General features: G+C 71.9%; 43 protein-coding genes (2 of these 43 cut by a window edge). 19 read left to right on the forward strand and 24 right to left on the reverse strand.

All coding sequences use genetic code 11. From position 1 onward, the window contains the following. Window positions 1-244 carry the 5' portion of an AzlD domain-containing protein gene (locus tag ADL15_RS42800; protein WP_067704726.1) on the reverse strand. The gene continues 65 nt to the left of window position 1, outside the view, so 244 of the gene's 309 nt are visible here — the first part of the coding sequence; the start codon lies at window positions 242-244; the stop codon falls past the left edge of the window. Continuing rightward, window positions 238-960, reverse strand: a complete 723-nt coding sequence (locus tag ADL15_RS42805; RefSeq protein WP_083972450.1) for an AzlC family ABC transporter permease — start codon at window positions 958-960, stop codon at window positions 238-240. Before ADL15_RS42805 ends, ADL15_RS42800 begins: the two co-directional genes overlap by 7 nt. A 69-nt stretch (window positions 961-1,029) precedes the next feature. Here ADL15_RS42805 and ADL15_RS42810 point away from each other — a divergent pair, with 69 nt between their 5' ends. Further along, on the forward strand, window positions 1,030-1,587 hold the full coding sequence (locus ADL15_RS42810) for a helix-turn-helix domain-containing protein (protein WP_067704728.1): 558 nt from the start codon (window positions 1,030-1,032) through the stop codon (window positions 1,585-1,587). Here the strand turns inward: ADL15_RS42810 and ADL15_RS42815 are convergent. Genes ADL15_RS42815 through ADL15_RS42825 form a run of 3 tightly spaced genes read right to left on the reverse strand, consistent with a single transcriptional unit; the run spans window position 1,571 to window position 4,159 of the window. After that, the gene (locus ADL15_RS42815) at window positions 1,571-2,530 is read right to left on the reverse strand and encodes an ABC transporter ATP-binding protein (protein WP_067704729.1); all 960 of its coding nucleotides are present in this window, start codon (window positions 2,528-2,530) and stop codon (window positions 1,571-1,573) included. The two genes, ADL15_RS42810 and ADL15_RS42815, sit on opposite strands and share 17 nt — an antisense overlap. Further along, window positions 2,527-3,327 (reverse strand): ABC transporter permease, encoded by an 801-nt coding sequence (locus tag ADL15_RS42820; RefSeq protein WP_067704731.1) that lies wholly within the window; start codon window positions 3,325-3,327, stop codon window positions 2,527-2,529. Before ADL15_RS42820 ends, ADL15_RS42815 begins: the two co-directional genes overlap by 4 nt. Then, window positions 3,320-4,159, reverse strand: a complete 840-nt coding sequence (locus ADL15_RS42825; protein ID WP_232344896.1) for an ABC transporter permease — start codon at window positions 4,157-4,159, stop codon at window positions 3,320-3,322. Before ADL15_RS42825 ends, ADL15_RS42820 begins: the two co-directional genes overlap by 8 nt. Window positions 4,160-4,317: 158 nt before the next feature. Between ADL15_RS42825 and ADL15_RS53645 the strand changes: the two genes are divergently transcribed. From ADL15_RS53645 to ADL15_RS42835, 3 genes are read left to right on the forward strand one after another with little or no spacing between them, the layout of a single operon-like run. Beyond that, window positions 4,318-6,183 carry a hypothetical protein gene (locus tag ADL15_RS53645; RefSeq protein WP_157441957.1) on the forward strand — a complete coding sequence of 622 codons (1,866 nt, stop codon included), beginning with the start codon at window positions 4,318-4,320 and terminating at the stop codon, window positions 6,181-6,183. Then, window positions 6,180-10,499 (forward strand): WG repeat-containing protein, encoded by a 4,320-nt coding sequence (locus tag ADL15_RS42830; protein WP_067704736.1) that lies wholly within the window; start codon window positions 6,180-6,182, stop codon window positions 10,497-10,499. Before ADL15_RS53645 ends, ADL15_RS42830 begins: the two co-directional genes overlap by 4 nt. A 21-nt stretch (window positions 10,500-10,520) precedes the next feature. Further along, window positions 10,521-11,519, forward strand: a complete 999-nt coding sequence (locus ADL15_RS42835) for an aldo/keto reductase family protein (protein WP_067704738.1) — start codon at window positions 10,521-10,523, stop codon at window positions 11,517-11,519. Between the two features lie 123 nt (window positions 11,520-11,642). Here the strand turns inward: ADL15_RS42835 and ADL15_RS42840 are convergent, their stop codons facing one another. Together ADL15_RS42840 and ADL15_RS42845 are read right to left on the reverse strand one after the other, a co-directional pair. Further along, a complete protein-coding gene (locus tag ADL15_RS42840) occupies window positions 11,643-12,458 on the reverse strand; it encodes a site-2 protease family protein (protein ID WP_067704740.1) in 816 nt (271 codons plus the stop codon). 1 nt (window position 12,459) lies between these two features. Then, on the reverse strand, window positions 12,460-12,657 hold the full coding sequence (locus tag ADL15_RS42845; protein ID WP_067704746.1) for a hypothetical protein: 198 nt from the start codon (window positions 12,655-12,657) through the stop codon (window positions 12,460-12,462). Window positions 12,658-12,739: 82 nt separating this feature from the next. On the opposite strand from ADL15_RS42845, the gene cobU reads away from it, so the two are divergent. Both cobU and ADL15_RS42855 read left to right on the forward strand, forming a co-directional pair. Beyond that, a complete protein-coding gene (cobU, locus tag ADL15_RS42850; protein WP_083972451.1) occupies window positions 12,740-14,722 on the forward strand; it encodes a bifunctional adenosylcobinamide kinase/adenosylcobinamide-phosphate guanylyltransferase in 1,983 nt (660 codons plus the stop codon). Next, window positions 14,719-15,477: an adenosylcobinamide-GDP ribazoletransferase gene (locus ADL15_RS42855; RefSeq protein ID WP_157441958.1), complete on the forward strand. Its 759-nt coding sequence runs from the start codon at window positions 14,719-14,721 to the stop codon at window positions 15,475-15,477. The genes cobU and ADL15_RS42855 overlap by 4 nt, the downstream gene beginning before the upstream one ends. Window positions 15,478-15,843: 366 nt before the next feature. On the opposite strand, the gene gcvT is transcribed toward ADL15_RS42855, so the two are convergent. After that, entirely contained in the window at window positions 15,844-16,935 is a 1,092-nt protein-coding gene (gene gcvT / locus ADL15_RS42860) for a glycine cleavage system aminomethyltransferase GcvT (RefSeq protein ID WP_067704759.1), read from the reverse strand. 119 nt (window positions 16,936-17,054) lie between these two features. Between gcvT and ADL15_RS42865 the strand changes: the two genes are divergently transcribed. Next, on the forward strand, window positions 17,055-18,587 hold the full coding sequence (locus ADL15_RS42865) for a leucyl aminopeptidase (protein WP_067704761.1): 1,533 nt from the start codon (window positions 17,055-17,057) through the stop codon (window positions 18,585-18,587). A gap of 25 nt (window positions 18,588-18,612) precedes the next feature. Here ADL15_RS42865 and ADL15_RS42870 read toward each other — a convergent pair whose 3' ends face one another. After that, window positions 18,613-18,933: a hypothetical protein gene (locus tag ADL15_RS42870; RefSeq protein ID WP_067704766.1), complete on the reverse strand. Its 321-nt coding sequence runs from the start codon at window positions 18,931-18,933 to the stop codon at window positions 18,613-18,615. A 162-nt stretch (window positions 18,934-19,095) separates the two neighbouring features. Here ADL15_RS42870 and lpdA point away from each other — a divergent pair, with 162 nt between their 5' ends. The 5 genes from lpdA to lipB all read left to right on the forward strand — a co-directional run bounded on the left by lpdA (window position 19,096) and on the right by lipB (window position 25,977). Then, window positions 19,096-20,487, forward strand: coding sequence for a dihydrolipoyl dehydrogenase (lpdA, locus tag ADL15_RS42875; RefSeq protein ID WP_067704767.1), 1,392 nt, complete (start codon window positions 19,096-19,098; stop codon window positions 20,485-20,487). Between the two features lie 97 nt (window positions 20,488-20,584). Next, window positions 20,585-22,384 (forward strand): 2-oxoglutarate dehydrogenase, E2 component, dihydrolipoamide succinyltransferase, encoded by a 1,800-nt coding sequence (gene sucB, locus ADL15_RS42880; RefSeq protein WP_067704769.1) that lies wholly within the window; start codon window positions 20,585-20,587, stop codon window positions 22,382-22,384. Window positions 22,385-22,504: 120 nt separating this feature from the next. Next, the gene (locus tag ADL15_RS42885; protein WP_067704771.1) at window positions 22,505-23,422 is read left to right on the forward strand and encodes a TIGR01777 family oxidoreductase; all 918 of its coding nucleotides are present in this window, start codon (window positions 22,505-22,507) and stop codon (window positions 23,420-23,422) included. Window positions 23,423-23,452: 30 nt separating this feature from the next. Continuing rightward, window positions 23,453-25,333 carry a DUF2079 domain-containing protein gene (locus tag ADL15_RS42890; protein WP_067704772.1) on the forward strand — a complete coding sequence of 627 codons (1,881 nt, stop codon included), beginning with the start codon at window positions 23,453-23,455 and terminating at the stop codon, window positions 25,331-25,333. 14 nt (window positions 25,334-25,347) lie between these two features. After that, window positions 25,348-25,977, forward strand: a complete 630-nt coding sequence (lipB, locus tag ADL15_RS42895; protein WP_067704775.1) for a lipoyl(octanoyl) transferase LipB — start codon at window positions 25,348-25,350, stop codon at window positions 25,975-25,977. On the opposite strand, the gene ADL15_RS42900 is transcribed toward lipB, so the two are convergent. Together ADL15_RS42900 and aspS are read right to left on the reverse strand one after the other, a co-directional pair. Further along, a complete protein-coding gene (locus ADL15_RS42900; protein ID WP_198171261.1) occupies window positions 25,961-27,151 on the reverse strand; it encodes an outer membrane protein assembly factor BamB family protein in 1,191 nt (396 codons plus the stop codon). The two genes, lipB and ADL15_RS42900, sit on opposite strands and share 17 nt — an antisense overlap. 42 nt (window positions 27,152-27,193) lie before the next feature. Beyond that, a complete protein-coding gene (aspS, locus tag ADL15_RS42905) occupies window positions 27,194-28,450 on the reverse strand; it encodes an aspartate--tRNA(Asn) ligase (RefSeq protein ID WP_067704782.1) in 1,257 nt (418 codons plus the stop codon). A gap of 361 nt (window positions 28,451-28,811) precedes the next feature. On the opposite strand from aspS, the gene lipA reads away from it, so the two are divergent. Further along, complete coding sequence (gene lipA / locus ADL15_RS42910; protein WP_373872826.1) at window positions 28,812-29,735, forward strand: lipoyl synthase; 924 nt, start codon at window positions 28,812-28,814, stop codon at window positions 29,733-29,735. A gap of 111 nt (window positions 29,736-29,846) precedes the next feature. On the opposite strand, the gene ADL15_RS42915 is transcribed toward lipA, so the two are convergent. The 3 genes from ADL15_RS42915 to ADL15_RS53650 form a co-directional block, all read right to left on the reverse strand. Further along, a complete protein-coding gene (locus ADL15_RS42915) occupies window positions 29,847-30,104 on the reverse strand; it encodes a hypothetical protein (RefSeq protein ID WP_067704787.1) in 258 nt (85 codons plus the stop codon). A gap of 286 nt (window positions 30,105-30,390) precedes the next feature. After that, window positions 30,391-33,345 carry a helix-turn-helix transcriptional regulator gene (locus tag ADL15_RS42920; RefSeq protein ID WP_232344897.1) on the reverse strand — a complete coding sequence of 985 codons (2,955 nt, stop codon included), beginning with the start codon at window positions 33,343-33,345 and terminating at the stop codon, window positions 30,391-30,393. 44 nt (window positions 33,346-33,389) lie between these two features. Next, window positions 33,390-33,551, reverse strand: a complete 162-nt coding sequence (locus tag ADL15_RS53650) for a hypothetical protein (RefSeq protein ID WP_157441959.1) — start codon at window positions 33,549-33,551, stop codon at window positions 33,390-33,392. Window positions 33,552-33,725: 174 nt separating this feature from the next. On the opposite strand from ADL15_RS53650, the gene ADL15_RS42925 reads away from it, so the two are divergent. The 4 genes from ADL15_RS42925 (at window position 33,726) to ADL15_RS42940 (ending at window position 38,870) form a co-directional block, all read left to right on the forward strand. After that, complete coding sequence (locus tag ADL15_RS42925; RefSeq protein ID WP_067704790.1) at window positions 33,726-34,418, forward strand: DUF4191 domain-containing protein; 693 nt, start codon at window positions 33,726-33,728, stop codon at window positions 34,416-34,418. Window positions 34,419-34,482: 64 nt separating this feature from the next. Further along, on the forward strand, window positions 34,483-36,129 hold the full coding sequence (locus tag ADL15_RS42930; protein WP_067704795.1) for a right-handed parallel beta-helix repeat-containing protein: 1,647 nt from the start codon (window positions 34,483-34,485) through the stop codon (window positions 36,127-36,129). Between the two features lie 57 nt (window positions 36,130-36,186). After that, complete coding sequence (locus tag ADL15_RS42935) at window positions 36,187-37,608, forward strand: type VII secretion protein EccE (protein WP_067704797.1); 1,422 nt, start codon at window positions 36,187-36,189, stop codon at window positions 37,606-37,608. After that, on the forward strand, window positions 37,605-38,870 hold the full coding sequence (locus tag ADL15_RS42940) for a hypothetical protein (protein WP_198171262.1): 1,266 nt from the start codon (window positions 37,605-37,607) through the stop codon (window positions 38,868-38,870). Before ADL15_RS42935 ends, ADL15_RS42940 begins: the two co-directional genes overlap by 4 nt. A 149-nt stretch (window positions 38,871-39,019) precedes the next feature. Here ADL15_RS42940 and eccCa read toward each other — a convergent pair whose 3' ends face one another. Beyond that, entirely contained in the window at window positions 39,020-42,976 is a 3,957-nt protein-coding gene (gene eccCa / locus ADL15_RS42945; RefSeq protein WP_067704802.1) for a type VII secretion protein EccCa, read from the reverse strand. Window positions 42,977-43,166: 190 nt separating this feature from the next. Here eccCa and eccD point away from each other — a divergent pair, with 190 nt between their 5' ends. Next, window positions 43,167-44,537, forward strand: coding sequence for a type VII secretion integral membrane protein EccD (gene eccD / locus ADL15_RS42950; RefSeq protein ID WP_232344898.1), 1,371 nt, complete (start codon window positions 43,167-43,169; stop codon window positions 44,535-44,537). Window positions 44,538-44,543: 6 nt separating this feature from the next. Then, on the forward strand, window positions 44,544-45,878 hold the full coding sequence (eccB, locus tag ADL15_RS42955) for a type VII secretion protein EccB (protein WP_067704808.1): 1,335 nt from the start codon (window positions 44,544-44,546) through the stop codon (window positions 45,876-45,878). On the opposite strand, the gene ADL15_RS42960 is transcribed toward eccB, so the two are convergent. The 9 genes from ADL15_RS42960 to ADL15_RS43000 form a co-directional block, all read right to left on the reverse strand. Then, window positions 45,879-47,099, reverse strand: a complete 1,221-nt coding sequence (locus tag ADL15_RS42960; RefSeq protein ID WP_067704810.1) for a S8 family serine peptidase — start codon at window positions 47,097-47,099, stop codon at window positions 45,879-45,881. Beyond that, window positions 47,096-47,944: an SseB family protein gene (locus tag ADL15_RS42965; protein WP_157441960.1), complete on the reverse strand. Its 849-nt coding sequence runs from the start codon at window positions 47,942-47,944 to the stop codon at window positions 47,096-47,098. Before ADL15_RS42965 ends, ADL15_RS42960 begins: the two co-directional genes overlap by 4 nt. Window positions 47,945-48,054: 110 nt before the next feature. After that, window positions 48,055-48,939, reverse strand: coding sequence for a hypothetical protein (locus ADL15_RS56105; protein WP_232344899.1), 885 nt, complete (start codon window positions 48,937-48,939; stop codon window positions 48,055-48,057). A 10-nt stretch (window positions 48,940-48,949) separates the two neighbouring features. Then, window positions 48,950-50,194 carry a hypothetical protein gene (locus ADL15_RS42975; RefSeq protein ID WP_157441961.1) on the reverse strand — a complete coding sequence of 415 codons (1,245 nt, stop codon included), beginning with the start codon at window positions 50,192-50,194 and terminating at the stop codon, window positions 48,950-48,952. Further along, entirely contained in the window at window positions 50,191-56,178 is a 5,988-nt protein-coding gene (locus ADL15_RS42980; RefSeq protein ID WP_067704823.1) for a WXG100-like domain-containing protein, read from the reverse strand. Before ADL15_RS42980 ends, ADL15_RS42975 begins: the two co-directional genes overlap by 4 nt. A gap of 9 nt (window positions 56,179-56,187) precedes the next feature. After that, window positions 56,188-56,565: a hypothetical protein gene (locus ADL15_RS42985; RefSeq protein WP_067704825.1), complete on the reverse strand. Its 378-nt coding sequence runs from the start codon at window positions 56,563-56,565 to the stop codon at window positions 56,188-56,190. Next, window positions 56,558-56,965 carry a YbaB/EbfC family nucleoid-associated protein gene (locus tag ADL15_RS42990; protein ID WP_067704827.1) on the reverse strand — a complete coding sequence of 136 codons (408 nt, stop codon included), beginning with the start codon at window positions 56,963-56,965 and terminating at the stop codon, window positions 56,558-56,560. The genes ADL15_RS42985 and ADL15_RS42990 overlap by 8 nt, the downstream gene beginning before the upstream one ends. A gap of 54 nt (window positions 56,966-57,019) precedes the next feature. Next, a complete protein-coding gene (locus tag ADL15_RS42995) occupies window positions 57,020-57,304 on the reverse strand; it encodes a WXG100 family type VII secretion target (protein ID WP_067704830.1) in 285 nt (94 codons plus the stop codon). A gap of 26 nt (window positions 57,305-57,330) precedes the next feature. Then, window positions 57,331-57,671: the 3' portion of a WXG100 family type VII secretion target gene (locus ADL15_RS43000; protein WP_067704832.1), read on the reverse strand. The gene runs 1 nt beyond the window's last position; only the last 341 of its 342 coding nucleotides appear in the window; its start codon straddles the right edge of the window (only 2 of its three bases are visible, at window positions 57,670-57,671); its stop codon occupies window positions 57,331-57,333.

Here is a 57,671-nt window from a genome sequence, read left to right on the forward strand (position 1 = left end):
ACGGGACCTTGCGCCAGGCCAGCAGCGCCCCGAAGGCCACCCCGGCCGGGCGGGCCACCCCGGCGAACTCGGCGCCGGACGTCAGCGCGGCGGTGCCCGCCAGGGCCGCCAGCAGGGCCGCCGCGGCCATCGGGAGCAGCCGCTGGACGGCCGGGGAGAGTTCCAGGCGATCGCGCAGCAGGACACCGCTCAGCCGCATCGCGTAGGTGCCCACGCCGAGCGCGATCACGGCGACGATCAGCATGACTTCTCCTCGGGGTCTCCGCTCGCTCGCGCGGGCGGCCGGCCACCGCCGGCACGGCGGGTGGGGCGGAACAGGACCAGCAGGCCGAGCAGCGCGGCCAGCACCGGCAGCCCGGCCGGCAGGACCGGGGTCAGCAGCACCGCGATCGCCGCGCCGGAGAGCGCCACCAGGCGGGTGTCCCGGTCCCGCAGCGACGGCAGGATCAGCGCGATCAGCCCGGCCGGGAACGCCGCGTCGAGGCCCAGGGCGTCCGGGTCGCCGGTGGCGCCGCCGAGCAGCACGCCGAGCACCGTGCCGACGTTCCAGGCGACCAGCAGCGACACCGCGACCAGCCAGTACGTCCGGCGCCGGGCGGCCGGGTCCTTCTCGGCGAGGGTGAACGCCACCACCTCGTCGGTCATCAGGTGACTACCGATCAGCCGGTCCCGCCAGCGCGGGCCGAGGGTGTCCGCGACCGCCAGGCCGAACGGCAGGTGCCGGGCGTTGAGCAGCAGACCGGCGAGGACCGCGGCGATCGGGTTGCCGGCCGCGAACAGGCCGACCGCCAGGAACTGCGCTCCCCCGGCGAAGACCACCACCGACATCAGCGTGGGCAGCCAGGCCGGCAGGCCGTACGCGATGGTGATGGCGCCGAACGAAGCGCCCACCGCGAGCGTCGCGGCGGCCAGCGCGGCGACGTCGCGCGGACGGGCTTGCGTTCGATTTACCGGGCTCATGGTTCGTTATGCTGAACGAACCCGCAGCGTTCGTCAAACCGAACGACCCGACCGATGGAGCGAACACCCATGGATCAGCCGGCGCCGCCGCTCGCCGCCATCGCCGCCGCCCTGCGCCGCGAACGGGACCGCGCCGGGATCTCCCTGGCCGAGCTGGCCCGCCGCGCGGGCCTGGCCAAATCCACGTTGTCGCAGCTCGAGGCGGGCAACGGGAACCCCAGCATCGAGACCCTGTGGGCGCTCGGCGTGGCGCTCGGCGTGCCGTTCAGCCGGCTGGTCGAGCCGGAGCCGACCCGGGTCCGGGTGATCCGCTCCGGTGAGGGCGCCACCCGGCTGCGCGCCGACCGGGCCGACTTCGTGGCCACTCTGCTCGCCACCGGGTCACCGCACGTACGCCGGGACCTCTACCTGATGGAGCTGGAACCGGGCGAGGCCCGGGAGGCCGCGGCGCACATCCCGGGCAGCGTGGAACACATCGTGGTGGGCGCCGGCCGGATCCGGACCGGGCCGGTCGACGAGCCGATCGAGGTCGGTCCGGGCGACTACGTGACGTTCCCCGGCGACGTCCCGCACCGTTACGAGGCCCTCGAGCCGTCCTGGGCGGTCCTGGTCATGGAGCATCGGTAGACGCGTAGAGCCGGGCCACCACGTCCTCGATGTCCGGCTCGACCACCGACAGGTCCCGGATCGACACCGCCGCGACCAGCCCGGCCACCGCGACCCCGGCGGTCACCCCGTCCAGCGCGAACGTCACCCGGTGCCGGTCCGCCTCGACACCGACCAGGGTCGCGCCCGGCAGCACGAAGCCGTCCGGCAACGGATCCGCCAGGTCGGCGACCAGGCTGCGGCGGGAGCCGTACCGGGTGTGCAGCGCGTCGATCGTCCCGTCGTGCACCACCCGGCCGTGGTCGATCACCACGAGGCGTTCGCAGAGCCGCTCGATGTCGGCCAGGTCGTGCGTGGTCAGCACCAGGGTCACGTCACCGGTCGCGCCCAACTCGGCCAGGAACGAGCGGACCGCCTGCTTGCTGACCACGTCCAGGCCGATCGTCGGCTCGTCCAGGAACAGCACCCGGGGACCGTGCAGCAGGGCCGCGGTCAGCTCGCCGCGCATCCGCTGGCCCAGGGAGAGCTGCCGCACCGGGATGTCCAGGAAGTCGTCCAGGTCGAGCAGGTCCCGGCAACGGCGCAGCCGGGCGGCGTGCTCCGCGGCGGGCACCCGGTAGATGTGCCGGAGCAGGGCGAACGACTCGTGCAGCGGCAGGTCCCACCAGAGCTGGGAGCGCTGGCCGAAGACCACACCGATGTTCAGGGCCAGCTTCGTACGCTGCGGGACCGGGCGCAGGCCGCACACCTCGACGTCACCGCCGGACGGGGTGAGCACGCCGGTCAGCATCTTCAGGGTGGTGGACTTGCCGGCGCCGTTCGGGCCGATGTAGCCGACCATCTCCCCCGGCTCGATGCTCAGGGTCACCCCGGCGACCGCTTCGACCACACGTTTCTCGCGCCGGAACCGGCCGCTCTTGACCCGTACGGTGAAGTCCTTGCGCAGTTCATTCGTACGAATCATGATCCTGTGCTCCGGTAGTGGCGGATCCCGGTGCGCCAGACGACCGCCGCGACCACCGCGGCGGCGCAGGCGACGAACGGGGCGGCGAAGCCGGCCCAGGCCGGCAGACCGAGCGGGTCCGGGCGGCCGAGCAGCGCCAACGCCGGCTGGTAGGAGACGAACGCGAAACCCAGGGCGTATGCGAACAGGCCGCGGAAGAGCGGGCCGTAGACCGTGATCGGGTACGACGCGAAGTCCCGGCCGCCGTACGTGAAGGCGCTGCCGAGCTCGCCGGAGTCCACCCACCAGAACGCCAGGCTGGCGCTCAGCACGAAGATCGAGCTGAGGAACACCGCGGCGGCGATCGGCGCGATCGTGATCAACAACACCCGGGCCGGTGTCCAGTCGATGTGGTTCATCCGCAGCGCCACGGCCAGCACGCCGAAGCCGAACACCACGCGCAGCAGCTTGCGGATCGGCAGGTCCATGAGCAGCAGCTGGGGCAGCGCGCCGAGCGGCCGGACCAGCACCGCGTCGAGCGTCCCGGCCCGGACGTAGACCTTCAGCCGGTCGACGTTGCCGACCGTGAAGTCGGCGAGCGCGAACCCGGCCGACGTGATGCTCGTCATCAGCAGCGCCTCGGGCAGGGTGAAACCGCCCACCCGATCGGTGGCCCGGAAGAGCACCAGTACTGAGAGCACGTCGAAGACCGTCGCACCGACGTTGCTGAACAGTTCGATCAGGAACGAGGTCCGGTAGGAGAAGACCGAACGCGCCTGGGCGCCGGCCAGCGCGGCATAGGCCCGCAGTTCACCCACCCTGGACCACCAGGCGGCGCTCGGCCCTTTTCTGCACCACGGCGGCCAGCACCAGCAGCACCACGGCCCAGAACAGCTGCAGCGCGACCAGGCCCAGCTGCAGCGCCGGGCCGTCCCGCTCGGCGGCCACGTCCAGCGGCGTCTGCAGGATGCTCGGCAGCGGCGTGGCCAGCCACAACGTGACCGCCACCGACTCCGGCAGCAGGCGCAGCGGGAAGTAGAGCCCACCCAGCACCCCGGCGCCGAGCGTCCAGAGCAGGATCGGCCCGCGGGCGTCCTGCAGCCAGTACGCGGTCGCGTTGACCAGGTACCGGCAGCCGAAACTGACCACCACCGCGATCAGCACCGACACCAGGAACAGCGGCACCGTCTGCCAGCGGGTCGGCATCCGCATCGGGAAGCACAGCGCACCGACCACCACCGGCGGGATGAACCGGGTGAGCATCCCGTGGGCCGCGCGACCCAGGTCAGCGGCCAGGTAAGCGGTCAACGGGGCCACCGGACGTAACAGATCGGCCGCGACGTCACCGGTACGGATGCGTTCGGCGAGCTCCGCCCAGCCCCACAGCATCACCACACTCAGTAGCCCCTGACCCAACCAGACATAGGTGACGAGCTGGTCCGGGGCGTACCCGCCGGGACGGCCGCCGACGGTGCTCGCAGCCACCGCGAGCAGCACATAGCAGCGCAGGTAGCCGAAGACTACGTTGGTGAACGTTCCGGCTATGGTGGCCTGACGATAGGTCGTGTAGCGACGGAAACCCGACCCGACCAGTGCACCGAAAGTAGTGACCGAGCCTCGTAACGGACCGACCGTTGAGATCGTGAGCACGCTGGCGTCCTTCCCGACCACGCCGCTAATCTCCTTTCCACACCCCCGCAGTGGAGCCGGGAGACTGTACCCGGGTCCCCGGCCGGCCACGGCTCGATTTTTGACACGTTGGAGTTCGCCGTGACGGAGCGTTGCCAATCGCCGGGTCGGGATACCCGATGAACGGTTGGAGCTCCCGTCCGGGTGCGGACGGCTGGGATGACGAGCCCGCCTGGGTCTACGAGATCACCTGGGAGTGGGAACCGGTACCCGGCCAGCGCTACCCCGGCGACCCGGGCCGCCGCAAGGCCGTGCACACCCCGGTCTACGAGGCGTCCCGCGGTGGATCCGCACCGGTCAGCTCGGTCCCGGTGAGCGGTCCGGCGCCAGGTTTCGGCCGCCCTCCGGCCGCTCCGGGCGAAGAGCCTCCGAGGTACGGCGGCAGCCGCCGGGAGACCCAGAACGATCCGTCGTGGAACCGGCCGATCCCCTACGAGGGTGCGCCGGATCCGCGGCGTGGGGCCGCTCCGGTTTACGGGCGGGGTGCCCCGTCCGTGCCGGTGACGCCCGGACATGCCCGGGTGCCGGGGTCGGCGGCGCCGGTCTCGCCCGGCCAGCAGCCCGGTTATCCGGCGCCGGGGGCGGCGCGCGGGCCTGGGCAGCAGCAGGACGGGCCGCGTCGTGGTCCCGGTCCGCAGCAGCCCGGTTTTCCCCAGCCCGGCCAGCCCGGCTTTTCGCAGCCCGGTTTTTCGCAGCCCGGACAGCCCGGGCAGCAGCAACCCGGTTACCCGCAGCCTGGTCAGGCCGGTTACCCGCAGCCCGGACAGCCCGGTCAGCCCGGTCAGCCCGGTCAGCAGCAACCCGGTTACCCACAGCCTGGGCAACCCGGTCAGCAGCAGCCTGGACAGTTCGGTCAGCAGCAGCCCGGGCAGCAGTCCGGGTTGCCGCAACGTGGCGCGCAGCAGCAGCCGGGGCAGCAGTCCGGCCTGCCGCAGCGCGGCGCTCAGCAGGGGTCTCAGCAGCCCGGATCGCCGCAGCGCGGGCCGGAGAACTGGGGCGGGCAGCAGCAGGAGCCACGCGGCCCGCAGCAGTGGGAGCGCGGTGACGCCCCCGGGCACGGGCCACGGCCGGTGTCGCCGGCCGGACGTCCGGACTTCGGGCCGGGCCAGCAGGGTGGGCCGATTCCGCCGGTCCGCGGTGGCGCGCAGGCGCCGAACGGCCCTCGCGGCCCGGTCTCGCCCGCTCCGAGCCCGGAACGTCAGCAAGGTAGTTCGCAGTCCCGTTTCGGGGGACCTGCCGGGTTTGCGCCCGGGCAGGGCCGTGAGCAGGATTCCGGTTTCCAGGTCCGGCGACCGGCGGGCGAGCAGCCCGGCGGCCCGGTCGCGCCTGGTGCACCCGGTGCGCCCTGGCCGACTCCGGAGCAGGCCGTTCCGCGTCCCGGCACCGACCCGCGGGTCGATCCCCGCGCCGACCCGCGACCGATGTCGCCGGCCGCGCCGACCTATGGCAGTGCCCGGCCCGTTCCGCCGGAGGCGTTCCCGGCCCGGCCCACCCGCGACGGCGGGCGGACGCCGGAGGCGCCGTTCGATCTGCGCCCCGTTCCGCAGGACCGGAACAGCCCGGCACCGTCCCGTCCGGCGGCCCAGCCGACGCGGATGACGCCGCAGCAGCCGGCCATGCCGCCGGCCGCGTCCTACCCGGCCACCCCGGGGCAGCCGCCGGTCATGCCCGGCCGTCCTGGTCAGCCGGGTCAGCCGGGTCAGGTTCCCGTCAATCCGGGGCAGGGATACGGCCAGCCTGGGCAGGGATACGGCCAGCCTGGGCAGGCTCCGGTCGCGCCGGTCTCCGGGCCGGTCGCGCCGGGAAGCTACGGCCGCGACTCCTCGTGGGCGGCCAACCAGCCGGTCTCCGGCATCGCCGCCGCCCCCGTCTCCGGCATCGCCTCGGCACCGGTCTCCGGCATCGCCGCCGCCCCCGTCTCCGGCATCGCCTCGGCACCGCCGCCCCCGTCTCCGGCATCGCCTCGGCACCGGTCTCGGGTATGACCTCGGCACCCGTCTCGGGCGTCGCCGGTCAGGTCCCGGGCAACGCTCCGGTGTCCGGCTTCGCCGGTTATGTCCCGGGCAACTCCCCGGTGTCCGGCTTTGCCGGCTCGGTTCCGGGCAACGCCCCCGTCTCGGGTGGTGCCGGTTCGATGCCGGGCAACGCCCCGGTCTCGGGTCTCGCTGGTCAGATTCCCGGCAATGCGCCCGTATCCGGCATCGCCTCGGCTCCGGTCTCCGGCGTCTCCTCCGCACCGGTCTCCGGCGTGGCTGCGCCGGGCTCCGGTACCGCGGGCCCGGGCGCTGTGCCGGCCTCGGGTTTCGCCGGCCAGGGGTCCGCTCCAGGTGCGGGCTTCGCCGGCCAGGGGTCCGCTCCGAGCACGAGCTTCACCGGTCAGGGTTCGGGATTCGGTGGGCCGGGGCCGGACGGTGGGTTCCGGGCGGCGGATCCGCGCCGTGCGGAGCAGAGTGGCGACGTCGGTGCGGCTCAGGGTTACGAGCACGACTCCGAGGAGCGCACCCGGCCGCTGGACCTGCGCCGCACCGGTCAGCCGACGCGGCCCGCGCCGGCCCGGCCGGTCGACCCGGCAGCGCCCGCACCCGGCGACGAGCCGACCCGGCCGCTCGACCCGCGGCGCGCGGACCTCGGCGCGTCCGGTTTGCACGAACAGGCGTATACGCCGAGCTTCGACCCGCGCCGCGCCGGCCCGGCCGAGACCGCCCCGCGCGAGCAGGTGGCGGGTCCGGCGGTTCCGGACGAGCGCACTCACCGGCGGGTCGACCTGGGCAACCAGGGACCGCACGGCAACCTGCCGCCGGAGGACCGCACTCAGGCGATCGATCCGCGCCGCGCCGGTTCGGTCGTGCCGCCGGCAGAGGCGACTGCCCCGGTCACCGGTGCACCGGTCAGCGGGCCGTCGTTCACCCCGGCGAACGCGCCGGTCAGCGGGCCGTCGTTCAGCCCGGCCGACGCGCCGGTCACCGGGCTGCCGTTTGCGGAAGCGGTCGAGCCGGTCACCGGTGTGCCGTTCGCGGAGGCGAGTGCGCCGGTCACCGGCGCGCCCGGTTCTGCGTTACCGGTTGCCGAGCCGGAATCCGGCGAGGGGCCGCGCGGGCTGGGTTGGCTGCTGTCGATGAGCGGGCTCGGCGCGGAAACGCCGGTACCGGACACCTCACCGCTGGCTGTCCCCGAGACGGTCGTTCCGGAGGAGATCCCGGTGCCACCGGCCGGCTGGTTCGCACAGCCCGTCGACGAGGACGACACCGACGCCGAGGCGACCGAGGCAGAAACCAGCGAAGCCCAGGCCGGCAGCGGGACTGCCGACGGCAGCACCACTGAGCCCGCGCCGGGCTCGGCGAGCACCGCCGAGACCCCGCTGGGGTCCGCGAGCACCGCTGAGACAGCGACCGGGGTCACGAGCTTCGACGCGCCCGCGGCCGTCGGCCCGGTGACCGGTGCAACCACGGTTGTGGCGGACATCGAAACGGCGGCCGTCGCCGCCGAGGCTCCGGCTGGCTGGACCACCGGCGAGAGCCACAGCCACGCGCGGATGGACGATGATCAAGAGCTTCTGACCGGCATTGATCAGCAGGCTCTGGACACCGGCGTCGCAGAAGACGCGCGGGACGGAGCAGCAGAGCCGCGGCTCGGCCGGCACGAGCAGGACACGCTCGGCGAACAAGCCGGACGGCACGAGCAGGACACGCTCGGCGAACAGACCGGACGCCACGAGCAGGACACGCTCGGCGAACAGACCGGACGCCACGAGCAGGACACGTTCGGCGAGCGGGCGGGGCGGCACGAGCGGGCGGCCGCATTCTCCGGAGCGGTCGGGGGCGACTCGGAACTGGGCGCAAGCCCGGCTGCCGACGAGCCGGCCGGCGCGCGGGCGGACCTCGGCCGCATCGCTCCGGTCTCGGGTGCGGCGCTGCCGGTCGGGTTCGTGGCGGATGAGACGTTGCCGGTGGCTGCGGTCGCCGGATGGGAGAACCCGGCCAGCACCGCGGTCGCCGGGTGGGCGGAGCCAGCCAGCGCCACAGTTTCCGGGCGAGACGACTCGGGCACCGGCGCGGTGCAGGCGGCGGACGTCGACGGCGAGCACGTGGTGACTGTCTCCATCGATCGCAGCCTGGTCGCTGGGGATGATCTCGAGGCCGATATCGATCATGAGGCTGTCAGTGCTGCGGAGCACGGCGGGAGCGCGGCGGGCCGGACAACGGACACCGCCGGACACGCGGCACCCGCTGTCGCGGAGAGTGCGGCGGACGAAGCGACCGCTGCTCCCGGCACCGAGGGCTGGAAGCCGACTGCGGGGGACGAGTTCGCGTCGCCGACCGTGGCGATGCCGCTGATCGTGGCCCGGGCCGCCGCAACGGCCGAGGCCGGCGCGACCGCTGGGACGGACACCGCGGAGGCCGTCGGGGACGGACTGGCGCAGGCTGGTCCGGCGGGTGAGGGCGTTCGGGACGGCGGCGTCTCGGCCGGCGCGGTGAGTGCTGGTGCGGGACCGGCGTCCGGGGACGCGGATGACACGTCCGCTCCGGGGTCGACCGCTGCGCACCACCACAGCGAGACCGTGCCGGTCAGAACACTCACCGACGACACTGCGGCCGAGACGTCCGCCGCCGTCCCGACCATCGTGGACGCCACGGTGGCCGGCGGAACGGACAGCGCGTCCGCGGCGATCGACGACGACGCCCCGACGGCGGGCACCGGTCACGAGGCGGCTGAGATCGCGGTGGCGGCGGCGGCAGCGCCGATCGTGACCCCGGGGCACCCCGCGACCGCAGAGGCGGCGCAGACGGCCACCGAACCGGCGCCCGAGCGCACTGACGTCCGTACCGAAAAAATCGAAGCGGCGCCGGGGCACGCTGACATCCGTACCGGAAAAGCCGAAGCGGTGGCCGGGCACGCAGACACCCGTGCCGGAAAAGCGGACGTCCGTACCGGAAAGATCTTGGAAGGCGAGGCGGACGCCGCGCCGATCCGGCAGCGCCGGGACCAGCACGCCCCCGCGGATCGGCGGCGGGCGGACCCGGAGGAGATCCTGGCCGCCTACCCCTGGATGTTCGATCCGCAGACCTTGCGGGAGCAGGTGGCGGACCCGGAGCGGCTCGGTGACCTCGCCGACCGGCTCAGCGACCGGCTGGAGTTCGCCGAGCGGGACAACGTCCGGGCCGGGCTGCTCAGCCTGCGCGCGGTCGTCTCGCGGGTGCTCGGTGAGCTGGACGACGCGCTCGCCGACGGGCGTGAGGCGCTGCGGCACGCCGAGGCGAGCGGTGAGGCGCGGACGGTGTCGGTCGCGCAGACCCGGCTGGCGCACGTGCTGCAGTGGCGGACCGAATTCGACGAGGCGGACCGGCTCTACGCGCAGGCCGACTCGCCGGAGCTGCCGGCCCGGACCCGCGCGGAGATCCGCGAGATGGCCGGGCGGTCGGCGTTCGAGCAGGGGCGGTTCCTGGAGGCGGTGAACCACTTCGAGCGGGCCCTGGACCTGTGCCAGAACCGTGACCCGGAGCTGGTGGAACGGATCGAGCTGGCCCTCGACGTGATCTCCCGGCGGTCCGGTGAGGGTTGGGGGCCGTACCCGCGCAGCCGCGACGAGGTGCTCGGGCTGCCGGCCGCGCCGACGCCGCTGACCGACGACGGCACCGGCCTCTGGGGGTACGCGGCGGCGGTCGAGCCGAGGTACGCCCAGGCGCAGCCGTTCGCCGAAGGGGTGGCCTGGGTGCGCCGTCCCGAGTCGCCGGCCTGGGAACTGATCGACCCGTCCGGGACGGTGCTGATCGGCGCCGACTCCGGGTACCTCGCGGCCGACCGGTTCGCCGAAGGGCTGGCCTGGGTGACCCGGGACGCCGAGGGTGGCTGGTCGGCGATCGACCGGGCCAACCGGCTGGTGGTGCCGGGGGGCTTCGAGGACGTACGGCCGTTCCGGCGCGGGCTGGCGCTGTTCCGGCGGGCCGGCGGCTGGGGCGCCGTCGACCGGCACGGGCGGATCGTGGTGCAGCCGAAGTACCGGCAGTTCGCCACGGTGCTCAGCGCCGGCGGGCCGATCGACGGGTTCAGCGACGAGGGCCTGGCCGTGGTCGAGGCGGAAGCCGGCGCCGGAGTGGTGGACCGGACCGGTCAGCCGGTGGTCCCGCCGGTGCACAAGGCCGTGGTGCTGCACCCGTCGGCGTTCCTGATCGCCGACGAGGCGGGGCGCTGGGGTGCGCTGGACCGGCAGGGCGAGCCGCTGGTGGAGACCCGGTACGTGGAGCGGGCGGACGCGATCGAGCAGGTGGAGCTGCTGCGCCCGGAGGTCCGGCCGGTCCTCTGAGGAGGTGGATAGGGTCGGGGGATGGAGTTTCGTCATCTCGGCCGTTCCGGCCTGCTGGTCAGTGAGATCGCCTACGGCAACTGGATCACCCACGGGTCCCAGGTGGAGGAGGACGCCGCGCTCGCCTGTGTGCGCGCGGCGCTGGAGTCCGGGATCACCACGTTCGACACCGCCGACGTCTACGCCGGCACCCGCGCCGAAGAGGTGCTGGGCCGGGCGCTGAAGGACGAGCGGCGCGACGGCCTGGAGATCTTCACGAAGGTGTACTGGCGGACCGGGCCGGGCCAGAACGACAGCGGCCTGTCCCGCAAGCACATCATGAGCTCGATCGACGGCTCGCTGCGGCGGCTCGGCACCGACTACGTGGACCTCTACCAGGCGCACCGGTTCGATCACCACACGCCGCTCGAGGAGACCATGGAGGCGTTCGCCGACGTGGTGCACAGGGGCAAGGCGCACTACATCGGGGTGTCCGAGTGGAGCGCCGCGGAGATCCGGGCCGCGAAGCCGCTCGCCGACGAGCTGAAGATCCGGCTGGTGTCGAACCAGCCGCAGTACTCGATGCTGTGGCGGGTGATCGAGGCCGAGGTGGTGCCGACGTCGCAGGAGCTGGGCCTGGGGCAGATCGTCTGGTCGCCGCTGGCGCAGGGGGTGCTGTCCGGCAAGTACAAGGCGGGTGCGCAGCCGCCGGCCGGGTCGCGGGCCACCGACGAGAAGTCCGGTGCGACCTTCATCGCCCGGTGGCTCGAGGACGACGTGCTGAACGCGGTCGCCCGGCTGCAGCCGCTGGCCGACGAGGCCGGGCTGACCATGGCCCAGCTCGCGGTGGCCTGGGTGCTGCACAACCCGAACGTGTCCGCGGCGATCATCGGCGCGTCCCGGCCGGAGCAGGTCCGGGACAACGTCAAGGCGTCCGGGGTGAAGCTGGACGACGGGCTGCTCAAGGCGATCGACGAGATCGTCGACCCGGTCGTCACCCGGGATCCGGCGCTCACGACCAGCCCTTCGAAGCGGCCGTAGTGGGTTGCGCCCGTCGTTGACGAGGGTGCCGAAACGGACTAGGCGAAGCCGTCGTTCGTTTCGGTGCCCTCGTCAACGACCTCTAGGGGCGCAACCCCGCCGAGCGCAGCGAGGCCGGTCAGCTCAGCTCCAGAAGCGCATCAGCTCGAAGCCGCTGGCGATCAGGTTTCGATCGAGGCCCAGGCGTTCACCGATCCAGATCACCAGGTCGGAGAAGTAGATGCCGAGGTCGGTCTGCCAGAGCGCGACGAAGAGCAGCAGGAACCCGAACGGGGCGCACATGTCCCAGGCCCGCCGGTACGCCGGGCTCATCCAGGGCCGGATGATGCTTCCACCGTCCAGGCCCGGGATGGGCAGCAGGTTCAGCACGCTCGCGGTGATCTGCAGGAAGACCACCACCGAGAGCGCCTGCCAGAACTCCGGATGATCGGTGTAGACCACCAGCCGGCTGCCGGTGTCGAGGAGATCCGGTCCCAGGCCGAGCAGGAACGGCACGGCCGCCACCACCGCGAGGATCACGTTGGTGAGTGGCCCTGCCGCACTGATCAGCGAATCCTTGATCTTGCTGTTGATGTACCGGTGGTCGACCCAGACGGCGCCGCCGGGCAGGCCGATGCCGCCCAGGATCACCACGACCACCGGCAGCACGATGGAGAGCAGCGGGTGCGTGTACTTCAACGGGTTGAGCCGCAGGTAGCCGCGCTCGGCCACGGTCAGGTCACCGGAGAAGTACGCCGCGACCGCGTGCGCGTACTCGTGCAGGCAGAGCGAGATCAGCCAGCCGGAGATCACGAACAGGAACACGTCGAACCCGACGTTGCCGTACCGGGACCAGGTGAGGACGCCGCTCACCGCGAAGACCGCGACGATGGCGACGAAGACCGGGCTCGGGATGAACGCGTTCCGAGGGGTGCGCGTGTAGACCGGTTCGTAGGTCACGTCACTCCGCCGACTGCAGGCTCATCTGATAGTCGACCCGATCGTCCTCGACCAGGATGACCGTACTGACTCCGTTCGACTGCAACTGACGCCACTCCTGGCCGATCCAGGACTCCGCATCGGCCTGGCTGCTGAACGTCTCGGTCGGCAAGTCGACCGATTTGCCGTCGACGTCTTCGTACCGCCAACTCCACGGCATTGAGCCGCCCCCTCACGTCGTACGTCGGTGGCCTTCCACCCTACGGCGTGCGCGTGTGCGTCCCGGCTTTAAGGTACGGGGCATGTCCGAAGATCGGTGGAACACGGTCCTGGTGCTCGGCGGGATCCGCTCCGGCAAATCCGCGTTCGCCGAATCGCTGGTGGCAGACGCGCCGACGGTGCGGTACGTCGCCACCGCGATCGGCGGTGAGGACGATCCGGAGTGGCTGGCCCGGATCGAGGAGCATCAGCGGCGCCGGCCGCAGTCCTGGTCGACCGAGGAGACCGCCGGTGACCCGGCCCGGCTCACCGAGCTGCTGGCCGAGGCGAAGCCGGACGAGACGCTGCTCGTCGACGACCTGGGCGGCTGGGTGGCCTCGGTGCTCGACCCGGCCCGCCAGCCGAACGACGACGAGGCCGACGTGACCGCGCTGGCCGAGGCGGTGCGCGGCTGCCCGGCACGGATCGTGCTGGTCAGCCCGGAGGTGGGCCTCGCGCTGGTGCCGATGACGCCGGTCGGGCGCGCGTTCACCGACGCGCTGGGCACGACCAACCAGGCGCTGGCCGACGCGTGTGACCGCGTGGTGCTGGTGGTCGCCGGTCAGCCGGTCTGGTTGAAGGAGAAGACGGCCGAGCCGGTCGTCACGGCTGCCCCGCGGCCCGCGCCGCAAGCCACCGCCACCCCGGCACCGCCCCCGCCGCCGACCTTCGTCACTCCCCCGGCGGACCCGTCGTTCGTCGAGGCGCCCACCGAAGCCCTGGTGCTGCCTACCGAGAAACCGGACGCGTTCAGCGGCACCACCATGTACCTCCCGCTGGTCAACTCCGGGCTCACCAAGATCGAGCCGGGCATGGACCTGCCGCTGCCGAGCAGCGACGCCGGCCCGGAGGCCCGGGAACGCCTCGGCATGATCGACCTGCCCGGCGCCGGGCTGGGCATGCTCGGCGAGGCGATCGAGTTCGCCGCCGCCACCCAGGACACCACCAGCCCGCGCCCGTGGTCGTCGGTCCGGGTCGTGGTCATCTCCGGCAAGCACGCCGGCGGGGCCGCGGCCGGCGCCGACCCGGACGACGCCGAACGGCGGGTCGCCGAGACCGAGCTCGGCACCGGACTGCTGGGCCGGCTGGCCGGTCAGGCCGGCGCGGACATCGCCGTGCTGCGGGTCGGCGACTCCGGCGCGATGGAGGACGGCCCGGTCGCCGACGCCGGCGCGGTCGAGGCCGCGCTGCGGCAGGGCTGGCAGCTCGCCGACGAGGCGGCCGACGCCGGCCGGGACGCGCTGCTGCTGGCCGGGATCGGCGTCGGTGTCGAAGCCGCGGCGACCGCCGTGCTCGCCGCCACCACCGGCGCCGAGGCCGCCGCCACGCTGCCCCGGGTGCTGCTGCCCGGCGGCCGGTTCGACGACCACTCCTGGATGATCCGCTGCGCCGCGATCCGGGACGCCCTGCACCGGATCCGCCAGGAGCCGCGCGGCGCCACCGACATCCTCCGCGAGATCGGCGGCCTGGACCTGGCGGTCGCCACCGGCCTGCTGCTGGGCGCGGCGGCCCGGCGCGTGCCGGTGCTGCTCGACGGCCCGCTCGGGATCTCCGCCGGGCTCGTCGCCCGGGACCTGGCCGGGCAGACCCGGCACTGGTGCCTGCTGCCCGAGGCGGGCACGCTGGCGCTGGTCAAGCAGGGCGCGGACGTGCTCGGCCTGACCCCGGTGCTGGAGCTCGGCCTGGACCTGGGCGAGGGCGCGAACGCGCTGGCGGCGCTGCCGCTGCTGCGCACCGCGCTGGGCCTGGCCGCGGCGCTGCCGGTGCACCCGGCCCTGCTGTCCGAGCACGGCGACGCCGGCCTGTCCGACGACGACAGCGATGACACGGACGACGACGAGGGCGCCGGCTTCGGGGACAACGACGACAGCGGCATCGACGACGAGGCCACCGTGGTCACCGGCCTCACCGGGTTCGGCAACCCCGCCGGCGCGAGCGCTGACCCGGACGTGGAAGCGGACGACCGGACCGTGAGCTTCCGGACCGTGGACAACGGGACCGAAGGCGGCGCGGCCGGCCGATCGTGACCGACGCACCGGGCAGCAGGTTCACCGACGGCGTGCGGCTGGCGGTCACCACCCTGACCGTCCTGCCGGTGCGCGGCGGCCGGGTGGACCGGCCGGCCGCGGCCGTCGCGATGAGCGTCGCACCACTGATCGGCCTGCTGCTCGGCCTGACCCTGGCGGGCCTCCACGAGGGCCTGCGGGCGCTCGGCGGGCCCGCCCTGGTCGCGGCCGGCGTGACGGTCGCCGCGGGCGCCCTGCTGACCCGGGGCCTGCACCTGGACGGCCTGGCGGACACGGTCGACGCGCTCGGCTCCTACCGCTCCGGCCCATCCGCCCTCGAAATCATGAAAAAGCCGGACATCGGGCCGTTCGGGGTGGTGGCCCTCGCCACCACCGTGCTGATCCAGGCAGCCGCCGTCGCCACCCTCGGCTGGTGGCCGATAGTGATCGCCTGGACGACCGGCCGCCTGGCCCTCTCGCTGGCCTGCCGCCGCGGCGTCCCCCCGGCCCGTCCGTCCGGCCTGGGCGCGATGGTCGCCGCCACCGTCCCGCTCCCGGTCGTCCTGCTCGCCGCGACCGCCGTCGGCGCCGCCGCGATCCCCGCGTTCCCGGACCGCCCCTGGCAGGGTCCCCTCGCGGTCGCCATCGCCCTCGCCGCGGTGTTTCTGCTGCTCCGCCACGCCACCCGACGCCTCGGCGGCATCACCGGCGACGTCCTGGGCGCCTGCGTCGAGCTGGCGACGACTCTCACCCTGATCACGCTCACCTTGCGGTAGCGACGTCCGCAAAACCCCTATTCGGTACGAATACCGGGTGCACGTCCGCAGGCTACAAGCCGAGTCCCGCCCGTGAGGCGACGCAAGACCGCTGCCCGTCCGGACCGCCGCGCGCCTCCCGGCCCGCGGCGCGCACGCGAGACCGTCACCACTTCCGGCCGCAGCGCGTGGAGCGGTCCCGGCTGGTTCTGAGGGGTGTCACGGGCCTCCGGAGACACCCCTCAGAACCAGCCGGGGTCGGGAGACGCGTCGCGGTCCGGGGTGGCTGCGGTGTCGCGGCGGCCTCACGGGCGGGACGTGGCTCGTAGCCTACGGACGTGCGCCCGGTATTCGTACCCTATGGGGTTTTTATGGGGAAGCCTGCCGTCAGCGGACGGACGTCTGGACGAACGGGGGTTTGACCAGGCGGGCCTCGGTCCGGCGGCCGCGGATGTCGATCTCCACGAGGGTGTCGTCGGCGAGCGGTGTCGCGGTGTCGATCAGGGCGAGCGCGATGCCGATCTTCTTCGTCGGGGAGAACGTGCCGCTGGTGGTCTCACCGACCTGGACGCCGCCGGCGAAGACCGGCATGTGGCCGCGCGGGATGCCGCGGCCGGTGAGTTCCAGGCCGCGCAGCTGGCGGCGCGGACCGGCGGCCTTCTCGGCGAGCAGCGCGTCCCGGCCCCAGAAGACCGGTTTTGACCAGCCGACGGCCCAGCCGGAGCGGGCCTGCACCGGGCTGATCTCCAGGGAGAGTTCCTGGCCGTGCAGCGGGTAGCCCATCTCGGTGCGGAGCGTGTCGCGGGCGCCGAGGCCGCACGGGCGGACCCCGGCGGTGATCAGCGCGTCCCAGACCGCGGTCGCCGCGTCCCACGGGATGACCAGTTCGTAACCGTGCTCACCGGTGTACCCGGTCCGGCACACGATCAGTTTCACGTCGCCGAGGGTGGCCTCGGTGAACGACATGTAGCCGTGGTCGGCGGGCAGGCCGAGCTTGCCCAGCACCTCGGCGGAGTGCGGGCCCTGCACGGCCAGGATCGCGAACTCGCGGTGCTGGTCGGTGACGGTGACCCCGGCCGGCGCGGCGGCGGCCAGGCGGCGCGCGACCTCGGCGGTGTTCGCGGCGTTCGGGATCAGGAAGACGTCGTCCGGGCCGTAGAGGTACGCGATCAGGTCGTCCACCACGCCGCCGGTCTCGTCGCAGCAGAGCGTGTACTGCGCCTTGCCCGGCTCGATCCGGCCCAGGTCGTTGGTCAGGCAGGAGTTCACGAAATCGGCCGCGCCGGCGCCGCTGACCCGGGCCTTGCCCAGGTGTGACACGTCGAACACGCCGGCCGCCTCGCGGACCGCGGCGTGCTCGCGCAGGACGCCGCCGTCGGCGTACTCCAGCGGCATCTCCCAGCCGCCGAACGGGGCGAGTTTCGCGCCCAGCGCGACGTGACGGTCATGCAGCGGGGAGCGGAAGAACTCGGCAGACATGAGACTCAACTTACCGGTGACCTTGCGCCTCGTTAGAGTCGCGGGGAATACCACTGATTCCCACCAGCCGGGAGCACGCCACCAGCGGGCTCCGGCCCCGACGTCCCGGAGTGACCCGAGTGACCCAGCCCAGCCTCAGCCTGGTCGACACCGACCCGGCCGAATTGGCGGTCGATGCCATCGTCATCGGCCTGCACAGCCAGCCCGACCAGGACGGCGCCCTGCTTCCGGCGTCCGGCGCGGAGAGCATCGCCGCGGCGTTCGACGGCAAGCTGACGTCGACGCTGGCGCTGCTCGGCGCGACCGGCGCGCCGGGTGAGGTGACCAAGCTGGCCACCCTCGGCACGATCGCCGCGCCGCTGGTGGTCGCGGTGGGCCTCGGCGACGAGCCGTCCGGCTCCGCCCCCGACCTCGAGACCCTGCGCCGGGGCACCGGCGCCGCGGTCCGCGCGCTGGCCGGCAGCGGCACCGTCGCGCTGGCCCTGCCGCTGCCCGACGACGCGGACGCCCCGAACGTGCTGCGCGCCGTGCTGGAGGGTGCGCTGCTCGGGTCGTACCGGTTCGCCGGTTACAAGACCAAGCCGGCCAAGGGCCGCCGCGAGCCGGTGACCGCGCTGCAGGTGTACGTGCCGGACGCCGCCGACACGGCCGCCGCGGCCGAGCTGACCCGCGCCGGTGTCGTCAGCCGCGCGGTCCGGCAGGCCCGGGACTGGGTCAACATGCCGCCGAACGAGCTGCGCCCGGCGGGCTTCGCCGACCTGGTCGCGGCCGCCGCCACCGAGGCCGGGCTGGCCGTCGAGGTGCTCGACTTCGACCAGCTCAAGGCCGGCGGGTACGGCGGCATCGTGGCGGTCGGCCAGGGTTCCGAGGCACCGCCGCGGCTGGTCAAGCTGACCTACGTGCCGGAGGGCGTGACCGAGCCGAAGCGGGTCGCGCTGGTCGGCAAGGGCATCACGTTCGACACCGGCGGCATCAGCATCAAGCCGGCCGCCGGCATGTGGGAGATGAAGTCGGACATGGCCGGTGCGGCCGCGATCGGCGCCACCATGCTGGCCATCGCCGCGCTCAAGCCGGGCGTCGCGGTCTCCGGCTACCTCGCGATCGCGGAGAACATGCCGTCCGGGTCGGCGTACCGCCCGGGTGACGTGATCACCATGTTCAACGGCAAGCGGGTCGAGGTGTTCAACACCGACGCCGAGGGCCGCATGGTGCTCGGTGACGCGATGGCCCGGGCCTGCGCGGACGGCGCCGACTACCTGTTCGAGGCGTCCACCCTGACCGGCGGGCAGGTGATCGCGCTGGGCAAGCGGATCGCCGGCCTGATGGGGTCGGAGGCGGCCACCACGCTGGTCAAGACGGCCGGCGACGCGGTCGGCGAGCCCGGCTGGCCGATGCCGCTGCCGGACGACGTGCGCAAGGGCATGGAGTCGGAGATCGCCGACATCTGCCAGACCAACTCGAGCCTGGACCGGGCCGGGCACATGCTGCAGGGCGGCGTGTTCCTGCGCGAGTTCGTCACACCGGGTGTGGAGTGGGCGCACATCGACATCGCCGGGCCGGGGTACCACTCCGGCGAGGCGACCGGGTACTGGACCAAGGGCGGTACCGGCGTGCCGATCCGTACCCTGCTGCGCGTGGTCGAGACCCTCTAGGACGCACCGGCGGCGCCCGGCCCGATCAGGCCGGGCGCTGCTTCTGCCGGGCGTTGTAGTCGCGCATCCGCTGCGGGTAGCCGAGCAGGTGGACGTCGTAGATCGGCAGCGAGAGCTGCAGCGCGAAACGCCGGGCGACCTCGGGCGACGAGATGCGCCGCCGGGTCCACTCACCGTCGTGTGCCACGAGCAACACGGTGGTCTCGGTCACCGTGGTCCGCGGCTCGACGAACGCCTCGACACCGCGCCGAGTGCGGACGAATTGCGTAAGGTGATCGAGATCGGCCTGATTAACCGGTCGTCCGCCGGGCCCACTGGATCGCGGGCGACGCCGAAACCACGCCACTGCTCCTCCTCACGCTGAATCCCGCAAGGGTACGACAGCCGACGTGTTGTGGGGCACCTGGCTGCATTGAGCGGGCCTACAAGTGACAAGATGTCCGAGACGGGACTGTGACCGTTTCCATTGTGTGACCCACATGGCGACGACTCGACTACTGGAGTCAACGTGAGCCAGCCGAACGGCGGAACCTTCGACATCGTCATCCTCGGCGCGGGCAGTGGCGGGTACGCGGCCGCGCTGCGTGCCGCGGAACTGGACCTCTCCGTAGCGCTGATCGACAAGGCCGAGGTCGGTGGTACCTGCCTGCACCGCGGCTGCGTTCCGACCAAGGCGCTACTGCACGCCGCGGAGATCGCGGACCAGACCCGGGAGAGCGAGCAGTTCGGCATCAAGGCCGACCTGGTCGGTATCGACATGGCCGGGGTGAACTCGTACAAGGACGGCGTGATCGGCCGCCTCTACAAGGGCCTGCAGGGTCTGCTGGGACACAACAAGAACATCACCCTGGTGGCCGGGGCCGGCAAGCTGGTCGGCAAGGACACCGTCGAGGTGGACGGCAAGCGCTACACCGGCCGCAACGTGATCCTGGCGACCGGGTCGTACTCGCGTTCGCTGCCCGGCCTCGAGGTCGACGGCACGCGGGTGCTGGCCAGTGAGCACGCCCTGAAGCTGGACCGGGTGCCGAGCTCCGCGATCGTGCTGGGCGGCGGCGTGATCGGCGTCGAGTTCGCCAGCGTCTGGAAGTCGTTCGGCGCCGACGTGACCATCATCGAGGCCCTCCCCCGGCTGGTCGCCGCGGAGGACGAGGACATCTCGAAGCAGGTCGAGCGCGCGTTCCGGAAGCGGAAGATCAACCTCAAGGTCGGCAAGCCGTTCGAGAAGGTCGAGAAGACCGAGAACGGCGTCAAGGTCACCATCGCCGGCGGCGAGACCCTCGAGGCCGAGATCCTGCTGGTCGCGGTGGGCCGTGGCCCGACGACCGCGAACCTCGGGTACGAGGAGCAGGGCGTCACCCTGGACCGCGGCTTCGTGATCACCAACGAGCGCCTGCACACCGGCGTCGGCAACATCTACGCCGTCGGCGACATCGTGCCCGGCCTGCAGCTCGCGCACCGCGGCTTCCAGCAGGGCATCTTCGTGGCCGAGGAGATCGCCGGCAAGAACCCGGCGGTCATCGACGAGGTGGGCATCCCGCGCGTCACCTACTCCGACCCCGAGGTCGCCTCGGTGGGTCTGACCGAGGCCAAGGCCAAGGAGAAGTACGGCGCCGACAAGGTGACCACGTACAACTACAACCTCGGCGGCAACGGCAAGAGCCAGATCCTCAAGACCGCGGGCTTCGTCAAGCTGGTCCGGGTCGAGGACGGCCCGGTGGTCGGCGTGCACATGGTCGGCGCCCGGATGGGTGAGCAGGTCGGCGAAGCTCAGCTGATCTACAACTGGGAGGCCTTCCCGGAGGAGGTCGCTCAGCTCGTGCACGCCCACCCGACGCAGAACGAGGCACTGGGCGAGGCTTTCCTCGCGCTCGCGGGCAAGCCCCTGCACGCGCACAGCTGATTCGATCGCGTTTCCTGAGGCTGATCCACGACCGAGGTCGTGCATATGGTCTCCACGTCGTGAACACGCCTCATTGCGTTAAGGAGTTTGGGGAAAAATGCCGGTATCGGTAACCATGCCGCGGCTGGGTGAGAGCGTCACCGAGGGCACCGTCACGCGCTGGCTCAAGCAGGAGGGCGAGCGCGTCGAAGCCGACGAGCCGCTGCTCGAGGTCTCCACCGACAAGGTCGACACCGAGATCCCGTCGCCCGCCGCGGGTGTGCTCACCCGCATCGTGGTCGGCGAGGACGAGACCGCGGATGTCGGCAGCGAGCTGGCCGTCATCTCCGGGGACGGCGAGGACGCCGGCGCGTCCGCGCCCGCCCCCGCCCAGGAGTCGGCGCAGGAGCCGGAAGCGGAGCCGGAACCCCCGGCGCCGACCACCCCGTCGACCGAGAAGCCGGTCGAGGCGGAGGCGCCCGCGCCGCAGGCCTCCGGCGGATCCGCCGAGGGCACCGCGGTGACGATGCCGGCGCTCGGCGAGAGCGTCACCGAGGGCACCGTCACCCGCTGGCTCAAGGCCGTCGGTGACACCATCGAGGTGGACGAGCCGCTGCTCGAGGTCTCCACCGACAAGGTCGACACCGAGATCCCGTCGCCGGTCGCCGGCACCGTCCTGGAGATCAAGGTCGCCGAGGACGAGACCGCTGACGTCGGCGCCGTGCTGGCCGTCATCGGCTCCGCGTCGTCGGCCCCGGCCGCCGCCGCGCCCGAGCCCGAGGCGAAGCCGGCTCCGGCCGCCGAGGCGAAGCCGGCCCCCGCGCCGGCGCCGCAGCAGGCCCAGCCGAAGATCGAGACGGCTCCGGCGCCGCAGGTGGCCCGGGCTCCCGAGCCCAAGCCGGCCGCGCCCGCGCAGCCGGCCGCTCCGGCCGCCGAGACGGTCCAGTCGAACGGCGCCGGCGACGCCGGTTACGTGACCCCGCTGGTCCGCAAGCTGGCGACGGAGAAGGGCGTGGACCTGTCCTCGCTGACCGGGACCGGCGTCGGAGGCCGGATCCGCAAGCAGGACGTGCTCGACGCCGCCGAGAAGGCCGCCGCCGCCAAGGCGCAGGCTGCCGCTCCGGCTCCGGCCGCTGCTGCACCGGCCGCCGCCGCGACCGACACCAAGGCCGCCGCCAAGCCGGAGCCGAGCCCGCTGCGTGGCCGCACCGAGAAGCTGACCCGGATCCGGGCCACCATCGCCCGCCGCATGGTCGAGTCGCTTCAGGTCTCGGCGCAGCTCACCACGGTCGTCGAGGTGGACGTCACCAAGGTCGCCAACCTGCGCAACAAGGCCAAGGCCGCGTTCCAGGCCAAGCACGGCGTGAAGCTCACCTTCCTGCCGTTCTTCGCCCTGGCCACGGTCGAGGCGCTGCAGCAGCACCCGGTGGTCAACTCCTCGATCGACGTCGAGGCGGGCACGGTCACCTACCACGGCGCCGAGCACCTGGGTGTCGCGGTGGACGCGCCGAAGGGTCTCGTCGTCCCGGTCATCAAGGACGCCGGCGACCTGAACCTGGCCGGCCTGTCCAAGCGGATCGCGGACGTCGCCGAGCGCACCCGGAACAACAAGATCGGGCCGGACGAGCTCGGTGGGGGCACGTTCACGCTGACCAACACCGGCAGCCGTGGCGCGCTCTTCGACACGCCGATCATCAACCAGCCGCAGGTCGGCATCCTCGGTCTCGGCGCGGTCGTCAAGCGCCCGGTGATCGTCAACGACCCCGAGCTCGGCGAGATCATCGCGCCGCGCTCGATGGTCTACCTGGCGCTGAGCTACGACCACCGGATCGTGGACGGTGCGGACGCCGCCCGCTTCCTGGGCACCATCAAGGAGCGTCTGGAGGCCGGCCACTTCGAGCCGGATCTGGGCCTCTGAGGTAACTGACAACAAAAGCCGGGGGTGACGCTCACCCCCGGCTTTGTCTTTACGGCAACTCAGTGTCTTTAAGGCAACTCAGTGTTTTGGGATCGGCGATCTTCGGGAAAGGGTCGGAACATGCGGATCGTCATGGCCGGTGCCTCGGGCTTCCTCGGAGTCCGACTCACCGAGCGGTTGCGTCAGAGCGGCCACGAGGTCCACCGGCTGGTCCGGCACCCGGCTACCCGGCCCGACGAGGCCACCTGGGATCCCGCCCAGGGCCGCCTCGACGCGCCGGTGCTGTCCGGCGCGGACGCGGTGATCAACCTGGCCGGCGCGAACATCGGCGCGCACCGCTGGACCGCGCGCTACAAGAACGTGCTGCGCGCCAGCCGGGTGGACACCACCGACACCCTGGCCCGGGCGATCGCCAAGCTGCCCGACGGGGAACGCCCGCGCACCCTGCTGCAGGGCTCCGCGGTCGGCTGGTACGGCGACACCGGCAACCACGAGGTCATCGAGGAGGCGTCGGCCGGCACCACGTTCCTGGCCGACCTGTGCCGGATCTGGGAGGCCGCCGCCCGTCCCGCCGAGGACGCCGGCACCCGGGTCGTGCTGCTGCGCACCGCGCCGGTGCTGGACCGGCAGGGCTCGCTGCTCAAGCCGCTGCTGCCGCTGTTCAAGCTGGGTGGCGGGGCGCGAATCGGCGGCGGACGGCAGTGGATGTCCTGGATCGCGCTGGCCGACTGGCTGGGCGCCGTCGAGTTCCTGCTGGAGCGCGAGGACGTGGCCGGCCCGGTCAACCTGGTCTCCGACGTGCAGTGCACCAACCAGGAGTTCACCAAGGCGCTCGCTCGCCAGGTGCACCGCCCGGCACTGCTCGCCGTGCCCGGCCCGGTCATCGATCTGGTGCTCGGCGAGCTGGCCGGTGAGGCACAGCGCAGCCAGCGGGCGGTTCCCGGCGTACTGCGCAATGCCGGTTTTTCCTGGACGTACCCGGACATCGAGTCCGCGCTGGAAGCGGCACTGCGCGCGCAACCGACGTTCACCCGCTGATCTACAGCGGGCGCTGCTAACCTGCGCGTGATGTCCGTCGCCGCCCCTGCCCCCGCCGCGTCCGCCGATCCCCCCTCCGAGCCCGCCAGCGCGCCCGGCACTCCACCGCGCGTGTGGCGAGCCCACCTGATCATGGCGTTGGTCGCCCTAGCCCTCGCGGGCTACGTGACCAACGGCCTGTGGTCGGATCCGTACACCCACGTGCTCTCCGACAACGTCGGGGACCAGGCGTTCTTCGAGTGGCTGATGGGGTACGGGTACTACACCGTCACCCACGGCGCGGATCCGTTCTTCACCGACCTGCTGAACGCTCCGCTCGGCGTCAACCTGGCCGCGAACACCTCGATCACGGTCTACACGGTGTTGATGACGCCGCTGACCCACCTGGCCGGGCCGCAGGTCAGCTTCGTGACCGTGCTGACCCTGAACCTGGCCGGCTTCGCCTTCGCGTGGTACCTGTTCCTGCGCCGCTGGCTGGTCCGCAACGCCGGCGCGGCCGCGGTGGCCGGGCTGTTCTGCGGCTTCGCCCCCGGGTTCATCTCGCACGCGAACGGCCACCTGAACTGGACGGCCGGCTGGGTCGCCCCGGTGGTGCTCTGGCAGGTGCTGAAACTGCGTGAGCCGGGCCGCTGGCTGCGCAACGGCATCGTGCTCGGCCTGCTGCTCGCGATGGGCTTCTCGATCGCCGCGGAGGGGTTGTTCTACACCGCCCTGGCCAGTGGCGTGTTCCTCGGCGTCTGGTCGCTCGGCAAGGCCGTACGGGACGAGGCGCGGGCCGCGCTGCCCACCGTGGCACGGGCGCTGGGTGTGGCAGCGGTGGTCGCCGGGGTGCTGCTCGGCTATCCGCTCTACATGCACTTCGCGGGGCCGCAGACGTTCTCCGGGACCGGCTTCAACCAGCGGTTCTTCGTCGAGGACCTGGCGTCCTACCTGTCCTACCCGACCCGCTCGGTGGGCGCGTTGTTCGGGCTGCACAGCGATCTGGCCCCGAACCGCACCGAGGAGACCTCGTTCTTCGGCATCCCGATGCTCCTGCTGATCGTGGTGTCGTTCGTGCTGCTCTGGCGGCGGGCCGACCCCGGCCGCCGGGCCACGCTGCGCGCCGTCGGCGTGGTCGGCCTGGTCTTCGTCGTGCTGTCCTGGGGCCCGCGGCTGCTGATCAACAAGCACGAGTACGACATCCCGATGCCCTACGCGGTGCTCGCCTACTTCCCGCTCTTCGACGCGGCGCTGCCGGTCCGGTTCGCGCTCGTCGCGGTCGGGGTGATCGGCATCCTGCTGGCGCTGATCGTCGACCAGCTGATCAGCCGGCGGATCCCGCTCGGCGGGCTGCACGCCGGGCTGTCCGCCGCGGTCGTGGTCAGCCTGCTGCCGCTGATCCCGCTGCCGCTGGTCACCCAGCACCGGGCTGCCGAGCCGGCCTTCATCGCGAACGGCACCTGGAAGAACTACGTCCCCGAGGGCGGGACGCTGAGCGCGCTGCCGATGGCGATGAACGTGTCCGCGGACGGCCAGCGCTGGCAGGCGTACACGATGGCCCGTGGCGGCCGGCAGTTCCGGATCCCGGACGGCTACTTCCTCGGCCCGCAGACCACCGGCGAGCTGGGCCGCAAGCAGATCGGCCGGATCGGCGCGCCACCACTGGCCACCGACTGGCTGTTCCTGCGCGCCGCCTGGTACGGCTACGTCACCCAGCTGAGCAACGCGGATCGCGCCCAGGCCCGGTCGGACTTCGCCTACTGGGGGCTGGACGCGGTGTTCCTGCCCCCGGAGATCACCGGCTCGGACCACCAGACGCTGGACCGCAGCGCCGTGGAGACCACCGCCCGGGACCTGCTCGGTGAGCCGGAGCAGGTGGACGGGGTGCTGGTGTGGCGCATCCGGCGCGGGGTGGATCCCGTCGACAGGTGAGTAGGCTTGCCGGCGTGACTTCCTCCGTAATCACCGTTCTGCGCCCGGGGCTGGTCGACTACCGCGACGCGTGGGACGAGCAGAAGCGACTGCACCAGGCGGTGGCCGACGGCACCCAGCCGGACACCATCCTGTTGCTGGAACACCCGAGCGTCTTCACCGCCGGCAAGCGCACCGAGCCGGCCGACCTGCCGTTCGACGGCACCCCGGTGGTCACCGTCGACCGCGGCGGCAAGATCACCTGGCACGGTCCGGGCCAGCTGGTCGGCTATCCGATCGTCCGGCTGCCCGCCCCGGTCGACGTGGTGGCGTATGTCCGGCGCACCGAGCAGATGCTGATCGACGTCTGCGCCGAGTTCGGTGTGGCCACCGAGCGGGTCGAGGGCCGCAGCGGCGCCTGGGTCCGGGCCACCGACGGCGGGCTGGACCGCAAGATCGCCCAGATCGGGATCCGGGTGGCGCGCGGCGTGACCCTGCACGGCTTCGCCCTGAACGTCGACTGCGAGCTGGCCAACTTCGACCGGTTCGTGCCGTGCGGGATCCGCGACGCCGGTGTCACCTCGCTCAGCGCGGAGCTGGGCCGGCCGCTGACCGTGGCCGAGGTGCTGCCGGTGGTCGAGCGGCACCTCACGACCCTGTTCTAGACACCTGCCAGACGGCTGTGCCGCCGTTGTCGGGACAGGCCACGAAGTCCCCGGCGGCGGTGCAGGCGTAGGGCAGTACCCCGGGCAGCACCCCGTAGGTCCGGCCGGCCCGCAGGTCGGCCACCTCGGTCCGGGCGGCGCCCGCCCGCAGCATCAGCCCGCCGGTGACCTGGCCCCGGCCGAGCTTGGCGATGACCTGCCCGGTGCGCGGGTCGAGCGTCATGATCCGGCCGTCCGGTGCCCGGGCCACCCCGTCGGTGTAGTCGGTCACGCCCGGCACGCTCCAGCGCTTCGCCCCGGTGGCCGGGTCCAGCGCGGTGATCCCCCAGCCGCCCAGGACGCAGAGCAACTCGCCGCAGGCGGTGGCCTCGGTCGGCATCCCGACCAGGGCCGGGACCGGCCAGGCCGGGGTCAGCCCGGGCAGGGTGTAGGCGGTCACCGAGTTCGGGACGAGGACGTAGACGCGGTCACCGATGACCCGGACCGCCTGGACGCCTTCCTGCTCCGGTGACTGGTTGAACGACCCGGTCGCCAGCACCCGCCCGGTCGCGGCGGAACGCACCCGCACGTTCCCGCTATCGTCGATCATGACCAGGTTCCGGCCGCTCGCGTCCAGCGTCGCGGCGGTCACCTGGCCCTTCCGGGTCCACAGGATCCGGCCGGTCTCCACGTCGGCCAGGCGCACCGTGTCGGAGCCGTCGGATTCGCCGAGCAGCACCCGGTTCCCGGCGACCTTCAGCCCGCTCCACTCCGTGGTCGGCCAGCGCTCTTTCCCGGTGGTGGCGTCCAGGACCGCCATGCTGACCTGGCCGCTGATCACCAGCACCGAACCGATCCGGGTCAGCGTGAAGGTCTCGGTCACCGACAGATTGGACGCCGGCGCCCGCCACGACGGCGCGCCCGGCGTCAGCGCCCGGGCCACCACCTCGACACCGTCCTGCTCGGTCTTGCCCGCGTGCACGGTGTAGAGCGTCGACGGCGTGAGCAGGGCGGCCAGACTCGATCGGCCGCCGGTGTCGGCCACCCTCGGGAACACTCTCGCCTTGGCCGGCGCGGCCGCGGCGCCGAGCAGGAGCAGCACGGCAGCCGCGATCGCGACACGGAACGTCCGCCACGGGACCGGGCGAGCCGACTCGGGCGCCGGGGCCGGGGTTGCATCGAGGTCGATGAGCACCCGCACAGTCGACCGCGCCGGGTGTCAAACCACGGTGAGTTACTAGGGCGTGACCCGGTGCGGGTCGCGCGGGAACGCCGTGACCTCGCGGACGTTCGCGGCCCCGGTCAGCCGGGCCACCAGGCGCTCCAGGCCGATCGCCCAGCCACCGTGCGGCGGCATGCCGTACCGGAAAGCGTCCAGATAGCCCCGATAGGCCGCAAGCGGCTCGCCGGTCTTGGCCAGCGCGGCCTCGTAGTCGGCGTACCGGTGCAGCCGCTGACCGCCGGTGACGATCTCCAAGCCGCGGAAGAGCAGGTCGAAGCCGTTCGACCAGGTCGGGTCGGCCGGGTCCGGGTGGGTGTAGAACGGCCGTTTGCGCATCGGGTAGCCGGTCACGAAGACGAACTCGGAGCCGTGCTCGCGCCGTGCCCACTCGCCCAGCGCCCGCTCGTGCGCCGGGGCCAGGTCCGGCTCGTCGGCCGGCGCCCCGGCGATCGTCAGCGCCTCGGCGAAGTGCACCGCCGGGATCTCGGCCGGCACCTCCGGCGTCTCGTGGCCGGTCCGTGCCACGATCTCGCCGACCATCCCGGCGAGCGTCCGGGTCAGCGCCGCCATCACGTCCCGGTGGTCGGTGATGAAACCCATCTCCGCGTCCAGCGACGTGTACTGCGTCAGGTGCCGCGCGGTGTCGCTGTTCTCGGCCCGGAACACCGGCCCGACCTCGTAGACCCGCTCGAAGACGCCGACCATCATCTGCTTGTAGAACTGCGGCGACTGCGCCAGATAGGCGGGCCGGCCGAAATAGTCCAGCCGGAAGACGTTCGCGCCGGACTCGGTCGCCGACTCGACGATCTTCGGGGTCTGTATCTCGACGAACCGCTGTGCTTCCAGCGCGGAGCGGAAGCCGGCGGTCGCGGCCGCGGCGATCCGCAAGGCCGTTCTCCGGGCCGGATGGCGCAGAGCCAGAGCAGCGTGGTCCAGCTGGGCGGGCAGGCCCGCGGTCAGCGCGGGTCGATGCAGTTCAAAAGGCAGGGGTACGTCCACAGCCGCGTGTACACGGATCTCCGGGCCGGTCAGCTCGACGCCGCCCGGTGCCTGTGGGTTCGGAGTGACGGTGGCGGTGACCGCCACGACGCTCTCCTCGGTGAGCGCCTCGGCCCGCGCCGGGTCGGTGAGCACCACCTGGGCGAGCCCGGCGGCGTCCCGGAGGATCAGGAAGGCCACCGACTTCAATCGGCGGACGCGATGGACCCAGCCTTCGACGAGGACTTTCTCGTACGGGTGGGCGGCCAGGTCGGTGGAGAGGATGCGTTGCACGGCGGGGTGCCTCCTCGGGTGTCGGCAACGCGGCCCCAGGGAGGTGTGGGCGAGCGGGAAACCTCGCGGTACCACCACACCTTCGCGCCCCGTCGGTGCCGGGGCGCCTCTTGTCGAACTCGGTTCCGGGGTGTCTTCACGCTCCGGCGCTGGGCCACCTTCACAGCTCGCGGTGGCTCTCTCGGCCGGCGGATCGGAGCGTTACTCGGTCCCGTCATCACCGTGCCCAGGATGTTAATTTTTCTCATCCGGCAGGTGCCAACGATTTTCCGGATCAGGGTGACTGCGGTCACAGCTAACGTCACCGTGAGCCTCGTCGCCCCTACACCGCGACCGGGGGTGGCGGGCGTATCTTCGGGTTGTGACTATTGCTCCCGAGGGCCGCCGCATGCTGCGCATCGAGGCGCGCAACGCCGAAACTCCCATCGAGCGGAAGCCGCCGTGGATCAAAGTCAAGGCGAAGATGGGTCCTGAGTACACCCAGATGCGCGGGCTGGTCCAGAAAGAGGGCTTGCACACCGTCTGTCAGGAAGCCGGCTGTCCCAACATCTACGAGTGCTGGGAAGACCGCGAGGCCACCTTCCTGATCGGCGGCGACCAGTGCACCCGGCGCTGCGACTTCTGCCAGATCGACACCGGCAAGCCGGCCGAGTTCGACGCCGACGAGCCGCGCCGGGTCGGTGAGTCCGTCGCCACCATGGGCCTCAAGTACGCCACCGTCACCGGTGTCGCCCGCGACGACCTGCCCGACGGCGGCGCCTGGCTCTACGCGGAGACCGTCCGCCAGATCCACAAGCTGCTCCCCGACTGCGGGGTCGAGCTGCTGATCCCGGACTTCAACGCCGAGCCCACCCAGCTCGCCGAGGTCTTCGGCGCCAAGCCCGAGGTGCTCGCGCACAACGTCGAGACCGTCCCGCGGATCTTCAAGCGGATCCGTCCGGGCTTCCGCTACGAGCGCTCCCTCGACGTGATCACCCAGGCCCGCAAGGCCGAGCTGGTCACCAAGAGCAACCTGATCCTCGGCATGGGCGAGGAGCGCTCGGAGATCTCCACGGCGCTGCGCGACCTGCACGCGGCCGGCTGCGAGCTGATCACCATCACGCAGTACCTCCGCCCGACCCCGCGGCACCACCCGGTCGAGCGGTGGGTCAAGCCGGAGGAGTTCGTCGAGCTCCGCGAGGAGGCCGAGGCGATCGGCTTCGCCGGGGTGATGAGCGGGCCGCTGGTGCGCTCGTCGTACCGGGCCGGGCGGCTGTTCAAGCAGGCGCTCGAGGCTCGCGGCTGACCCGCTCCTCACTGCTTCTCTGCTTCTCATACGGACCACGAAGGCCCGCAACCGCTCCAGGTCATCCGTTGCCTGGCGCAGTTGCGGGCCTTCGCCCGTTCCGTCGGGCGTTCACTTCTTGGCTTTCTTGCCCTTCTTCCCGGTGTCCTTGCCCTTGTCCTTGCCTTTGCCGGCGCGCTCCCGGCGGAACTCGGCGAGCCGGCGATCGGTCTCCGCCTCGGCAGCGGCCACCTCGGGGAACATCACCGGGTAGAGGAACACCGCGAAGATCGCGATGATCGGCGCCACCCAGGCCCACCAGGGGATGCCGGAGTCCGGCCCGAACAACGCGTCGACCACCTGGTAGGCCACGTCACTGGCGTTGTCCATCACCGGCCCCCGAGGGACGAACGGAACTTGTCGTACATGACGGCTCCCTAAGCTGTTGGTCGGATCCCAATATCGGGCCGCCACCAGCCAGGATTAGCCTTCCCACCCACCCCCGGAAGCTGCCACCAACCAGCAACCCACAAGCGTGTGAAGTTACGGCGCGCTCCGCACCCCAACTCCCCACACAACGTCGACCCCCGGATCGCGTGGGGACTTTCGGTTCGCTCCGCACCCCAACTCCCCACGCAACGGCGGGTTGCCCGGCGATGTCCCGTGGCCGCTGGCGTCAGGTGGTGAGGAGGCCGAGGCGGTGGGCCACGGCGGCGGCCTCGACGCGGTTCGTCACCTCGAGTTTCGCGATGATGCGGGAGACGTGGACGCTGGCGGTCTTCGGGGAGATGAACAACCGCTGGGCGATCTGGCCGTTGCTCTGCCCCTCGGCGACCAGCCGGAGGACCTCGCGCTCCCGGGCGGTGAGCACGTCATCGGCCGGCTGGCCGGCGCCGGCCGGGCGGACCCCGAGCCGGCGGGCCAGCGTCCGGACCTCGTCGAGCAGTGGCACGGCGCCCAGCCCGGTGGCGATCGTGGTGACCTCGGCGAGGGACGCGGCCGCCGCGGCACGGTCGGCGGCGTTCGCCTCGGCGCAGCGGAGCAGCGCGGAAGCCAGCTCGAACGGCTGCCCGTCGACCCGCCACGCGGCCACCGCGGCGCACCACAGCTCCGCGCTGCCGGCCGGCTCGACACCGCCGGGCCGCTCGGCGATGACGGGTGGCTCGGTGCCGCTGGCCAGCTCGGCCTTGACCTGGGCGGCGCCGGCCAGCTCGGCCGGGTAGCGCCGTGGCAACCGGTCGGCGGCCCACCGGACCCGGCCGGCCACCTGCTCGACCTCACCGGCGGACACCGAACCGGGCGCCGAGGTGGCCGGGCGCCGGGCGGGATCCCGGGACCGGGCCACGGTGTGTGCAGCCACGGCCAGGACCTGCCAGGCATAGCGCGGCCGCTCCAGCAGGGCCGCGTCGTGCAGGGCGGCGTCGGCCGCCGCGAGAGCGCCGGCCATGTCGTCGGCGGCCAGGGCGGCCCGGATGCGCAGCTCGTGCATCCAGAGCTTCTTCTCGCCGGGCACATACGGCTTGCCGGACAGACCGACCGCCCGGGTGAGCAGCGGCTCCGCCCCGGGATGGCCGCGGGCCAGCCGCAACCGGGCCCGCAAGCGCAGCCACGGCAGCGCCATCAGACCGGGCGGGTCCTGCCGGGCGGCCTCGGCCAGCCGGGCGTCCGCCTCGTCCCAGCGGCCCAGCGCCAGCAGCGCCTCGGCCTGGTTGGACAACAGGTAGACGCCGGTGGTGCGGGCCAGGCCGTACCGGCTGGCATACGGAACGCCCTCGGCCGCGGCGGCCGCGGACTCCTCGTAGCGGCCCAGCTCGAACAGCACGTCGGAGACGTTGATCAGGCCGCGGGTCAGGGCCGGGTCGTCGCCGCGGGAGCGGGCCTGCTCGACCGCGGTGGTCAGCACCGGCAGGCCGTCGGCCGCGGGCAGCCGGCCGGCGCACACCTGGCCCTTGGTGATCTCGGCCCAGACCTGCGGAGCGGCGTCGCCGAGTTGGCCGGCCGACGCGCGGACGTGCTCGGAGATCCGGTCGACCTCGTCACCGTCCATGCTGGCGAACATGTATGCCACGTCGCCGAGCAGCTCGGCCCGGTCGGCCGCGGGCGGGGCCGCGGCGAGCAGACGGTACGCCTCCTTGGACTCGGCGAAACCGTCGCTCTTGCCGGCGTTGCGCAACAGTTTGGCCCGCCGCACCAGCAGCCGGGCGGCGCGCAGCGGCTCGGCGTCGGCGTCCAGGTCGCCGAGCGCGGCCCGGGTCAGGCTCAGCGCCCGGTGCAGCTCGCCGGACTCGATCGCGACGAGCGCGGCCTCCTCCAGCAGGTCGAGGTGGCAGGCGCCGAGCAGCTCGGCCGCCTCCGGCACCTGCTCCCACAGCTCCAGCACACGGGCGAGCAGGCTGGCCTGCTCCGCGTACGCAAAACGGCGGCACGCCTCGTCGGCCGCGTGTTTCGCAGTGACCAGGGCCCGCGGATGGTTGCGGGCCGCGTGCCAGTGGTGGGCGATCTCGGCGGGCGCCCGGCCCGGCGGCACCAGCTGCGGGTCGGCCTCGATCGCCTCGGCGTAGCGCGCGTGCAGGCGGGTGTGCTCGCCGGGCAGCAGGTCGTCGTGCACGGCCTCACGGACCAGCGCGTGCCGGAACTCGTAGCCACCGTCCGGGTCGAACGTGACCAGCTGGGCGGCGACCACGACGCGCAACGCGGACTCCAGGGTCACCTCGTCGACCCCGGCGACCCGGGCGATCAGCTCGTGGCCGAGCTCGGCACCGCCGACCGCGGCCGTCCGCAGCATCCGCTGGGCCGGCTCCGGCAGCAGGTCGACCCGGGAGAGCAGCAGGTCGCGCAGGGTTTCCGGGATGTCGGAGCAGGCCGGGTCGGCGGTGGCGGCGAGCTGCTCGATGAAGAACGGGATGCCCTGGGCACGCCTGCTGATCGCGTCCACGGTGCGCGGCGCGGGCTCGCCGCCGAGCAGGTGGCCGAGCAGCTCGGCGGTGCCCTCCCGGTCAAGCCGGTCGATCTCCAGGCGCTGCACGCCGCGGACCCGCTCCAGCTCGGCCAGAAACGGCCGCAGTGGATGCCCGCGATGCAGCTCGTCGGTGCGGTAGGTGGCCAGCAGCAGCATCCGTGGCGCGCGGGCCGACCGGGCCAGGAAGCCGATCAGATCGCGGGTGGACCGGTCGGCCCAGTGCAGATCCTCCAGGACCAGCAGCAGCGGCCGCTCGGCGCTGAGCCGCGCGAAGAGCGCCCCGACCAGCTCGAACAGCAGGCCACGGTGCGCCTCGCCGAACTCCGACGCCGGGCCGAGCTCGGGCAGCAGCCGGGCGAAATCGGACTCCCGCCCCTCGAACACCGTGCGCCCCTCGCCACGGACCAGCTCGCGCAGGGCCGCCGCGAACGGCGCGAACGGCAGGCCCTCCTCGCCCAGCTCCAGGCACTGGCCGGTGAGCACCCGGACCGGCTCGCCGGCCAGGCCCCGGGTGAACTCCTCGACCAGACGGGTCTTGCCCACGCCCGCCTCACCGCCGAGCAGCAGCACGGCCGGCTCGGCGGCGCGCACCCGGCGCAGCGTCTCGCGCAGCGACGCCAGGTCGGCCTCCCGGCCGACCAGGATCTCGCTGTGGCCGCCCACCGTCGTCATGAGGTCGAGCATGCCACGCGGGTCCGGCAGAACATTCAGACCGATCATGCCGGTCGGCACACCGGACGGGGCCGCCGGGCGAACAGCCGCCAGGACCGGTGCGGCCGTCCACCGGCGGCTTCCCGGGCGCGCCGGTAGGCGTCGGCCTCCCGCCGCAGCTCGTCGGCGTGCAGGTTGGCCAGGCTCAAATTGATCTCGGGGATCATCTCCGCGCTCCTTGCGAGTCGTGTCGTCTTCCTGCTGACATCGACTCTTCGCGCGAAGGCGGACCCCGGGCATGGGTACGCCGCCCGATATCCGGGGCCGGCACTGCCTTACTACGACGTGTCCGGGTGCCCGGGCCGCCGTAAGGTACCTGAGTCCCACTACACTTTCCGGCTATGGCAAAACCCCAGGAGAAGGTGTCGTTCGTCGAGCGCCTGAAGCAGATCGGCCAGGTGTTCACGTTCACCGCGAAGCAGGACAAGTGGTTCGTCCCACTGGTCGCCGCAGCGGTGTTGATCCCGGTCGCGCTGACCGTGATGGCGGTGCTTCTGGGTTGGGGACTGCTGTGGATCCCGGTCGGTGTGCTGGTCACGCTGCTGGCCGTGCTGATCGTGCTGAACCTGCGCTCGAACGCGGCGATGATGAACGTGGCGGAGGGCCAGCCCGGCGCCGCCGCCTCGCTGATGGAGAACATGCGTGGTGACTGGCGGGTCCGCCCGGCGGCCAGCTCGACCACCCAGTTCGACATGGTGCACGTCGTGATCGGCCGGCCCGGCGTGATCCTGCTGGCCGAGGGCAACCCGCAGCGGGTCCGCGCCCTGCTCGGCCAGGAGAAGAAGCGCCTGTCGAAGGTGATCGGCAACGCGCCGCTCTACGACTACGTGATCGGCTCCGAGGAGGGGCAGCTCCCGGTCCGCAAGCTGCGCACCACCATGCTGCGGCTGCCCCGCAACCTCACCGGCAAGGACGTGAACGCGCTGGACAAGCGGCTCGGCGCGCTGATGGCCCGGCCGCAGATGCCGAAGGGCGCGATCCCGAAGAACATGCGGCCCGGCGGCAAGGGCATGCGGCAGCAACGCCCGCGCTGACGCCGCCGCTCCTTCCCGGTGGCCCCCGCCACCGGGAGCGTGAACGGGCGTAAGGAGTAGCTCCGTGTCCAGCATCCTGGCGGTCCCCGGCACCTACCCCACCATCCGCGACGCGTTGGAGGTCGCGCCGGACGGCGCGGTCGTCACCATCGCCCCGGGGACCTACCGGGAACGCATCGAGCTGCACGGACGTCGTCTCACGCTGCGGGGCACCGGCGAGCCGGGCACCGTGGTCGTGGACGCCACCGGCCTGGACGGGCCGGCGCTGGCCGTCCTCGGCGGTGAGGTCACCGCCGAAGGGCTGGACCTGACCTCCGGCGAGCATCATCACGCGATCACCGCGACGAACGCCCGGCTGACCGCCCACAAGTGCCGGCTCTCCGCCGAGCGGGGCGACGGTCTGCAGGCCACCGACAACTCCACGGTCGATGCCACCGGGGTCCAGGTCCGGCGTGGCCACACCGGCCTGGTCTACTCCGGCTCCAGCGGCACGGTGGAAACCTGCGAGATCCGCGAGGTGCACGACGGGGTGGTCGTCGGGCTCGGCGCCAACCCGGTGATCCGCAAGACCACGATCGCCGGGTGTGACGGCCGCGGGATCTACATCTATCAGTCCAGCCGGCCCACCATCGAACACTGCGACGTCTCCGGCACCCGCGACGCCGGAATCGTGATCGCCAGTGGCAGCTCGCCGCACATCCGGGAGACCTTCGTCCACCAGACGACCGGCTCCGGCATCGTGATCGGCCCCGGCTGCACCAGGGTCGTCGTCGAGCAGTGCCGGGTCGAGGACACCGCCGAGCCGAAGGTCAGCCTCGGCGCGGGGGCACAGGCCACCGTGACGCTCAAGGAGAGCAACCCGGCACCCCTGGCCGGTTCCGGTCAGGACGCCGCCGAGTTGGAGCGGCTGCTCGCCGAGCTCGACGCGATGATCGGCCTGATCGGGGTGAAGGACGAGGTCCGGGCGCTGATCGACGAGATCCAGGTGAACGAGTGGCGGCGCAGCGCCGGGCTCTCGGTCGGCGCGGCCAGCCACCACCTGATCTTCACGGGGGCTCCGGGCACCGGTAAGACCACTGTCGCCCGGGTCTACGGCCGCCTGCTCAAGGCGCTCGGGGTGCTGCCGGACGGGCGGTTCCGCGAGGTGTCCCGGCGTGACCTGGTCGGCCAGTACATCGGGCACACCGCGGAGAAGACCACCTCGGTGTTCGAAGAGGCGATGGGTGGCGTGCTGTTCATCGACGAGGCGTACACGCTGTCCCGGGCCGGCGGGGCCAGCGCCGACTTCGGCCAGGAGGCGATCGACACCCTGGTCAAGCTGATGGAGGACCACCGGGACCAGGTCGCGGTGATCGTCGCCGGGTACACCCGGGAGATGCTCGACTTCCTGGACGCCAACTCCGGTCTGGCCTCCCGGTTCGCCAAGACCATGGAATTCGAGAACTACGGTCCGGACGAGCTGGTGCTGATCGCCAGCCGGATCGCCGAGAACGACGACTACGTGTTCGCCCCCGGTCTCGCCGAGGCGCTGCACGAGCACTTCTCGCAGATCGAGCGGGACCGCAACTTCGGCAACGCGCGGGAGGCCCGCAAGCTGCTCGAGGGGATGCGCAAGGCGCAGGCCGGGCGGCTGCGGGCCCTGGGCCGGATGCCCAGCCGGGACGATCTGACCGCGCTGGTCCTCGAGGATCTGTTGGCCGCGACCCGCTGAGCCGGCCGCTCCAGGACATAGAGTGGGATCGCTACCGGGCGCGTGGGGAGGCGAGCGGTGAATCCTGGCGAAGGTCAACCGGGGCAGGCGTACGGTGCCGCCGCGCCGTCACCGCCCGGCATCCCCCAGCACGTCGTCACTCCCCCGCAGGCGCACGCCACCGCCGCCGCCACTCCGCTGCGCCGGGTCGGTGCCCAGGCCCGCGGCAGCGTCCCGGTGCCCCCGTCCGGCGTGCCGCAGGCGTCCGCCGCCACGCCCCGGCAGATCGCCGCGAGCCAGGCCGACGCGGCCGCCGACGCCGGGGTCCGCGCGATCCCGCGCCGCGGCCAGGTCGGTCCGCTGAGCCTCACCCAGATCGTGGTCGCCGAGCTGTCCGTGCTGGCCACCGTCGCGGCCGCGCTGCAGGGTCCGCTGCCCGCGCTGATCGCCGGTGGTCTCGGGCTCACCCTGATCGTGGTCTTCTTCGCCCGGCAGCGAGGCCGCTGGTGGCTGGAGCACCGCCAGATCGCCCGCCACCATGCCCGTCGCCGCGCCGCCAGGTTGGCGACCGGTTCCGGTCCGGTTCTGGCCGCGCTGCGCACGATCGCTCCCGGCCTCACGGTCCGCGACATCGAGGCCCACGATGGGGTACGAGCGGGAGTCGCCAAGGACGAAGCCGGCTGGTTCAGCGTCGTCGCGCTGTCCCCGGCTGCCCCGATGCACCACGACGCCGCGCCGATCCCACTGGACGCGCTGGTCAGCGTGCTGGCCGCGACCGAGCAGCCGGGTGTGGTGCTGGAGCTGGTCACGCACACCGTGCCGGCTCCGAGCCCGGACGTGCACGCGTCGTCACCGGCCGGGTCGTCGTACCGTCAGCTGGTCGAGACGCTCAGCCCGGCGCCGGTCCCGGCGCACCGCGAGTCCACGATCAGCGTCCGGGTGGACGCCCGGGTCCTGGCCGAAGCGCTCTACGACCACACCGCCGACCTGGAGGCCGCGGCCGCGCTGGTCGCCGGCCTGGGGCGCAAGGTGGCGACCAGCCTGCGCCGGGTCGGCATCGACTGCCGGGTGCTGGACGCCGGTGAGCTGCTGGCCGTGCTGGCCCGGTCCTGCGACGTCGAGGCGGGTTCGCTGGCCGAGGGCTCCCAGGTCGACGAGGAGTGGACGCACTGGCGGTCGGCCCGGCTGGTGCACCGGACGTACTGGGTGAAGACCTGGCCGACGTCGGCCGGTGAGATCGGGTCGCTGTTCGCCTGGGCGGCCACCGCGCCGGCCGCGCAGACCAGTGTGGCGCTGGTGCTGAACGCCGCCGCCGACGGTGACGACGTGGCGGTGCGCGCGTTCGTGAGGCTGGCCACCCGGCCCGACGCCGACCTGGACGCGCTGGACCGGGTGCTGGTGGAGGGCGTGCGCCGGGTCGGCGCCGAGTTGCAGCCGCTGGACGGCGAGCACGGACCGGCCGTCTTCGCCACGGCACCGACGGGAGGCGGAGCAGGATGAGCCATCCGGACCGGGAGGACCCCTGGCGGCCGAACCCGCCCCAGGACGCCGCAGACGACCAGCCGCAGACCCCGCAACAACCCGGCCCGCTCCAGCCCGGCCCACCCCAGCCGGATCCGCCGCACCCGCAGGCTCCCCCGCTGGGGCCGTTCCCACCCCGGCAGGCGCAGTTCCCACCGGGACAGCTCGCCGCGCCGGGTCAATTCCGCCCGGCACAGCCCCCGCCGCCGGGACCAGCCGCGACGCCCGGACAGTTCCCGCCGGGGCAGGCCGCGGCGCAGGGACAGTTCGCGCCGGGACAGGCCGCGCCGCAAGGACAGATCCTGCCGGGGCAGGCCGCGTTGCAAGGGCAGGTCGCGCCGGGGCGGGCGGTGCAGGTTCCGGCGCAGCTGGGGGCGCGGCAGGACACCGTTGACGTGACCGGGCGCCGGCTGGGCGCGCCGCAGCTGACCGACGCCCCGCCGGCCGGCGCGCAGAGCCGGGCGCTCGCCGCGGCGCAGCCCGCATACGGCCCGCAGGACGACTCACCGCCGGACGAGCCGCCCGAGGAGGACGACGACACGCGCACCGGGCCGTCCGGGAAGACCTCGCCACTGCACATCGGCTGGCACGCGATCTCCCGGAAGACGCTGCGCCGGGTGACCGTGACCCCGTCGGCCGGCGCCGGGCTGATCCTCGGCCGGGACCGGCAGAACGCCCCGGTGCCGCTGCACCTCTTCGCACCCGAGCCGGTGCGCATCGCCCTGGTCGGCGGAGTGTGGGCGGCACAGTTGCTGATCTTCCGGGCGTTCGCACTGGGTGCCCGGGTGATCGTGGTGACCACCGAGCCGCGGGCCTGGGCCGGCTTCGGTGAACGCGCGACCGGCCAGTACAACCGGCTCACCGTACACAGCAGCGATCAGGGCGCGGCGCTCACCGGCACCGCGCAGATGCCCACCCTCGCGGTCTACGACCTGGGCCTGACCGGCCCGGCCACCGCACCGCCGCTGGGACCGTGGCGGACCCAGCTGACCATTCTGCGCCAACTGGACCGGCCCGGCCTGGCCGCGCTGCAGGACGCCCAGCTGACACTGCTGCAACGACTCGGGGGCGACGAGGCCGCGCTGGCAACGTCGACGCTGAAGCTGCGCCCGCACAGTGGACAGTTCCTGCAGTTCATGGCGGACGACATGCTCGCGCTGATCGGCGAGGGCACCGACCGGTACCTGTTCCTCGGCCAGACCCCCACCGAGCAGCAGTTCATCGGCCTGCCCCGCCGCTGACCCACCGCGGACGTCTGCCCCGCGCGGTCCGCCGGGACCCGCATCCGCGCCGCGGTCCGCAGTGGGCCGCGACCTCGCGCGAGACCACCACGGGACGCGGCTCGTAGCCTACGGACGGGCGCTCGGTATCCGTACAAAATGGGGGTTTGTCAGCGGACCGGTGGTGTCCAGGCGAGCTGGACCAGCCGCGCGCCGTGTTTTCGGGTGACCATCCAGGCTCGGCCCGGTGGCAGCGTCTGCGGTTTGATCGTGCCGAACAGTGGACCTTCCTCGCGGGGGCCGGACATCATCAGGCCGGGCGAGGCGAGCTCCCGGATCCGGCCGATGACCGGGTCGAACATGGCCCGGGCCGCGCCGCCGATCCGGCGGGTGAGCACCAGGTGCAGGCCGATGTCGCGGGCCTGCGGCAGGAATTCCAGCAGGGGCAGCAGCGGGTTCTGCGCGGCCGCGGCGACCAGGTCGTAGTCGTCGACCAGGACATACAGCTGCGGGCCCTTCCACCAGCTGCGGTTGTTGAGCATCTCCGGGGTGACGTCGGGGCCGGGCAGCCGCTCGCGCATCACCACGGTGATCTGGCTGATCAGATCCGCGGTCACCTGATGCGACGTGCCATAACCGATGGTGTTCTCGGCCGGGACACAGCCGAGCAGGCTGCGCCGCAGGTCGACGAGGAGGACCCGGGCCTCGGACGGGCTATTGCCGGCCACGATCGACGTGGCCAGGCTGCGCAGGAACGAGCTCTTGCCGCTCTCGATGTCGCCGAAGAGCAGCACGTGCGGCTCCGCGTCGAAGTCCAGCCAGACCGGCTGCAGGTCGGCCTCGGCGATCCCGATCGGGACGACCGGGCCGCGCGCCGGCGGCAGCGCCTCGAACGGCAGCTCGAGCGGCAGCAGGCGGACCTTGGGGGCGGGCGGGCCGGTCCAGTGCTCGGTGGCGTGCTTGACCAGCTCGGCGACCGCGGTGGACAGGTCGTCGGCGCGCTGCTCGCGGTCGATCCGGGGCAGCGCGGTGAGGAAGTGGTGCCCTTCCGGGGTGAGGCCGTGGCCCGGTGACTGCTCCGGCACGTTCACCGCCTCCCGGCGGTTGATCAGCGAGTCGGCGGGCTCGCCGAGGCGCAGCTCGATCCGGGTGCCGAACACGTCGCGGACCTGCGGGCGGACGTCCATCCACCGGTTGGTCGCGGCGACCACGTGCACGCCGAACCCGAGACCCCGGTTGGCCAGCTCGTTGACCGTCGGCTCGAGGTCCTCGAACTCGGCCCGCAGCGTCGACCAGCCGTCGATCACCAGGAACACGTCGCCGAACGGGTCCTCGGCGAACCGGCCCTGCGCGCGGGCCCGCCGGTAGGCCGCCATGCCCTCCACGTTCTGCTGGGCGAACAGGTCCTCCCGGCCGCGCATCAGCCCGTGCACCTCGGCGATCGTGCGCCGGACCCGGTCGGTGTCGCGGCGGGTCGCCATCCCGCCGACGTGCGGCAGGTCGGTGAGCGCACTGATCGGGCCGCCACCGAAGTCGAGGCCGTAGAACTGCACCTCACGCGGGGTGTGGGTGAGTGCGAGGCTGGTGATCAGGGTGCGCAGCAGGTTGGACTTGCCGGATTGCGAGCCGCCGACCACCAGCAGGTTGCCGGACGCGCCGGAGAGGTCCAGCCACATCGGATCACGGCGCTGGTCGAACGGCTTGTCGACGACACCGACCAGGGCGTGCACCGAGCCGAACCGCTCGGCCGCGTCGACCATCAGCCCGCGGTCCGGCATCGAGATCACCGGCGGCAGCATCTGGCCCAGGGTGGGCGCCTTGTCGAGCGGGGGCAGCCACACCTCGTGCGCCGGGGCGCCGCGGCCCTCCATCTGCCGGGCCAGCACGTCCATCAGGGTGTCGCCCTGAACCTTCTCCTCGACCTCCTGGCCTTCGCCCTCCGGTTCCGGCCGCTCGTCCCTCAGCGGCGCGGACCAGTACGTGCTGAAGTCCCGGATCGGGCTGCCCGCCCGGGTGCCGCCGGCCGCCACGATGCCCTCCCGGCGGACCGCGCCGGACACGTACGCCGCCTTCAACCGCACCAGCCCGTCGGTGCCGGCTCGCAGGTAGCCGTGCCCCGGGTGGTGCGGCAGCTCGTAGGCGTCCGGCACACCGAGCACCGCCCGGCTCTCCATCGACGAGAACGTGCGAAGGCCGATCCGGTACGACAGATGCGACTCCAGCCCGCGCAGCCGCCCCTCCTCGAGCTTCTGCGAGGCGAGCAGCAGGTGGATGCCGAGCGACCGGCCCACCCGGCCGATCTGGACGAACATGTCGATGAAGTCCGGCCGGTCGGCGAGCAGCTCGGAGAACTCGTCGACGATCACCACGAGGCTGGGCAGCGGCGCGAGGGGCACCCCGGCCGCCCGGGCCCGTTCGTAGTCGCGCGCCGACGCGTAGTTGCCGGCCTTGCGCAGCAGCTCCTGCCGCCGGGTCAGCTCACCCTGGATGGCGCCGAGCATCCGGTCGACCAGCGGCTGCTCGTCCTGCAGGTTGGTGATCATCGCGGCGGTGTGCGGCAGCCGGTCGAGCGAGGCGAAGGTCGCGCCGCCCTTGTAGTCGACGAGCACGAAGTTGAGGATCTCCGGGTTGTGGGTGAGCGCCAGCCCGACCACCAGCGTGCGCAGCAGCTCGGACTTGCCGGAGCCGGTCGCGCCGATCAGCAGGCCGTGCGGGCCCATCCCGTCCTGCGCGGACTCCTTGAGGTCCAGCTCGACCGGACGGCCGTCGACGCCGATGCCGATCGGCACCCGCAGCCGGTCCCGGTTGGGCCGGCCGGCCCAGAGCGTCTCCAGGTCCACCTGATAAGGGTCGTCCTGCTCCAGCAGCTCGGCCAGCCCCATGTCCTGGGAGATGGCGGGCTGGTCGCCGAACGTCGCGGCGGACAGCCGCAGCGGCGCCAGCTCGCGGGAGAGCACCTCGATCGCCGCCGCCCCGAGCGCGTCGGCCCGGCCGACCTCGGTGGAACCGTCCATCGTGGTGCCGGTGACCGTGCCGTCCGCGGCGATCTCCAGCACCACCGAGCTGTCGTCGAGCAGCCGGGGCGGCGGGACGGACAGGTCGAGGATGGTCACCCCGGCGACGCCGCCCTCGGTCATCAGGTGATCAGAACCGGCCGTCGACCCGCCGTCGATGATGACCACGACGTGCGGGCCGCCGGGCGCCGGGCCGGACGGGTCGAACCGTGGCCGGTTGACCAGCACGTCGTCGAGCATCGCCTCGAGCGCCGGCACGCTCGGCGCGACCAGCCGGACCGGGCCGACCGCGTCGGTCTTGTCCGGGTGCTGGGCGTGCGGCAGCCATTTCGCCCACTCCCACCGGGCCCGCTGATGATCCGGCACGCAGACGCCGAGGCGCAGGTCGTCGGGGGCGTGGAACGTGACGATCTGCGCGGCCAGTGCCCGGCAGAAGTCCTGCACCGCGGCGTCGGCGCCGCGCAGGTAGATGTGCGAGAAGTCCCGCAGCGCCACCGAGACCGGCAGGTCCGGCACCACCGAGTAGGTGTTGACGAACTTGCGCAGCGCCATCGCGCAGAGCGGCTCCAGCTCGTCCACCGGTTTGGTCTGCGGCGGGATCAGCCGGGTCGCCACCTCCTGGACACCGACCGCGATCCGGACCACGGTGAAGTCGGCGTCGTTGCGGCGCCGCTCCCAGAGCCGGCCGCTGTCGGCGAACGTCCACAGTGTCGCCGGGTCCGGATTGCGGTAATACAGCGCCTCGCGCTGCTGGCGGATCGTGCTGCGCAGCTGGGCCCGCAGCTGGGAGAGGTGGCGGAGGTACTGCCGGCGGGACTCGATCATCTCGCGCTTGCCCGGGCCCGAGGTGTTCGTCGCCATCATCGCGATCATGCCGAGGACGGAGACGCCGTACATCGCGCCGGCCACGTAGGTCAGCGGGCCGCCGCGCTGCACCCCCATCATCAGGCCCATCGCCGCCGCTCCGGCGCCCATCGGCAGCACCATGAGCATCCTGGTCCAGCCCTTGCCGGCCGGTGGCGGGATCTCCGGCGGCGGGTCGAGCAGCACCTCGCCGGAGGGCATCAGGGGCGCGGGGCGGCGTGGCGGGCGCTTCACGATGGTCACGGTCACGCCGGGCCTCCCCATCGCCGTCCGAATCGGGTCCTACCGCAAGAGAAGCAGGGCTTCACCCGGCGCGGCAACCCCATCCGGGTGCATTCACGGGGGGCGAATTCGGGTGTGCCCCCTGCTAGTTTGGTGACGCCGGTTCCATACAGGAGGTGACCGCGTGACTGCACCGGGTGGCCCCAGCCTCGCCCGCGTGACAATCGCCGCGCCGACCCGCCGGATGGACATCGCCCTGCCGGACAACATGCTCGTCGGCGAACTGCTGCCACATCTGCTCCGGCACGCCGAGGGCGCGTTGGGCGAACCGGCCGAGCGCAACGGCGGCTGGGTGCTGCGGCGAGCCACCGGCGCCGCGCTCGAACCGCAGCGCAATCTGGCCGCCCAGGGTGTGCGGGACGGCGAGTTGCTGCACCTCAAGCCGGCCCGGGAGGACTGGCCGGAGCTGGCGTACGACGATGTGGTCGAAGTGATCGCGAGCGGCGCGCGACGCGCCGGACGGTCCTGGGGTGCTGCCGCGACGCGCCGCTGTGGCCTGGCGGTCTTCACCGTGGCCCTGCTGGTCGGCCTGCTCGGTCTGGCGATCAGCGGCCCGGCCCGGAGCGTCGCGGCGATCGTCGCGCTGGCCGTCGCGCTGGGTCTGGCGGTGACCGGCATCCTGCTGTCGCGCGCGTTCACCGACGCGGGCGCCGGTGCCGTGGTCGCCGCGAGCGGCCTGCCCTACGCGTTCTTCGGCGGCGCCTGGCTGGCCGGCGCCACCGACCCGGCCCTGTTCGGCGTCGGCGCGCCCGCTCTGCTGCTCGGTTCGGCGGTGCTGCTGGTGCTCAGCGTGCTGGGCCACGCCGGGGTGGCCGGGCTGCCCCGGCTGTTCGTGGCCGGCATCGCGATCGCGCTGACCGGCCTGCTGGCCGCGCTGCTCACCCTCGCCGGGACATCGGGCGAGGGCGCCGCCGCGGTCGCGCTGACCGCCGCGATCGGCCTGCTGCCGGGATATCCGGTGCTGGCCAGCTGGATCGGCCGGCTGCCGTTCCCGGAGCTGCCCAACCGGGCCGAGGACATCCTCAAGGACAAGCCGATGCCGCGCCGGGCGGACGTCTTCACCGCCGTGGTCCGGGCCGACGAGGTGCTCACCGGCCTGCTGCTGGCCGCCGCGTTCAGCAGTGTCGTGGCGATCCTCTATCTGGGCCTGACCGGCCCGGACACGTCCACTGTGCTGCTGATCGTGGCCGGCACGACCGCGCTGCTGCTGCGCGCCCGGCTGCTGGCCACCCCGCAGCAGCGCGGCCCGCTGCTGGTGGCGGGCGTCGCCGGGCTGGCCGAGCTGGGCATCGGCGCGGTCCTCGGCGACGTGATCCCGGGTCTGCTGCTGCTGGCCGCCGCGCTGCTGGCCGGTGCGATCGCGCTGGCCGCCGCGGTGGTCTACAGCCAGCGCCCGCCGTCGCCGTACCTGGGCCGGGCCGCCGACCTGCTCGACGTGCTCGCGATCATGGCGTTGATCCCGCTGACCTGCGCGGTGATGGGCGTGTTCGACGACATCCGCGGGCTGTTCTCCTCGATCGGCGGGTGAGGTGCGATGGCGTCCCGGCGTGATCAGTTGCAGTCGTACCAGTTCCTCAATCAGCGGGTCATCTCGGCGTTCGTGATGCGCGAGACCGACCCGGCGCAGTCCCCGCTGCGCCGCGGGATCGGCGCGCTGTTCGGCGGCCTGATGGTGGCGGTGCTGATCGGCGCGGGGTTCGGCATCTACGGCATCCTCACCAAGGTCGGCACCGACCAGTGGAAGAGCGACGGCTCGGTGGTGATCGAGCGGGAGTCCGGCGCGAGCTTCGTCTACCTGCAGGGCCGGCTCAATCCGGCGCTGAACTTCACCTCGGCCAAGCTCGCCGCCGGGCGGCCCAACCCGACCGTCTACCGGATCGCCGCGAAAGCCCTCGCCGGTGTGCCCCGCGGGGTCACCATCGGCATCCCGAACGCGCCGGCGTCGCTGCCCGCGGCCGGTCAGCAGATCGGCCTGCCCTGGACGATGTGTGTGGTGCCGGGCGACGACCCGGCGTCCGCGCTGCTCGTCGGCTCGGCCGGCCCGGGCGGCACCGACCTGGGCGAACGCGGCCTGCTGGTGACCGACGGGGACAGCCAGCTCGTGTGGCACGGCCGCAAGCATCGGATCCGGGACGCCCGGACCACCCTTCCGGCCCTGTTCGGCGCGGTCGACCCGATCCCGGTCGGCATCGCCTGGCTGAACGCCGTGCCGGCCGGCGCGGACATCGCGCCCCTGCAGGTGCAGAACCGGGGCGAGCCCTCCGACGAGGTCGAAGGCTTCGCCAACGGTGACGTGCTGTCGGCCAAGGCCGGCGTCGACGGCAAGCAGTTCTACCTGGTGCTGCAGAATGGCCTGCTGCCCATCACCCCACTGCAACAGACCGTGCTGAACGCGAGTTTCCCGGCCGAGCCGAAGGACATCCCGAACTCCGTGGTCGCCAACTCTCCACCACTGAAACCGGCGGCCGGCAACACCCAGCCGGAAACCCCGCCGGAGCTGGCCGCAGTGGCAGCCGGCACCACCGCCTGCGCGATCACCCGGGTGGCCACCACCCCGCCGTCGATCACCGTGGGTGGGGCGGCAGCCGGGCTCGCCGCCGCGGTGCCGACCGCCGGTGCCGACGGCGGGCGCGCGCTGGCCGACGCGATCCTGGTACCGGCCGGCCGGTTCGCGCTGGTCCGGGTGCCCGGCTCGGGCGGCTACCAGGTGGTGACCGATCTCGGACTCCGGCACGCGGTGCCGAACGCTGACGCGCTCGGCCGGCTCGGCTACGCCCCCGCCTCGGCGACCGAGGTACCGACCGCGCTGGTCAGCGCGATCCCGCGCGGCGTCACCCTGGACCCGGCAGCCGCTGTGCGCCCGGCCTGATCACGGTTTTCTCTCCAGCAGCATCACCGGCGGACCCGGCTCGACCGGCTCGTCGTGCTCGGGCAGCGGCGGCGCCGTGCCGGGCCGCCAGTGCTGCCGCCGGCTCCGCCGGATCGCCGCGGTCACCATCAGCACCGCCAGCACCGCGACGGCGGCCAGAGCCGCGCCGGCGAACGCCATGGCCCGCCGCCGGTTCTCCGCGTCACCCCGGTCCGCGGACGGCGCGGACACCGCCGGCAGGGCCCGTCCGCGCTGGTCGGTGAGCTTCCCGGTGACCGCCGCCAACGGATTGACCACTCCGGCGCCGAACGCGTCCCCGGTGTCCGCCGGGCTGGCCGACGCGGTCAGCAGCCGGGTCAGGGCGGCGACCGGCATCCGCCCGGACCGGTTCCGGACCAGCGCCGCCGCCGCACCCACCTGACCCGCGGCCAGCGCCGTGCCGCTCGCCTCGACGAGTCCCCGGGCCGAACCGGTCCCGCCCTGCAGGGTGGGCACCGCGACACCGGGGGCGACCAGGTCGACGTACTCCCCGCGCTGTGACGCCGGGGAGATCTGACCGTTCTGGTCGATCGCGCCGACCCCGATCACGTCCGGGTAGGCGGCCGGGAACGGCGTCGGGTTGCCGTCCTGAGCGCTGCCCAGATCACCGACCGACGCGATCACCGGCACGTCTCCGCCGACCGCCGCCGCGACGGCGGCTCGCAGCTCGCGACTGTCCTGATAGGCCGGAACCGCCACGACGATCACGTCGGCGCCGTTCTGCCGGGCCAGGTCGATCCCGCTGGCCAGCGCCGCGGGTGCGGCGGTGTTCTCCGCCGAACCGGCGTCCGGCACCACGCGCACCGGCAGGATCGTTGCCCGGGCGGCGAGCCCGCTGACCGGGCTGTCGTCCGACGGATCGGCCGCGATCACGCCGGCCACCTGGGTGCCGACGCCGGTGCAGTCGGTGTTCGCGGCCGCTCCCCCGCCGACCGCGTCGACCCCGGTCAGCACCCGGCCGGCGAGCTGCCGATGATCGCCCCGGACGCCGGTGGCAAGGACCGCGACGGTGACGCCGCCGCCCCTGGTGAACGCGCTGACCGCGTCGATGTCGAGCATCGCCCGGGGCCACGCCGTGGTCGCGACGTCGGTCGGGGTCGCGCAGTCGGCCGCGAGCGCCGGTGCCGGGGCGGCCACCCCGAGCAGACCCACGGCCAGCACGATCGCCACCCGCCGGTTCATTCCGGCTCCTCCGCCTGACCGAATCCGAACAGCCAAGGCACCTGCTCCGGCCCGAACTCCAGCGGGTGCTCCCCGTCCGGGTCGATCGCCATCACGAAACCCTCCGGCCAGCAGGCCACCACGAAGGAGAAATTCATTTCAGCGTACGGAGGGGGAGCCGGGTGGCTGGCCAGCAGCGACTCGAGGGAGGTGAACACCTGGATCTTTGTTGCCGATGCTCGTCTCCACGGGAAGCCCGGCTCCGCGATCTCCTCGAACTCGACCGGCCGGGTGGTCGGCACCAGCACCGTCGCGTCGAGCAGCCGTTCCATGAGGCCGTACACGTCACCGGCCCGCGCGGCGGTCGCCAGCGCCGCGTCCGGGTCCGGATAGTGGCCGGCCGCCTGCCGGGCGCGCAACTCGTCCTCCGCGGCCACCGCCTCACCGGCCGCGGTGACCAGTTCACCCAGGACCGGGACGGCGAGGTCACCGACCGCGGCGTCGGCAAGGCTCTCCACCGGCAGGTAGGCGTCGATCGGCGTACCGGGGTTGACCGCGAGCCGCCAGTCCGGATCCGGCCACTTGCGCCGCAGCTCGGCAAAACTGGTGACGGTGTACCCGTCGACCGCATGCCCGAACCGCCGCCCCAGCGCCTCCACCGATGTGAACACCGGCAGGAACACGTGCCCGAACGCATGCACGGTGACAAACCGCTGCTCGGCCGACGGATCCCCGGTGAGCTGCGGCAGATACAGGTCAGCGACCGCGATCAGCTGAAAATAGGTAGCCCGTTCATCGGCCACCGCGGCCAGCACCATGGCCTCTTCCACCTCATTGGCCGGCACCCAGCCATCACTCCCGGTCACGCCGACCTCCGAAGCGTTCCGAGCAGAGCCCACCAAACCGCCGGGCCCGGCGGTCCGCCCACTCCCGACCACCGTCCTTCACACCCATCACCCTATCGATACTGGTCGCTTTACAGGTCGAGCGGCTGACCGGTCTCCGGGTCGAGACCCATGATTTCGCGAGCCCGCACGGTGTACTCCCAGTCCGCCTCCGGCGACGCCTCCACGTCGACGTAGTGCTGGTTGTAGTCGGAGTCACCGGGATAGCGCTCCGGACGGAACGGCGTGCTGCCAGCATGTTTCGCCTGCCACTCGGCGTGCCAGGCACCCAGAGCCCGCAACCGCTCCGCCCGAGTCGGCGGCGGCTCCCGCCCAGGCACGCTGACCTCCTGAACCCGCCCGGATCCCACACCGGCAGCAGCCACCTCGAGCAGCCCGCGGGCCCGATCGATCACACCGGGCAACACCTCCTCCGGAAAGCAGAACGCGCGCTCACGGATATGGAAGAAGAACTCGTCCTCGGGCGGATCTCCGGTGGATAGCACCCGCTGCGCGATCGACTCCGGCCAGACCCACATTCCATCCGTACGAAAATCGCCGTCTGCCGTGGAAACCACCAACGGTGCCCCGGCAAGAAAGGCCACGGTCTCCGCTCGTGCCTCGTCGTCGAGCCGCTGATACGCGGATCCGGTTCCCGGCACCGCCACCCGAAGCAGGCAGTCACCCGACTGCTGGCGATCCAACGCCCGCCGCACCGCCCGGAACCGCCGCTGCGCCACGCTCGCCAGTGCGGATGGCAACAACGGGCCCAGCAGTTCCAGCGTGCCCGGCAACTCGCCGCGCTCAGTGCGGGCCAGCATGTCCGACGGTTGCCACTCTCCGTCACGGCCAAGAATCTCGTCGACCGACCCGACCTCCGAGGTCGTGCGCCGAAGGACCCAGGATGGATCGGAGAGCGAGTCTCCGGGACGCAGCCGACCGAAGTAGACCGGCTCGGCGTCAACCCGATCAGTCATCGTCGCCTACCTAACTGCCCACAACGCGGGGCTCGATGATCCAGGTGGGCCCCATGTCCAGGGGTGCGCGATATCTGGGCGAGAGCACGATGAAAGTGACTGCTCCCGGTTCAGCGAAGACCGACAGGCGAAATTCTCCACGGGCGGCTTCCATGTGCAGCTCTCCAGGACTGTCTCTGTGCGACGCAACAACCCAACCCCGCTGCGACAACTTCGGCGAGACCGCTGCGATCTCCTCAGCCGGCGGCACACTATCCGGGAAGCCGGGAAAAACCATGAAGTTGATGCGGAAGCCCCACAACTCCTCGTGCTTCTGCACCGCCCCACGCGAAAACCGCATCGGCCCCTCCACCGAGTTCACCTGCGTCGGAGCATTCGGGAAAGCCTCCGCGGCGGCACCTTGCAGGTCGGCGAAGGCCGCATCCCGTTCCCGCTGGATCTCGGCCATCATCGCGTCCCAGCCCGGCGGTGGCACGTAGTCCTGCGGCACGCTCCGTACCGGCAGCGGGACACCGTCCACTACATGTCGCTGACGGAACTGGTCCCAGGTCGGCAGGGCGCCACCGACATAGCCAGCGGACCCCTCGACGCGCAGGACCTCTCGGATCAGATTCCGATCGGAGAAGAAGCTCGACGCCTCCTGTCGCGCCGCCAGCGCCAGCCAGGGTCGCGAGTATGCCCGGTCGGCGATGTAGAAGGCGGCGCTCAGGTCATCCGGGGCCTCGCCGTAGCGATACACCGTCACCCAGTCCGGCATGGCCGCCCGGAACGAACTGTCCCACCACCAGTGTGAAACCGGCACAAACGCCGGCACATCGTCCGGTTCGGCCGGACCGTATTTGTCGAGCAGGTCCTTCGTCGCGGCGTCCGCTTCAGCAAGAACCCTCTCGTCGACCAGTCCCGCCGCCGCAGTGTCCGCAAAGTCGTCATGCAGATACTGCAACCCTGAGCGAATCCGCAGGGCAAGCTCCAGTTGCTCGTCAGAGGCTTCCTCGATCTCGTCGACCTGCCAGTCGGCCGCCGACGTCGCGTCGAACCGCAGCCGCTGCAACTGAGCGATCGCGGTAGAGAAGAACCCTGCACCTCCCATTACGTCCCGAGGACCGGCATCGGGATACCGGGCATGCAGATCAACCAGCAGAAGGAAAAAGTCCGCAATCTTTCTACGGACCCGCGGGTCGCCCGGTACACCCGTTTCGAGGGCCTTCAACGCGAAGCCCTGCAGATCTTCCACTGTGAACTGACGACTTGTCATCTTCCGGGCTCCGCTCTTCCGTATGTTGCGACCACGGCTGATCCGTCATCACCGAGGTACACCCTGGCTCGCATCGTGTACTGGGATCCCAGGATCGCCCTTCGGTAGATGACTGCCGTGCTTTCCCCCTCGACGGTAGGTGGCTCGACTGTGATTTCACCGATGAGAAGGGTCTTCAATAGGCTCTTTGTATAGATATCGATCGGTTCGCCGGCAAACATGTCCTCGTCGGGAAGTTCCTTGAAGTGCTTGCGGACGTGATAGGCCTCCGCTTCGGGCATCTCCCATGGCGGGTGCTCGATCCCGACAAGCCTGGATGCAACTAGATCGGGATGCACCTGCTCCGGCAGACCGATCGAATGAGGCTTGCCAGCGAGATACTGAAGATCATATTCAAGGTCGGACTTCAGGCGCGCTATGCCTTCATCAGAATCCATCGCCTTGGTCGCAAGCTTTTGGCCCTCGGTCTTGAAGCCTCTCGGGTCGATCCCGGGATCCTCTCTACGAGCCGACTCGTAGAGAGCCTTCTCCCGGTCGCCCGCCATCTCATTCCACCGAGCCCGTGCAAACTCGACACGATTGGCGAAGACGCGCACGTCACCATCAGCCTGATCGGAGGCCCATCCGAAGACTCGCTTCCGAAGTTCGGATGTCATCTTATTTGGCAGATGACTCAAGGCCTCCGCGGCTTTGCCTCGGTCAAGCCCGTTCAGGCCTTCGAACATCGCATTCTCTACCAAGTCGTTCTTCACAAGAGATTCCTGAAACCGCTTGTCCTTTCCTTGTTGGCGGATTTCCTGTTCAGCGTCCCGCTTGGCAGCGTCCCGCGCAGCCCGGGACTCAGCGTCAGCGATCGTCTCCGACCTGGACTCCAGCTGGTCGAGAGCCGCCGCCTCCCGCACCATCTGATCAATCGCGCGCGCCTGCTCGGACGACAGGTCATCCCCGAGCGATCGGGACATCACGTCCTTCAGGTCCGCCGCGAGCCCCGCCCGTTCGGTCCTCAGCTCCAACTCGTACGTGTGTGAACGCCCCTCGACCTCTGCCCTGATGATCACTGAGATCCCTCGCTCGGCAGGTGAGCGAAGACCCGGCCGCGGATGGGCATAGGTGTTGTCGACATGCAGGATGCGACCGCCGTCACCGACCCCGAACCGCGCCCGCACGTTCTCGTAGACGGCGTCCAGGACAGTCATGTCCGACACGGTCAGACGTACCGTCACCGGATCGAGCACGTCGCCCACTCTCGCCTCAGGCCGGCCCGGTTCGGTCCAGCTGCCCTTGACGAGTCGATCAACCTCCGTATGCAGCGAGCTGGCGTCTCGCGACCGGATGGACAGCCTCACGTCGCCACCGGCCTGCCGAGCCGCCTCTCCCCCGACGGTCGACGCCTCGGCCTCGGCCACCGGTGCCAGGTCATGCTCCATGCGAGCGGCATAGTCCGCTACCAGCGCGCGTTGCCCGGCATCTGGGTGAGGTCCGACATCTCGGGCGGGATCGTCCGCCCGAATCATGTCGGCGAACTCCCGAGCACGATCCGCGCCGCTCCCCAGCCGGTTCACGTGGTCGGCCACCGGCTCGAACAGCCGCCCCGCACCCGGATTGAGCTGGTTGAACTTCTCCAACCAGCCTCTGCTCGGTTCGAGCGCGTCTCCCGCCGCGAGTTCCGCCAGTGCTGCCGATGTCCGGTCAAGCTCCCCGGGAGTATTCAGCCGTGGAGCGAGATCGGAACCCGCCGCATCCCGCTCCATGACTCGGCCGATGCCATCAGCAAGATCATTGCCAAGTCGCGGCCGAAGATGGTCAGCGATCTCCTGACCCGACAGCGTGCTCGTCGAGTGATCCGGCACCTGGCGGGTGCCCTCCGGAGGCGTATCCGCAGGCGCCGAGTCCACCAACGGATCGCCGTCCCTCGGACTCCCAACAAGTTCGTCCTGCTCATAGCGGCCCGGATTCAGCGCCCGGTCAATCCGGTCCCGCATCTGCTCCCGGTCAGCGTCGGTGTAGCTCTCCCCGGTGTCCCGGAACGGGTCGTACTCCTGGCCGGTGGAATCCGCCTCCCGCCGTGCAGCCGCATACGGCTCCGTCTCGGAATGATCGGCAGGCTCTCCATCGCCGCGTTCCGGACCATGTAGATCTTCCGCGCGACGAGGAGAATCATGTGGCGTAGCCAACCCGGCATCCGGCTTGGATTCCACCACTGAATCCAGGCCGTCCCGGATCAGGGCATCGGAGCGCGAGTGCTGATCCGTCCTGGCGACAGATGCCGCCGGCTCCGCCCTCAACGGTGCCTCCGGACGCATCTCCGGAACCTTCGCGCCGTGCCAGCCCGACCCCAGCATGGCCCGCTTGCCGATCCACGTCGCCGAGGTGCCTCCCTGGTCGGTCCGCCCGACCTGGCTGATCTCGTGAGGCGTCGGAAAGCGCGGACTCCGGTAAGGCAAGGATCGTCCCCGGTCCAAGACAGATGACGCTTCGTCCTTCTGACGGGACATGCCCTCGAACGCCGACGCGGCATCCGGGTAGCCGTGCTTGGCGATGATGTTGCCGACGGTCTCCCACGCGCCTCGGCGAGATGTGGAGACCAGCAGATCAAGGTCCTTCTGGAGATTCCCCACCGCCGCCTCTAGCCGGCTGAGGACGTCTTTCGCCTGATAGTCGGAGTTGTTGTGCCAGTCGTAGCCGGCCCGGGCCCAGGCGTAGCCGCCAACCGATTTGCCCGCCTGAAGAACGATCCGATCGACGCCGGATTCGACATACCAGCCCTCCATGTGATCGTTGAACGCCCGACCGAACCCGAGGTTCTGGTACTCCGGTTTCACGTCGAACCTCAGGTGCTGGACCTCGATACCTCCGGTGCTCCGGTCCACGCCGATCCGGCGGTCGATGACGCCGACCTTCTCACCGGTGGCGGGGTCGACCACCGACATCGCGACGTCCAGCGAGCGGCTTCCTGCCCGGACGTGGTCCACGCGGACGTCCAATCCGGCGAAATCACGCCCGGACAGCTCCCGGGCGAACTCTCGCCTGACGCCCTCGTTCCATTCCGGGCTCGCTTCCATGGCTTCAGAGAAGAAGTCACGCAACGGCGTCCGCGGCTCCCCCGGCCGCCTCGGCTCCGGGCCATCCGGATCGTGTCCGGCCGGATGATCGTTCTCCGGACGCTCGACCTGGTCCCCATCTCGACCGGCATCGGCCCGCGACTGGTCAACGGCCTCTTCCGGCCTCACTTCCCGATCCTGCCGGCCCTGTTCGTGCGCCGCCCGTTCCGGGCTCGTCGCCTCGTCAGGCCGCGGCGTCATATGGTCCGCTGCCTGGTCAGCGACGTCGTCGACGGTCCGCGCGATCTCCTCACCCGGCTTCGGTCGCGACCCGCCCGCCTCCGTGCGGTCGCTCAGATGCTCGGCCGCCCACCGCCCGTGCTGCTCCGGCCCACCCCGCGCCCGCAACCGCCCGTCGGCAAGGTCCGGGCCGAGCCGTTCCACCTCCGGCGGCTCCAGCCGCGCGACCTCGCGCCGAGGGGAGACCTCGGCAGGCCGCGCCGGCCCGTCCTCCCCACGCAGGATCTCCTGAATCCGCAACGCCTCCGGCAGCTCACCACCGGCCCGGCCAGGCAGCCCGCTGTCCGAAACAGCCCACTGCCCTGCGGCCCGATCAGCGGGCCTGGCGACATCACCCCCCGAAGCAGGATCACGGCTCCCAAGATCATGACTCGCCACCGGTCCGCGCCCGGCAGGATCGCCGTCCGGCGTAGGGCCGCGCCCGGCGAGGCCGCTGTCCGGCGCCAGATCACGGCCATGACCACCCCCATCCCGTACGCCGGAATCGCCGCCGCGGGGGTCTCGTGGCTCGGTGTCGCTGCCCCGGTCCACCGCAACCGCGGTGTGCTCGGGTCGGGCCGAGGTCGGTGGCCCGCTGTCAGACGGCGGGTTGCCGTCCGCCGTGGGGCGATCGGTGCCGACGCTGTCCGGCCGAGCCGGGATGTGCTCGCCGTGCGGCGGTTCGCCGGCGCCGACGGCGGCTCGGGCCGGGTCTGGAGTGGGGTGGCTCAGATCCGGAGCGACGCGGGCCGGATCTGGCACAGCCCGGCTCGGATCGGGAACGGCTGCATTCGGATTCGCAGCAGCCTGGGTCGGATCTGTGCCGGTGGAGCGGGCCGCGATGGTCTCCGGGGGCCGACCACCGGCATCCGGACGGGCCGGCGTTTCGGGGCGGGGCGCCGGTGCTTCGGTTCGGGGAGCCGGTGCTTCGGTTCGGGGAGCCGGTGGTTCGGTTCGCGGGGCCGGTGCTTCGGTTCGCGGGGCCGGTGCTTCGGTTCGTGGGGTGGGGGCGCTGGTCGCCGCGATCGAGGCTGCGGCCATGCCCGTCACGTGGCCCGGGCTGGTGGTGGCCGGGTGCGGGGAGGGTCCGGTGGCCGGCGGGGGCTGGAAGCCCTCGCTCTGGCCGGAGCGTCCGCCGTTGTAGTCGGTCTGCCAGGCGAACTCGCCGTCGCTGGTCAGGGTGAGCTTCTCGTTGTGGGCCGCGCGGGCCGAGACGACGGTGAAGTCGCCCTCCCTCGCGCCGGGCAGCACCTGGATGTCCTCGCCGATCCGCAGGTGGCGGCCGCCCAGGTGTGAGCTCTCCAGGTGGGTCTGGCCGCCGAGGATGACGCCGGCCTCGGCGCCCTGCATCGCGCCGTGCCCGACCGCCGTCCAGTTGATGCCGTCGGCGCCGCCCATCTCCGTGCCGAGAGCGACCGCGCCGCCGGCCAGGGCGCCGCCGAACGCGTGGCCGAGCGGGCCGCCGAACATGCCGGCGCCGAACGCCGCGCCCTGCACCGCGCTGTTCCGGGCGTGTGCCCAGTCCATCTCGGTGCGGTTGCCGGACAGTCCCTGCAGACCCTGGCCGAGCACGTCGAAACCGCCCATGAACATCGCGCCGAAGCCGGCCCGGGTGCCGACGTACTTCGCGAACTCCGGGCCGAGGCCCTTCTCCGCGACCTGCCGGGCGGCCATCTTCTTCAGCTCGGCGAGCGTTTCCTTCTCGGCCGTGGTCGACGCGGCCTTCTGGGCGATCTTCTGCTTGGTCCACTTCTCCATGAGCTGCCGGCGGACGTCCCGGGCGAGCTCCCGTTGCAGCTCCCGCCGGGTCTGCCGGTTCAGGGTGCCGGTGATCCGGTCGGAGGCGAACCGGCGCAGCTCCTTCGCCGCGAGCTTCTGTGCCACCGCCTTGGAGATCCCCCGGCTGATCAGCGCGCGCGGGGTGACGTTGGTGAGCCCCTTGGCGATCGCCGTCTTGGCTGCCTGTCGCAGGGCGGCCGAGGACAGCTTGCCGCGGAGGGCTCCGGCGACCCGCGGAAAGACGTTGCGTCCTGCCGTGATCGCCCGGGGCACCCCGCGTCCGAGGGCGCCGGGCAGTCCGTGGAACAGGTTCTTCATCGACTTCAGCGACGTGCGCAGCGAGATAGAGGCAATTTTTCGTACGGTCGCGGCAGCCGCCTCCATCAGTCCCTTGCGGCACGTCGTGTACATCCCGGGTGCGAGGGCGAGCGAGCCACCGCCGGACGGGATCATCGCAACGATCAGCATGAACAACGAGGCGGCCAGCATCGCCAGGTTGACGAAGGCCATGAACTTCATCAGCTCGACCTCAAGGCCGACCTTCTGCACGCTCGCCTGCAACTGCTCGGCGCTGACGGCGGTCTGCCGGAGGCCGTCCAGGTAGTCGAACCACTGCTGGGCGAACTGCGCCGACGACTCGTCGCCGGTCCAGTTCTCCAGGATGCCGTTGGCCGCCTGGGCGATGTCCTCGTACGCGTCGTTCAGCGTCCCGGCGAGGTCACCCCACTGGGCGGCGAGGTCGTAGAGGTCGTTGGCCCGGGCCAACGGGAGCGCACCGAGCAGGATCTCGCCGACCTTGTCGCGGGCGCCCGGGATGTGTTCCTCGATCGACGTGAACCAGTCGAGGAAGGTGGTCAGGATCTCGTGATCGTCACCGCTGGACACGACGCCGCCTCACTGCGGATCGTGGTGGCCCGCCGCGGCGATGTCGGCGCCACCCTGCTGATCGGTGACGTCGTAGGTCGCCATCGCGCCGGCCACGTACTCGCCGATGTGGGTCAGCTGCTCGGCGCAGAAGAGCGCGGCCTCCCGTACGGCCTGGTTCACCGTCGAGGGAGTGCCTCGGACGCCGGTGGCCGGTGCGGTGTACTGCTCGTGGAAGTCCCCGGTGAACTCGTCGGGCGGGAACGTCTTCTCCCGCCGTTCGCGCTCCTCGATCGCCGGGAGGTGCGCCGCGACGGCCCGTTCGAGGGCCTCGCCCCGGCTCCGGATGCTGTTCGCGATGGTGACGATGTCCGCGGGTGACGTCCTGATCTGTACGAACTCACCCACGGCCGTCCTCCGCCCGGCCCCGCACATCGGCGTCGTGGCTGCCGACGAAGGTCCGTACGTCGGTGCCGGCCAGCGCCCGCAGGTCACCGGGGAGCACGTCGTCGAGCACCTCCGTGCTCTGCCGGCCGGCGTCCTCGATCGCGGCGCGCACGGTCTGCAGGATCGTCGCCGACAGCGCCTTCGAGTCCGGCCGGCGGAGCGCCCGCGGGTCGATCCCGAGCTCCATCAGGTGGCCCCGCGGCCCGACCACTGCCGTGATCAGTCCGTCCGGTGACGAGGCCGTACCGGTCACCGACAACATCCGCCGCTGTATCTCGGGCAGTTCGGAGGTGGCTTTGCGCAGGTCGGAAACCATGTGGTGCAGAGCGCTCCAGTCGGGGCGCCCGGGTACGTCCGCCATCAGCTCTCACCTCTCGTCCAGCGGCCGCCGGTGGTCACCGGCGGCCGGTGCGACTCACATCCCGGCAGCGATCTGCTGGTCGATCTGCTGCATCCGCTCGGCGGACGTGCCGAGCTTGACGCCGACGCTGGACAGCGCGGCCTTGATCTCGGTGGCGCCCTGGTTCCACTTCTGCCGGGCCTCGTCGCAGGCGGTGCCGGCCGAACCGGTCCAGTCCTGCGCGAACAGCTGGGTGAAGGCGGTGTAGAGGTCGTTGAGCTGCTGGTCCATCTGGCCCTCGTAGGTGCCGATGGCGGCCGCGACGTCGTTGATCTGGCCGAAGTTGTAGGTGATGCTCATGATTCGCCTCTCCGAAGAATCTGCGGTCAGCCGCGCAGGATGCTGATGACGGAACTGTCGCCGGTGGCGGCGGCCGCGGAACGGATCTCCTGCGCCGCGTCCTCGTCGTGCGCGCCGTACTGTTTGGACGCGTTGCTCATCTTCCCGGCGAGCTCGTCCAGCGCCCTGATGATCTTGGTGAGGCCGTCGTTCAGCTGCACGGAGACGTCCTGGAGCGCGTTGTTCGCGGTGCCCTGGAATCCGCCGCCGCCGAGCGACTGGATGCGATCGAGCAGCTGGGCCATCCCCCGGGACACGTTCTGCCCGGTGTCCTCGCACCGCTGCGCCATCGCGTTGAGCTGTTCCTGAGTGGCATGGACCTGGCCCA

This window comes from Actinoplanes awajinensis subsp. mycoplanecinus (assembly GCF_001509495.1).
In the GTDB taxonomy this organism is placed as follows: Bacteria; Actinomycetota; Actinomycetes; order Mycobacteriales; family Micromonosporaceae; genus Actinoplanes; species Actinoplanes palleronii.

Coding starts and splice junctions, on each gene's coding strand:
- ADL15_RS42835 (WP_067704738.1), top strand. CDS start 10,521: ATGGAGTTTCGTCATCTCGGCCGTTCCGGCCTGCTGGTCAGTGAGATC.
- ADL15_RS56105 (WP_232344899.1), bottom strand. CDS start 48,939: ATGACTGATCGGGTTGACGCCGAGCCGGTCTACTTCGGTCGGCTGCGT.
- ADL15_RS42925 (WP_067704790.1), top strand. CDS start 33,726: ATGGCAAAACCCCAGGAGAAGGTGTCGTTCGTCGAGCGCCTGAAGCAG.
- ADL15_RS42995 (WP_067704830.1), bottom strand. CDS start 57,304: ATGAGCATCACCTACAACTTCGGCCAGATCAACGACGTCGCGGCCGCC.
- ADL15_RS53645 (WP_157441957.1), top strand. CDS start 4,318: ATGAACGGTTGGAGCTCCCGTCCGGGTGCGGACGGCTGGGATGACGAG.
- ADL15_RS42940 (WP_198171262.1), top strand. CDS start 37,605: ATGAGCCATCCGGACCGGGAGGACCCCTGGCGGCCGAACCCGCCCCAG.
- ADL15_RS42885 (WP_067704771.1), top strand. CDS start 22,505: ATGCGGATCGTCATGGCCGGTGCCTCGGGCTTCCTCGGAGTCCGACTC.
- ADL15_RS42915 (WP_067704787.1), bottom strand. CDS start 30,104: ATGGACAACGCCAGTGACGTGGCCTACCAGGTGGTCGACGCGTTGTTC.
- ADL15_RS42960 (WP_067704810.1), bottom strand. CDS start 47,099: ATGAACCGGCGGGTGGCGATCGTGCTGGCCGTGGGTCTGCTCGGGGTG.
- ADL15_RS53650 (WP_157441959.1), bottom strand. CDS start 33,551: ATGATCCCCGAGATCAATTTGAGCCTGGCCAACCTGCACGCCGACGAG.
- ADL15_RS42805 (WP_083972450.1), bottom strand. CDS start 960: ATGAGCCCGGTAAATCGAACGCAAGCCCGTCCGCGCGACGTCGCCGCG.
- ADL15_RS42845 (WP_067704746.1), bottom strand. CDS start 12,657: ATGCCGTGGAGTTGGCGGTACGAAGACGTCGACGGCAAATCGGTCGAC.
- ADL15_RS42975 (WP_157441961.1), bottom strand. CDS start 50,194: ATGACAAGTCGTCAGTTCACAGTGGAAGATCTGCAGGGCTTCGCGTTG.
- gcvT (WP_067704759.1), bottom strand. CDS start 16,935: ATGTCTGCCGAGTTCTTCCGCTCCCCGCTGCATGACCGTCACGTCGCG.
- sucB (WP_067704769.1), top strand. CDS start 20,585: ATGCCGGTATCGGTAACCATGCCGCGGCTGGGTGAGAGCGTCACCGAG.
- ADL15_RS42990 (WP_067704827.1), bottom strand. CDS start 56,965: ATGGCGGACGTACCCGGGCGCCCCGACTGGAGCGCTCTGCACCACATG.
- ADL15_RS42920 (WP_232344897.1), bottom strand. CDS start 33,345: ATGACGACGGTGGGCGGCCACAGCGAGATCCTGGTCGGCCGGGAGGCC.
- ADL15_RS42810 (WP_067704728.1), top strand. CDS start 1,030: ATGGATCAGCCGGCGCCGCCGCTCGCCGCCATCGCCGCCGCCCTGCGC.
- ADL15_RS42830 (WP_067704736.1), top strand. CDS start 6,180: ATGACCTCGGCACCCGTCTCGGGCGTCGCCGGTCAGGTCCCGGGCAAC.
- ADL15_RS42890 (WP_067704772.1), top strand. CDS start 23,453: ATGTCCGTCGCCGCCCCTGCCCCCGCCGCGTCCGCCGATCCCCCCTCC.
- cobU (WP_083972451.1), top strand. CDS start 12,740: ATGTCCGAAGATCGGTGGAACACGGTCCTGGTGCTCGGCGGGATCCGC.
- ADL15_RS42815 (WP_067704729.1), bottom strand. CDS start 2,530: ATGATTCGTACGAATGAACTGCGCAAGGACTTCACCGTACGGGTCAAG.
- eccB (WP_067704808.1), top strand. CDS start 44,544: ATGGCGTCCCGGCGTGATCAGTTGCAGTCGTACCAGTTCCTCAATCAG.